This window comes from Citrobacter telavivensis, from assembly GCF_041807075.1.
In the GTDB taxonomy this organism is placed as follows: Bacteria; Pseudomonadota; Gammaproteobacteria; order Enterobacterales; family Enterobacteriaceae; genus Citrobacter_A; species Citrobacter_A telavivensis.
Map to the genome: position 1 here is coordinate 1 of NZ_JBGUBF010000010.1, position 57,671 is coordinate 57,671.

Genomic DNA, 57,671 nt, shown 5'->3' on the forward strand with positions numbered 1-57,671 from the left:
ATTACGTGTTCACTCTTTGAGACTTGGTATTCATTTATTGTCCGAAGACATTAAGAATCCATGTCACTTTGAGTGCCCACACAGATTGTCTGATAAATTGTTAAAGAGCAGTGCCGCTTCGCTTTTTTCTCAGCGGCGCGGGGTGTGCATAATACGCTTTCCCGCTTCAGAGTCAAGCATTTATTTCGCTTTTCTCTGTGGGTATTCATCTCTGAACCCCGCTGACCCGGCGGCTTGCGTGCCGTTGTTCCGTGTCAGTGGAGGCGCATTATAGGGAGTTATTTCGGGCTGACAAGGGGAAATTTAAAATAATTTTCCGAGTGCGCATTTTTTATTCTTTACGTTTATTTAACCAACGAATCGGGGGTTAACTGAGCGATTTCTCGGGCAAAACTCGCGACTTGTTCCCAGTCGGTATAAATAACTTCTTTACGCGTATCCGTTTCGCCGCCCGACATTTTCATAATGAGTTTAATCATCATTCGGTCATACCAGCGATAGCGCGGATAAAGTAGCGCCCCGGCGATAACCGCAGAACGGTCTGGCCGCCACTGCGAGTTCATTAAAAACTTGCGCGCGTAGCTGTTGGTTTGCGGCGTCCGCTTTTCCGGTTTCCGCGCCACCAGGTTGACGGAGTAAAACGCACTTGGCATGCGATTCAAGCGTGTTGCATGTTTCTTCACAAACGCGAGGAAGGCAGAATGATAGTGCCCATAACGAATCGATGCGCCAATGACTACCCGGTCATAGCGTTCCCAGTCAGGTTCATCGGTACGATGCAGATTGACCACATCCGTGCTGATGCCAAGTTCTTTGAGTTCTGACGCCAGATAAGCGGCGATTTCCTGGGTCTGCCCGTCACGGGATGAGAAAAGAATCAGTGTTTTCACGTGTTACTCCATTATTCACGCCAGAAAGTCGGGGTAAAAAGTACCAGCAGAGTGAAGACTTCCAGACGACCGAACAGCATGTTGGCAATCAGGATCCATTTCGCCACCGGATTCATACTGGCAAAGTTGTCCGCCACGACGCCCAGCCCAGGCCCAAGGTTGTTCAGCGTCGCCACCACGGAAGCGAAAGCGGAGAAATCGTCCACTCCGGTCGCGATAATCGCCAACATACTGATAATGAAGACCAGCGCATACGCCGAGAAAAATCCCCAGACGGCTTCAAGAATACGTTCCGGCAGCGCGCGGTTCCCCAGCTTGATGCTATAGACCGCATTGGGATGCACCAGACGCTTCAGTTCGCGGTTCCCCTGTTTGAACAGCAAGAGGATACGGATAACCTTCAATCCCCCGCCCGTTGAGCCCGCACAGCCACCTATAAACGCGGAACATAGCAGCAGTACCGGTAGGAAAAGCGGCCAGCGCGCAATACTGTCGGTCGTAAATCCGGCCGTGGTGGCCATCGACACTACCTGGAAAAAGGCCTGGTTGAGCGTCGTCAGCGCGGAGCTATAGATGTTATGGAACCAGAGCACTAATGTGCAGATGACCACCAGCGTCAGTTGGACACCAATGAACATACGAAATTCGGGGTCACGCCAGTAAACCTTCAGGCTGCGGCCACTCAGTAACGAGAAGTGCAGACCGTAGTTACAGCCGGAGATTAATAAGAAGATAGCAATAATGGTGTTAATCGTTGGGCTGTCAAAGTAGCCCACGCTGGCATCATGGGTGGAAAACCCGCCGATCGCGATAGTGGCAAAACTGTGTCCGATGGCATCAAACGCCGGCATGCCGGCAAACCATAGCGCCAGTGCGCAGGCCACCGTCAGCAGGACGTAGATCAGCCACAGCGTTTTTGCCGTCTCGGCAATACGCGGGCGCATCTTGTTATCTTTCAGCGGTCCGGGCATTTCCGCACGATAGAGCTGCATCCCACCGACACCGAGTATTGGCAGAATCGCGACGGCCAGCACAATGATCCCCATCCCGCCAAACCATTGCAGCATCTGGCGATAAAAGAGGATCGCATGTGGTAGCGAATCCAGCCCCACCAGCGTAGTAGCACCGGTCGTGGTCAGTCCGGAGAATGATTCGAAGAACGCATCGGTAATCGTGAGGTTCGGGCTTTCAGAAAAGATGAAGGGCAACGCACCCACGCTGCCCAGCACAGTCCAGAACAGCACGACGATCAAAAACCCTTCGCGGGATTTCAGTTCGCCTTTCTCACGACGGTTCGGCCACCACAACATGGAGCCAATCACCAGCGCGACAAAAAAGGTTTGCGTAAATGCGCGTCCCGCCCCATCACGATAGATAAGCGCTACCAGCCCCGGGAGGATCATCGTGCCCGAAAATAAGATGACCAGTAGTCCTACGATTCGGGTAATGGCGCGAAAATGCATCTCTGCCGCTTCCTTAGTTCTTCAAAATGAGGTGGGGATTATTCTTCAATCGCTAACAATTGCAATGAACCACGACTAAAATCCGCCAGCTTTGCTGAAAATTCATCCACTTTCGCATAAGGAAGCGCTACCCGTAACCGAATGAATGCCTGGTAATCACTGGTGACGATTTTGCCGTCATGTTGACCCAGAAGTGCTTCAACGCCAGCCAACTGCGCGTACTCACACTGCAAAGTATATTCGGTTAATGGCGTCTTGCGCTGCGTCGTTAACTGACGCAATGCCTGGTTTACGCCACCGCCGTAGGCTTTAACCAGTCCGCCGGTGCCGAGCAAGACTCCGCCGTAGTAGCGCACCACAACGGCGGTGATTTCCCCAACGCCGCTGCCCATCAACTGCGCGAGCATCGGCTTACCTGCCGTTCCCGCCGGTTCACCGTCATCAGAAAAGCCCAGTTGCTGTGAATCATCCGGCGCGCCCGCCACCCACGCCACGCAATGGTGGCGGGCGCTCGGGTGCTCCGCTTTCACTGACTCCACAAACGCTTTTGCCGCCTCTACGCCCTCGGTATGCGACAGCAGCGTAATGAAGCGGCTTTTTTTGATCTCTTCAACAACGGTGACCGGCGCCGCAGGGATTAACCAACTGTCCATTACGCCAGTTTCAGATCCCGCGTCATGTTCTCAACGTTGTTTTCGTGGATCACCACGTTGTCTTCAATACGAATACCGCCAAACGGTTTCAGTGCTTCAATTTTTTGCCAGTTGAAGTGTTTGCTGAACGGCCCTTCACGCCACGGCGCGAGCAGCGATTCGATGAAGTAAAAGCCTGGTTCAATGGTCAGCACCATACCCGGCTGGAGCACACGGGTGCAGCGCAGATACGGATATTTAGACGGCGCGGCAAGATGCGTACCGGAGTCATCCTGCATAAAGCCAGCAACATCATGAACCTGCAAACCCAGAGGATGGCCGATACCGTGCGGCATAAACGGTCCGGTGAGATCGTTTTCGACCATAGCTTCTTCGCTCAGATCGGTGACGATCTGGTGCTTACGCAGCAGTTTCGCAATACGCTGATGGAACTGAACGTGATAGTCCACATAGCTGACGCCCGCTTTCATAGTGGCGATCAGCGCCAGCTGTTCGTCATTCACATCTTTCACTAACTGCGCATACTCATTGTCGCTTTTCGCCGACCAGGTACGGGTCAGGTCTGCGGCATAGCCGTTATATTCCGCACCGGCATCCAGCAGGAAGCTGCGGATTTCAGACGGTGCCTGATGATCCAGTTTCGTGTAATGCAGAACCGACGCATGCTCGTTCAGCGCCACGATATTGCTGTACGGCACATCGGTGTCGCGATGACCGGTTGCGGTCAGATAAGCCAGGTTGATGTCGAACTCACTCATCCCTGAACGGAAGGCTTCTTCCGCCGCACGGTGCCCATTCACCGCCATTTTCTGCGCTTCACGCATGCAGGCCAGTTCGTAATCCGTTTTGTAGGCACGGTAATAATGCAGATAGTCGATCACCCCTTTCGGGTTGATGTTGTTGGCCGCAATCTCCAGTTGCAGTGCACGCTCCGGAACCGGGCCAATATAGCCAATATTGCCACGAGCGGCTGGCAGTTGACTGCCAATACCATCCGCTTTCGGCAGGGCAATCACCTCAACTTCTTCAGTCCAGAAGGAGGTCGGCAGCGGCTCAACGTTGTGCCAGTAGTCGACCGGCAAGTAGAACCACAGTTTGGGTTTGTTCACCCCATCAACCAGCAGCCAGCAATTTGGCACCTGAGTCACCGGTACCCAGGCTTTAAACTGCGGATTGACCTTAAACGGGTAAGGATGATCGTCGAGGAAAACATTAAACAGCTCGCCGGAGTGAATAAGTAGCGCATCAAGCTTAAAGCGTTCCAGCGCATCACGCGTCCGTTCTTGTAGGGTAACGATATGATTTTTATAGAGTGCGGCCAGTGATTCCATTTTCTATCCTTCTGTTTTTCGACCTCAAGTCTCCGCATCTTAGCACATCGATTCGAGAGAGCGTGATTTCTGCCAGGTGTGATCGGATCGGCATTTCTTTAATCAGTCATTTGCATTTTATTAACATAAAATACACACTTCGCTTCATCTGGTATGACCAGATCACCTTGCGGATTCAGGAGACTGACATGCTTTACAAAGGCGACAACCTGTACCTCGACTGGCTGGAAGATGGCATCGCCGAACTGGTGTTCGATGCCCCAGGCTCAGTGAACAAACTCGACACGGCAACCGTCGCCAGCCTCGGCCAGGCGCTGGACGTACTGGAAAAACAAACAGATTTAAAAGGGCTGCTGCTGCGTTCGAACAAAGCGGCCTTTATCGTCGGTGCGGATATCACCGAATTCCTGTCGCTGTTTCTCGTTCCCGAAGAACAGCTCAGCCAGTGGCTGCATTTTGCCAACAGCGTCTTTAACCGTCTGGAAGATCTGCCGGTCCCGACCCTTTCTGCCGTTAACGGCTATGCGCTGGGCGGCGGCTGCGAATGCGTGCTGGCGACTGATTACCGTCTGGCGACACCGGATCTGCGTATCGGTCTGCCAGAAACAAAGCTGGGTATCATGCCAGGCTTTGGCGGCTCCGTACGTATGCCGCGCATGTTAGGCGCGGACAGCGCGCTGGAGATCATTGCAGCCGGTAAAGACGTTGGGGCCGAGCAGGCGCTGAAAATCGGCCTGGTCGATGGCGTTGTGAAAGCAGAAAAGCTGATTGAGGGCGCAAAAGCGGTATTACGTCAGGCCATCAACGGCGATCTGGACTGGAAAGCGAAGCGCCAGCCGAAGCTGGAACCGCTGAAGCTCAGCAAAATTGAAGCCACCATGAGCTTCACCATTGCTAAAGGCATGGTCGCGCAAACGGCAGGTAAACACTACCCGGCACCGATGACAGCGGTGAAAACCATTGAAGCCGCCGCGCGCTTTGGTCGTGAAGAAGCACTGAATCTGGAAAACAAAAGTTTTGTCCCGCTGGCGCACACCAATGAAGCCCGCGCGCTGGTCGGTATTTTCCTAAACGATCAGTATGTGAAAGGCAAAGCGAAGACGCTGACCAAAAACGTTGAGACGCCGAAGCAGGCTGCAGTGCTGGGCGCGGGCATTATGGGCGGCGGCATCGCGTATCAGTCGGCATGGAAAGGCGTGCCGGTTATCATGAAAGATATCAACGACAAATCCCTGACCCTCGGGATGACCGAAGCCGCGAAACTGCTGAACAAACAGCTTGAGCGCAACAAAATTGACGGTCTGAAGATGGCTGGCGTGATTTCGACCATTCATCCTACGCTGGACTACGCCGGTTTTGAGCGCGTAGACGTCGTCGTCGAAGCCGTCGTTGAAAATCCAAAAGTGAAAAAAGCGGTACTGGCGGAGACGGAAGATAAAGTTCGCCCGGACACCGTGCTGGCATCGAACACCTCCACTATTCCCATCAGCGAGCTGGCAAGCGTGCTGAAGCGCCCGGAAAACTTCTGCGGGATGCACTTCTTTAACCCGGTTCACCGGATGCCGCTGGTTGAGATCATTCGTGGCGAAAAAAGCGCCGATGAAACCATCGCGAAAGTGGTCGCCTGGGCCAGCAAAATGGGCAAAACGCCGATCGTGGTCAACGACTGCCCTGGCTTCTTTGTTAACCGCGTGCTGTTCCCTTACTTCGCCGGATTCAGTCAGTTACTGCGCGACGGTGCGGACTTCCGCAAAGTCGACAAAGTGATGGAAAAACAGTTCGGTTGGCCGATGGGCCCGGCGTACCTGCTTGACGTCGTGGGCATTGATACCGCGCATCACGCACAGGCCGTGATGTCCGCAGGTTTCCCGCAGCGAATGCAAAAAGATTATCGCGACGCGATTGATGCGCTGTTTGACGCCAGTCGTTTTGGTCAGAAGAACGGTCTGGGCTTCTGGCGCTATAAAGAAGACAACAAAGGTAAGCCGAAGAAAGAAGAGGATGCCACCGTTGACGGCCTGTTGGCTGACGTCAGTAAAGCGAAGCGGGATTTCAGCGACGAAGAGATTATCGCCCGCATGATGATCCCGATGGTCAACGAAGTGGTGCGCTGTCTCGAAGAAGGCATTATCGCCAGTCCGGCAGAGGCCGACATGGCGCTGGTTTACGGTCTGGGCTTCCCTCCGTTCCACGGCGGGGCGTTCCGCTGGCTGGATACGATCGGCAGCGCGAAATATCTCGATATGGCACAACAGTATCAGCACCTCGGTCCGTTATACGACGTTCCGGAAGGTCTGCGTAATAAAGCGCGTCATAATGAACCGTATTATCCCCCGGTTGAGCCTGCCCGTCCGGTTGGCGACCTGAAAACGGCTTAAGGAGTCACAATGGAACAGGTTGTAATTGTTGATGCGATCCGTACCCCGATGGGCCGTTCGAAAGGGGGCGCATTTCGCCACGTGCGCGCGGAAGATCTCTCCGCGCATTTGATGCGTAGCCTGCTGGCGCGAAATCCGGCGCTGGAAGCGGCAGCACTTGACGATATCTACTGGGGCTGCGTGCAGCAGACGCTGGAGCAGGGCTTTAACATCGCCCGTAACGCGGCGCTGCTGGCGGAAGTCCCGCATTCCGTTCCGGCGGTGACCGTCAACCGGCTGTGCGGTTCCTCCATGCAGGCATTGCATGACGCGGCGCGGATGATCATGACCGGTGATGCGCAGGCCTGTCTGGTGGGCGGTGTGGAGCATATGGGCCATGTGCCGATGAGCCACGGTGTTGATTTCCACCCGGGCCTGAGCCGCAATGTCGCCAAAGCGGCGGGCATGATGGGACTGACAGCAGAGATGCTCTCCCGCATGCACGGTATCAGTCGAGAAATGCAGGATGTCTTTGCCGCACGTTCACACGCCCGTGCCTGGGCTGCAACGCAGTCTGGCGCGTTTAAGAATGAAATTATCCCAACCGGCGGGCATGACGCCGATGGCGTGCTGAAGCAGTTTACCTATGACGAAGTGATTCGTCCGGAAACCACGATTGAAACGCTGTCCACCTTGCGTCCGGCGTTTGATCCGGTCAGCGGTACGGTTACGGCAGGTACTTCTTCCGCACTCTCCGATGGCGCGGCCGCCATGCTGGTGATGAGCGAAAGTCGTGCACGTGAGCTGGGTCTGAAACCGCGCGCCCGCGTGCGCTCAATGGCGGTGGTGGGCTGCGATCCTTCCATCATGGGATACGGTCCGGTTCCGGCATCAAAACTGGCGCTGAAAAAAGCGGGACTGTCCGCCAGCGATATCGGTTTGTTTGAGATGAACGAAGCGTTTGCCGCGCAGATCCTGCCGTGCATTAAAGATCTGGGCTTGATGGAGCAGATCGACGAGAAGATCAACCTTAACGGCGGTGCGATCGCGCTCGGTCACCCGCTGGGCTGCTCCGGTGCGCGTATCAGCACCACGCTGCTGAATCTGATGGAACGCAAAGATGTCCAGTTCGGTCTGGCGACGATGTGTATCGGATTGGGTCAGGGTATCGCGACGGTGTTTGAGCGGGTTTAAGTTCATGTAGGCCGGATAAGACGCGCCAGCGTCGTCATCCGGCATGTTTGCCGGGGGCGCTTCGCTTGCCCGGCCTACAACAGTGTTATCTCAAAGCCATTGGTGCCAGAACAAGGCGGCAAGCGAACGAATCCCGATGAGCTTACATAAGTAAGTGATTCGGGTGAGTGAGCGTAGCCAACGCAGTTATGGTGACAATGGCGAAGAGAGAGTTTAGTTGCCGTTCTTCCCGCCTGTCAGGGGCGGGTTTTTTCTGCTTCATTTTTCTTCTTAGATAAATGCAAACGCATCGCCAAACAGGCGATCTTCCCGCGCACTGCGCTCATTACAGAACAGGTCACGCGCGATTTTCGCCATCTCAAAGCGGCCCGCAATGTAGATGTCATGCTCAGCCAGCGTTCCGTGATCCTGCATCACCGCCGTTAAGACCGTTCCCGTACGCCCACGCCAGCCGGTTTCAGGCTGTTCCACCACCGCTTCAACGCGCAGGTTAGGATGGTTGACAGAGAGCGCTTCAAGTTCAGAGAGATCGTAGAGGTGCTTCTCTTCACGGCCGCCCCAGTAAATCGTGACCTGACGATTGGGATTACGCGCCAGCGCCGTCAGCAGAATGGAACGGGCGTAGGAAAAGCCTGTGCCCCCGGCGATCAGGATCAGCGGACGCTCTTCATCATCACGCAGCCACGCGTCGCCGTGTGGAATATCCACCGTAATTTCATGGTCCTTCAGGATGCGATCCATCACCGCTTTGGCATAGAGGTTAATTTCTGATGCGCCAATGTGGAGCTCAATAAAACCCTGATCATTCGGCGTAGAGGCCATCGAGAACGGACGTTTATCCCGCTCATCCATCACGACCATCAAATATTGACCGGCGCGAAAGGAAAATGCCGCATCGGGTACTAAACGAACACGGTATACGGTATCAGTGATAGCTTCTACCGAGGTCACTTTACAGCTTAAGGTTGTCATGCGCTCCCTCTATGGGTCTGTAGGGCAAAACGAGCGCCTCAGGCGCCTTTACCGTCATTAAAGATGGCCAGTTCATCCCAAATCGCATCGATACGGGCGGTAACGTCAGGATCTTTTTTAATTGGACGTCCCCACTCGCGTTGGGTTTCACCTGGCCATTTGTTCGTGGCATCCAGCCCCATTTTTGAACCCAGGCCGGAAACCGGCGAGGCAAAATCCAGATAATCAATTGGCGTGTTTTCTACCAGCACCGTGTCCCTGGCCGGATCCATTCGGGTGGTAATCGCCCAAATCACATCATTCCAGTCGCGTGCATTGACGTCATCATCACAAACGATAACAAATTTGGTGTACATAAACTGGCGTAAAAATGACCAGACACCCATCATGACGCGTTTCGCATGACCGGCGTACTGTTTTTTGATCGTGACGACGGCCAGACGATAAGAGCATCCTTCCGGCGGCAGATAAAAATCGACGATTTCCGGGAACTGTTTTTGCAGAATCGGCACAAACACTTCGTTTAGCGCGACGCCGAGCACGGCGGGTTCGTCCGGTGGACGACCGGTGTAGGTCGAATGGTAAATCGCGTCCTCACGCTGGGTAATATGCGTGACGGTAAAAACCGGGAAGCTATCCACTTCATTGTAATACCCCGTATGGTCGCCATACGGGCCTTCCGGCGCCATTTCACCCGGGTCGATATACCCTTCCAGCACAATCTCCGCACTGGCGGGCACTTCAAGATCGTTAGACAGGCATTTGACCACTTCGGTTTTTGTGCCACGCAGCAGACCGGCAAACGCGTACTCTGAGAGCGTATCCGGTACCGGCGTCACCGCGCCAAGAATGGTGGCAGGGTCGGCACCCAGCGCAACGGAGACCGGGAAACGTTCACCCGGATGCGCCGCACACCACTCCTGATAATCAAGCGCGCCGCCACGATGGGACAGCCAGCGCATGATCAGTTTATTTTTGCCAATCAACTGCTGGCGATAAATGCCCAGATTCTGCCGCTCTTTATGCGGGCCACGCGTCACGGTCAGCCCCCAGGTGATGAGCGGTGCGGCGTCTTCAGGCCAGCAGGTCATGATTGGAATACGGTTTAAGTCGACGTCATCGCCAGAGATGATTTTTTGCTGACAAGGCGCACCACGCAGTCGCTTCGTCGGCATATTCAGCACCTGCTTGAACTGCGGCAGCTTATCAAACAGATCGCGAAAGCCTTTCGGCGGCTCCGGCTCTTTCAAAAATGCTAGTAATTTACCCACTTCCCGCAGCGCGGAGACATCATCCTGCCCCATGCCCATCGCGACACGTTTTGGCGTACCAAACAGGTTGCACAACACCGGCATCGAATAGCCTTTGGGGTTTTCAAACAGCAGTGCAGGGCCACCAGCACGTAGCGTGCGGTCGGCAATCTCGGTGATTTCCAGGTGCGGATCCACTTCAAGCGTGATGCGTTTGAGTTCACCCTGTTGTTCAAGCAGCGTCAGGAAGTCGCGTAAATCGTGATATTTCATGGCGTCCATTATGGCCTCTTCGTAAGCGCCTCATTATACGGCGTTCACCATCGTGATGCTGTATTTTTGTTAAATTAGCGTGAACTCTGGCAGCCCACCGGCTCCCCCGGGATTATAATTAACTTCACGCTTTGCTTTTGCTATGCTTGCGCCCCGGACAAGCGGATAAGAGTTATTATGCAATCCTGGTATTTACTGTACTGCAAGCGCGGGCAACTTCAGCGTGCCCAGGAACACCTCGAAAGACAGGCAGTGAGCTGCCTGACGCCGATGATCACCCTGGAAAAAATGGTGCGAGGAAAACGTACTGCAGTCAGCGAACCGCTGTTCCCAAACTATCTGTTCGTGGAATTTGATCCGGAAGTGATTCATACCACGACGATCAATGCCACGCGCGGCGTCAGCCATTTTGTCCGCTTTGGCGCATCACCCGCGATAGTCCCTTCCACGGTGATTCACCAGCTCTCCGTTTATAAACCGGAAGGCATTGTCGATCCCGAAACGCCTTACCCCGGCGACCGCGTGGTCATCACGGAAGGGGCTTTTGAAGGCCTGCAGGCGATTTTCACTGAACCGGACGGCGAGGCGCGCTCCATGCTACTGCTCAACCTGCTAAATAAAGAGGTGAAGCAGAGCGTGATAAATACCGGTTTCCGTAAGCTTTAACGGCGACTCAGAACGAAATTCCAAACAGCTTCCTGACATTCGCATCCGTTGTGGCGGAAAGCCATTGCGGATCGTCTCCACGCCAGTGAGCAATACGCTCAAGAATATGTGGCAAATGCGCCGGTTCGTTACGCCGCGACGCGGGCTTCGGCGAAAGATCGCGCGGCAACAGATACGGCGCGTCGGTTTCAATCAGCAGTTGTTCGGCTGGAATAAACGGTAGCAATTCGCGCAGCTCAAGCCCACGACGTTCATCACATACCCAGCCCGTAATACCGATGTACATGCCCCTGTCGACACACTCCTGCATCTCCTCGCGCGTACCGGTAAAGCAGTGCAGCACCGCGCCCGGGAGTTTGTCCAGCCACGGTTCCAGCAGCGTCATGAATCGCACGTGCGCATCACGACAATGCATAAAGACCGGCATTTGTAACTCAGCGGCAATACGCAACTGCGCGTCAAACGCCCGCTCTTGTTCCTGCGGAGTGGAAAAATTGCGATTGAAATCGAGGCCACATTCGCCAATCGCCACGACCTCCGGCTGGTTCGCCAGTGCCACAATCGCATCCTTTGTTTCAGGTTGCCACTGGCTGCTGTCATGCGGGTGAACACCGGCCGTCGACCAACAGTGAGGATAAGTCTGCGCCAGCCGTTGCGCCTGCTGGCTTTCATGTAGATTGGTTCCGGTAAGAAGCAGCCCCTTCACGCCAGCAGCAGTCGCGCGTGCGACGACCTCATCACGGTCTTTCAAAAACTGCGAACTGGTTAAATTAACGCCGATATCAAACATGCTTTGCTCCATATAACAACCGCCCTGACGGGCGGTTGAATTTACTCTTCTGTCTTCTCGGCTTTCTCAGCTTCGGCTTCTGATTCCGCCTCGTTATCTTCATCCCGCGTCTGTCGCTTGCCGACGTAGAAACGTGAGAAGAAAACGCCGACCTCAAACAGGCAGTACATCGGAATCGCCAGTAACGTCTGCGAAAAAACATCCGGCGGCGTCAGCAGCATCCCTACCACAAACGCACCAACCAGCACGTAAGGCCGTTTTTTACGCAAGTCATCCGGTGTCGTCACACCCATCCAGCAAAGCAGCACGATGGCAACAGGCACCTCAAACGAGACGCCGAACGCCATAAACAGTGCCATAACAAAGCTCAGATAGCTGGCAATATCCGTCGAGACCTGCACACCTTCCGGCGCAGTATTGGCAAGGAAGCCAAACGCCAGCGGGAACACGACAAAGTAGGCAAACGCCATACCGATATAGAACAGTAAAGAACTGGAGACCAGCAGCGGTACCACCATGCGCCGTTCATGCTTGTACAGCGCTGGCGCGATAAACGCCCAGACCTGATAAAGGATCACCGGCGCTGACAGGATCAGCGACACCATGAAGGTCAATTTGATCGGGGTGAAGAACGGTGATGCGACATCCGTCGCGATCATGGTCGCACCCTGCGGCAACTGTTTGATGAGCGGCGAGGAGACCAGGTGATAGATGTCATTGGCAAAATAGACCAATGCCAGAAAGATCACGATAACCGCAATAATGCAGTTAAGCAGACGTTTACGCAGCTCAATCAGGTGCGTGATAAGCGGTTGAGTATCTTCTACAGCCATGTTTACGGTTTATCACTCGACGTAGGGGAGGAGCCAGCAACAGGAGCAGCGGTTTTCGGTTCAGCGTCCTTCACGTTGACGGCAGGGGGAGTTTCCCCGGCAATCTCTGGAGCCTGTTCCGGTGCGCTGGCCTGGACTTCAGCAGTGGCGGGCGTGACCCCTTCATGCTGTTCTTCATTCCCTTTCACCACCGGGTTATGGATGGTATGCGCTTCGTCGCTCGCTTTTTCGGGCTCGTTCACGCTATAGGAACGTTTCATTGACTCCGCCGCCTGACGCAGTTCATCCATCGAGGCTTTTAGCTCGGGAGTCAGATTTTCCAGGCTCGCTTTCTCAACCTTTTTCAGGCTGTCCTGAAACTCCTGGAGCTTAAGCTCCTGGGTCAGTTCATTCTGAACGGTTGTCGCAAGGGATCGCAGTGCGCGTACCCAGCCAGCTATCGTTTTGACGGCTACCGGCAATCGCTGCGGCCCCAGAACAACGAGGCCGATAATAAACACCAGTAACAGTTCGCTAAAACCGATATCAAACACGAATTACACCTGCTCTTTATCGTGGCTTTTCGCGTCTTCTTTTTTCGCAGTTTCTTTATCAGCGTCTGCCGGTTTGTCAGTAATAGATTTCGCGGTAAAGTCAGCGTCCTGACTGGCTTTATCCTGTTTAGCATCATCATCACTCATGGCTTTTTTGAAGCCTTTGATGGATGCGCCAAGATCGGAACCGATGGAGCCGAGCTTCTTGGTGCCAAACAACAGTACAACGATGACGGCAATGATCACCAACTGCCAAATACTGATACCACCCATACATGTTCCTCTGTGATAGATGATGAATTAATAAGGCCGTAGTATACGTTACCCGGCCTGCCTTGAGCGATGAAAAAATCAGCGAGTTTTGCGCCAGCCGACAATCCAGGCAACCAGGCCGCCCGCCATTAACCAACCGGGCATATAGCCCCATTCAGGGCGATTAATCAGCAAGAACGTCCCACTTAACAGCAACGTTGCGCCAATTCCCAATAAGTAACGGGATTGCCCCTGACGGACATGATTCTCCTGAAGCTCGCGCGCAATCTTATCAACACTGTGCTGTAAATATTTGCCCTGGCGCAAACTGTCGTACACCAGTTCAGGGAGTTCTGGCATTTTTTCGACCCAGAACGGCGCTTTTTCCTTAAATGCTCTGATCAGCGCTGGAATACCGACCTGATCTTTGATCCATGACTCCAGAAAAGGCTTCGCCGTTTTCCAGAGATCCAACTGCGGATAGAGTTGGCGGCCTACGCCCTCAACATACAATAATGTCTTCTGCAACAATACCAGCTGCGGCTGCACTTCCATGTTAAACCGACGCGCCGTATTGAAAAGGTTTAACAAAACGTGGCCAAACGAGATTTCCGCCAGCGGCTTCTCGAATATCGGCTCGCACACCGTACGAATCGCAAATTCAAACTCTTCAACGTTGGTATCCGGTGGTACCCAGCCAGAATCGACGTGCAGTTCCGCAACTTTGCGGTAATCACGATTAAAAAACGCGATGAAGTTCTCCGCAAGGTAACGCTTATCTTCCTTATTTAAGGAGCCGACAATGCCGCAATCAATGCCAATATATTTCGGGTTTTCCGGGTGTTCATAGCTGACAAAGATGTTACCGGGGTGCATATCCGCGTGGAAGAAGCTGTCACGAAAGACCTGAGTGAAGAATACCTGTACGCCGCGCTCCGCCAGCAACTTCATGTTGGTGCCGTTTTTCTCCAGCGTCACCACATCGGAAACCGGGATACCGTAAATGCGTTCCATCACCATCATATTCTCACTACAGTAGTCAGAATACACTTCCGGGATGTAGAGCATTGGGCTGTCTTCAAAGTTTCGCCGCAGTTGGATAGCGTTGGCGGATTCACGCAGCAGATTCAGCTCATCAATCAATGTCTTTTCATATTCCCGCACGACTTCCGTCGGACGCAGGCGGCGGCCATCTGGCAGCAAGCGTGGCACCCAGCGAGCAAGACGATAGATCAGTCTCAGATCCGCTTTGATAACCGGCAGAATGTCCGGGCGGATGACTTTGATGACAACCTCTTTGCCGTTCGATTTCAGTCTCGCCGTATGCACCTGGGCAACCGACGCCGACGCCAGCGGTTGAATATCAAATTCATCAAACCAGGCTTCAACAGGCAGTCCGCCCATGGCTTCTTCGATTTGCGCTTTCGCAAGTTTTCCATCGAAGGGAGCGACTTTGTCCTGTAACAACGCCAGCTGATCGGCAATATGCGGGGGAAAGAGATCGCGTCGGGTCGAGAGCATTTGACCAAACTTGATCCACACCGGCCCTAACTCCTGCAGAGCCAGTCTCAGTCTCTCTCCCAGTAGTTTTTCTTTATGTCGGTTTGGCATCCAGAACAGGCAATAACGCCATAACCGCAGCGGCAGCGTGATCCGCATTTTTGGGATGAGCTCATCAAGTCCGTAACTTAAGAAAGTGCGAATGATGAAATATAGGCGCCGTACTTCACCTGGCGTCATTTAGCCTCCAGTTTTTCCAGCCGCCGGGTCAGCGCATCGACAGCACGCTCCACGGCTGCCGTTTCTTCCGCAAACCAGGCAACCTCAAGCGGTCCGGGTGCCATTCGCCACTCTTCCGTAATGGCTTCGGCAACATAGCGTTGCTGACGTTGGATCCCGTGTCGGAGAAATTTGACCCCGCCGCGTAGCGCTTTGCTGATCCCTTCTGCTGCGATGTCGCCGGTATAAGGTGCCAGCAGTTCAGCAGGATCGAATTCCGCCAGATCGGCAAGGGCAACGAAATTCTGTACAACCTGAATATCACCCTGCACTTCCAGTTCGCCACTGCGGATCAGTGCGGTCAGTTGCTGGCGGTCGCGTAATTTTGGCAACACGCTGGCATGGGTGATTACCGTGCAGTCGGCCTCGCCAGCCCACTCGCCCAGCACGTCAACCTGACGCTCGCTGAACAGCAGAATTAATGATGTCGAAAAGCCTTTTAGCTCCACACGCAGCACTTTTCCCAGCAGACGCGCTCGCGCCGTTTTCAACGCCGGCGAACGATACAGGAATGAATTAAGCAGACTTTCCATTCCTGCAGTCACTAAGGGTTTAAAAGGCATCCCCGTTCTCCTGTCAGAACTTATAGCCACGATGCAGCGCAACCACACCCGCTGTCAGGTTGTAATAGTCGACGCTTTCGAACCCGGCGTCCTGCATCATCGCTTTCAATGTGTCCTGATCGGGATGCATACGGATGGATTCCGCCAGATAGCGATAGCTGTCGGCATCATTGGCGACCATAGAACCAATACGCGGCAAGATATGGAAAGAGTAGGCATCGTACGCTTTGCTCAGCGGTTCGATAATCGGTTTAGAAAATTCCAGCACCAGCAGACGGCCGCCCGGTTTCAGGACTCGGTACATGGAGCGCAAGGCTTTGTCTTTGTCCGTGACGTTACGCAAACCGAAGGAAATGGTAATGCAGTCAAAGGTATTGTCCGGGAACGGCAGCGCTTCCGCATTGGCCTGAACGTATTCCACGTTGCCAATCACGCCGATATTGCGCAGCTTCTCGCGACCCATTTTGAGCATTGAGTCATTGATGTCCGCCAGAATAACCTTGCCGGTCTCACCGACCAGGCGAGAGAATTTGGCCGTGAGATCGCCGGTCCCCCCGGCTAAATCCAGCACTGTCTGACCACGGCGAACGCCGCTACAGTCGATGGTGAAGCGTTTCCACAAACGATGAATGCCAAAAGACATCAAATCATTCATGACATCATATTTTGATGCCACAGAATGAAAAACGTGGGCCACCATGTCCGCTTTATGCTCTTTAGCGACAGTCTGAAAACCAAAGTGCGTCGTTTCTTGTGAATTATCCACCATCTCAGTGCCTGCTCATCTAAAAATTGTTCGAGAAGTGTAACAGATTGGGGCGCATTGCCCTACCCTTCTGCCCGTCCCGGCTGCCCCGAACGGACTAATTCGATTGCTGCTTTATCCCGTCATCGTCGGAATAAGACGTGTTTTCCTGCTCTTCGGGTACCGATCGCAACCGATACTCTTCATCCTGCGTCGTGGCCTGTTCCGCCAGTTCAGGATTAATCTCGCGCTTAATTTCGACTCCTAAGCCGCGAAACGCTTCGGCCTGCGCCAGCACGTTACCACGTCCCGACGAGAGTTTTTTCATCGCCTGACGATAGTTATCTTGCGCTTTATCCAGGCTCTGCCCGATGGCGGACATATCATCGACAAAGAGGCGCATTTTGTCATAGAGCTTGCTCGCACGGTCTGCAATCTGTTGCGCATTACGACTTTGATGTTCGTAGCGCCACAGATTCGCAATGGTCCGCAACGCCACCAGTAATGTCGTTGGGCTGACCAGCATAATATTATTTTTAAGCGCCTCGGTAATCAGTTCAGGCTGTCGGTCAAGCGCCAACAGAAAAGCAGGCTCCACAGGGATAAACATCAGCACGTAATCCAGGGTGCGCAGCCCCGGAAGTTGCTGGTAATCCTTACGTCCCAGCAGACGAATATGGTTACGCACCGAGGCAATGTGCTCCTGGAGCGCGTTTTCGCGGGTGTCGTCATCTTGCGCGTTAAAATAGCGCTCATAGGCCACCAGCGTCATTTTGGCGTCGATCACCACATCTTTGCCCTGCGGCAAACGCACGATCACGTCAGGCTGCATACGGGAACGGACGTCATTTTCGATGCTGACCTGCGTTTCGTACTCGTACCCTTCGCGCAGTCCGGACGCCTCCAGCACACGGGTGAGCACCACCTCGCCCCAGTTCCCCTGCGTTTTGTTGTCGCCTTTTAGCGCACGCGTCAGGTTGACCGCTTCCTGGGTCATTTGCGCATTAAGCTGTTGGAGATTACGGATTTCATGCGCCAGGGTGTGACGCTCGCGCGCTTCCTGACCAAAGCTCTCCTGGACCTGGCGACGGAAACCGTCCAGTTGTTCTCGCAGCGGCGTCAGCAGACCGTTCAGGCTCTGTCGGTTTTGCTCATCAACCCGGCGATTGCTCTGTTCAAAGATTCGGTTCGCCAGGTTTTCAAACTGTTCGCTCAGACGCTGCTCGCTGTTGATCATCTGGCGGATTTTATCTTCCGCATGCTGCTGCGTCGCTTCCATCCGCGTAGTCACTTCACGCAGATCCGCTTCCAGCGAGGTGTTAATACTGCGCAGGCTACGTAATTCGTTATTGAGCAACTCGCACTCATCGCGCCAGTGTTCGCTTTGGGCTATTTGTTGTTTTGCTGCGCTTAATGCCGCAACCATCTCTTCACGTTCAGCGAATTGCTCGGCTTTCTGTTGGGCATGCTGATAGCTGGCCAGCAGCCAGCCAAGCGCAATACCCACCAGCGCAATAACCGCATAAATGATGATTGAGATATCCAAAATGCCTCCTGACGCCATACATCACCCGCACAAAATAGAATTGTGCTGTATAAACGTCCAGTTTTAAAGAACTTTCCTGCGAGGCGCTACGCAAATAATCGCGTAAAAGCAAAAGGCCGAACGCGTCGGCCTTTTATGGAAGGGAAGAGGATTAGATCAGACGACGCGCCGCTTCCACCACGATTTTCACCGCATGGCTTTCGGTCTGTTTCATCGTCTCAGCATTCGGGATCTCCTGCTGAGTACGGTTAACGATCACGCCCGCAACCATCCCGGCGCGCAGGCCCTGGCTTGCGCACATGGTCAGCAGCGTGGCGGACTCCATTTCGTAGTTCATTACGCCCATTGACTGCCACTCTTCCATAGAACCTTTGAAACGACGCACCACACGACCGGAGAAGGTGTCGTAGCGTTCCTGGCCTGGGTAGAAGGTGTCTGAAGAAGCGGTCACGCCCACATGAGTGGTGGCACCGATGGATTTTGCCGCTTCAACCAGCGCGGTGGTGCATTCAAAGTCAGCGACTGCCGGGTACTCCATCGGCGCAAAATGCAGGCTCGCGCCATCCAGACGAACGGACGCCGTGGTGACCAGCACATCGCCGACATTAATATGCGGCTGAATGGCGCCGGTGGTGCCAATTCGCAGGAAGGTACGAATGCCCAACTGAGCCAGTTCTTCCACCGCAATAGAGGTAGACGGGCCGCCGATACCGGTCGAGCAGACAATGACGGCTTTACCGTCCAGTTCTGCACGCCAGGTGGTGAATTCACGGTGAGATGCCAGCTTAACCGGCTTCTCCATCAGCGCGGCGATCTTTTCCACACGTTCCGGATCGCCAGGGACGATAGCCAGCGTAGCCCCTTGTAAATCGTTCTTGGTGAGGCCGAGATGAAAAACGTCAGACCTGGACATATAAAACTCCTCTGTGATTCGGTTTTTGTCAGAAGAAGCAAAAAGACACTTTACCGAAGGACTTAAGATATTTTCGTGACCCTCATCACCATGAAACAAATCAGTTGCATAAACTTACCGATAAATAGTGATTCAAATCACATTAACGGCCCGATTTTTTCTTTCTCCGCACAAAAAGCGAGCCGTTTGAGGCAGTGTGAATGGTTAAAGGCTGTCTATAGTTAATAGTGCGCTATTTTTCTAAGGGTACGGAGAATACCATGACATCAACACAACAAACCGGTTTTGCACCTGCAGCATCCCCGATTGCCTCTACCTCAGTTCATACCCCGGACGACACTATTGTCGCGGGCATTACGTCGATCCCTTCCCAGGGTGACGACATGCCGGCGTATCACGCGCGCCCGAAAAAGAGCGATGGCCCTCTGCCTGTGGTCATTGTAGTGCAGGAAATCTTTGGCGTGCATGAACATATCCGCGACGTCTGCCGTCGCCTGGCGCTGGACGGGTATCTGGCTATCGCGCCAGAACTCTATTTCCGCGAGGGCGATCCGAATGATTTCGCCGATATTCCCACCCTGCTCAGCGGTCTGGTGGCGAAAGTGCCGGATTCTCAGGTACTGGCCGATCTGGATCACGTTGCCAGTTGGGCGTCCCGTAACGGTGGGGATGTTCATCGCCTGATGATCACCGGCTTTTGTTGGGGCGGACGTATTGCCTGGCTGTACGCGGCGCATAACCCGCAGTTGAAAGCCGCAGTGGCCTGGTATGGAAAGCTGGTGGGTGATAAGTCGTTGAATTCGCCGAAGCATCCTGTCGATGTGGCGACCGATCTGAACGCCCCGGTGCTGGGTCTGTACGGCGGTCAGGATAACAGTATTTCGCAGGAAAGCGTGGAGACCATGCGCCAGGCGCTACGCGCCGCTAACGCCAACACGGAGATTATCGTCTATCCCGATGCCGGTCATGCCTTCAATGCCGACTATCGCTCGAGCTATCACGAAGAATCCGCCAAAGACGGCTGGCAAAGAATGCTGGCATGGTTTGCGCAGTACGGAAGTAAGAAATAAGTTCTGGCCCGGAAACAACCGGGCCAGATTTTTCAGGATCACGCCTGACGCAGATTCTGTGCTGCCTGGACCATGTTTGCCAGCGCGGCGCGGGTTTCTGCCCAACCGCGGGTTTTCAGGCCGCAGTCCGGGTTCACCCACAGGCGTTCAGCCGGGATACGCTGCGCCGCTTTTTGCAACAGCGCCTCAATCCACTCTACGCTCGGGACGTTCGGTGAGTGAATGTCATACACGCCCGGTCCAATTTCGTTTGGATAGTCGAACTCTTCAAATGACTCCAGCAACTCCATGTCGGAACGTGAGGTCTCAATGGTTATCACGTCGGCATCCAGCGCGGCGATAGAATCCATGATGTCGTTAAACTCGCAGTAACACATGTGGGTGTGGATCTGGGTATCATCCTTCGCCACCGCTGCATTGATACGAAATGCCTCCACGCCCCACGCCAGATAGGCGGCCCAGTCGCTACGGCGCAGCGGAAGCCCTTCACGTAGTGCGGGTTCATCAATCTGGATGATGCCAATGCCTGCCGCTTCAAGATCTGCCACCTCGTCACGTAGCGCCAGCGCGATCTGTTTGGCAATCGTTTCACGGCTGACATCTTCACGCGGGAACGACCAGCAAAGAATCGTCACCGGGCCGGTCAGCATCCCTTTCACCGGTTTGTCGGTCAGAGACTGGGCGTATTTCGCCCACTCGACGGTAATCGCTTCCGGACGACTAACGTCACCGATCACCACCGGCGGTTTAACACAGCGGGAACCGTAGCTCTGCACCCAACCGTTCTGGGTGAAGACGAAACCGTCCAGATGTTCACCAAAATATTCGACCATGTCATTACGCTCGGCTTCACCGTGAACCAGCACGTCCAGCCCCAGTCGCTCCTGCTCAACAATCGCCTGCTTGATATGCTCCGCGATGCCGGTGCGGTAGTGGTTGGCATCGAGATTGCCCTTTTTGAAGTCCAGACGCAGGCCGCGGATTTCAGTGGTCTGCGGGAAAGAACCGATAGTGGTCGTTGGCCAGGCCGGCAGGTTGAAGCGCGCACGCTGGGCTTCAGCACGCACCTCGTACGGGTTCGCACGCTGGCTGTCCTGTGCGGTGATGGCCGCCAGACGTTTTTCCACTGCCGCATTGTGTACACGGGTTGAGTGGCGACGCGCCTGAATCGGTGCGCTCCATTCGGCGATGGCGGCGGTATCGCCGCTGTTCAGCGCATCGCGCAGCAGCGTCAGTTCGCCACATTTTTGCAGAGCAAAGGCAAACCAGCTCTTCACTTCCTCATCCAGACGCGTTTCGACGCTCAGGTCGATCGGGCTATGCAGCAGCGAGCAGGAAGAAGCCACCCACAGCGCACGAAGGCCTACGATATCGTTAATCTGGGCATATTTTTCTGTCAGATCGGCACGCCAGACGTTACGTCCATTGACCAGACCAGCAGACAGCAGCCAGTCAGACGGCAGGCGTTTGTGCAGCGCCGCCACGTCATCTTTACCGTGGACCAGGTCAACGTGCAGCCCCTGTACCGGCAGCGCGGTAATGGTATCAAGGTTCGGCGTCACGCCTTCAAAGTAAGTGGTCAACAGCAGTTTCACCTGCCCGGAAAGTGCATCGTAGGCCGGTTTGAAGGCGTTCAGCCACGCCTGCGGCAGCTCCAGCACTAACGCCGGTTCGTCAATCTGCACCCACTCGATACCGCGTTTTGCCAGCTCAGCCAGCACCTGTTTGTACACCGGCAGAATGTCATTCAACAGGCTCAGGCGGTCGAACGATTCGCCTTTCACTTTCCCCAGCCACAGGTACGTCACCGGCCCCAGCAGCACGGGTTTCACCTTGTGACCCAGCGCCAGCGCCTCGTCCACTTCATCCAGCAGCTGTGTCCAGGTCAGTTTGAACTGCTGACCTTTAACGAACTCCGGCACCATGTAGTGATAGTTGGTGTTAAACCACTTGGTCATTTCCGCCGCTGCCGCAGGTTCACCGGTCGGCGCACGACCACGACCAATGCGGAACAGCGTGTCGATATCGACACAACCGTCTTTGCTCTGATGACGAGCCGGCACATTGCCGAGCAGCAGGCTGGTGGTCAGAACATGGTCATACCAGGCGAAGTCACCCACCGGCAGAAGATCGATACCCGCTTGCTTTTGTTGATCCCAGTGGCGCGCTCGCAGCTCGCGGCCCACCGCCAGTAGCTCTTCACGGGTCGCATTACCCGCCCAGTAGCTTTCTTGCGCTTTTTTCAGCTCGCGACGCAGGCCAACGCGAGGGAAACCGAGGGTGTGATTCAATATTGTCATTTTACTGCCTCTAATTATATGTAAATCCTATGGATTTTGAATTTAGGGAAGGCGGCAAGTTTGCTCATCCCCGGGAGCTTACTGAAGTAAGTGACCGGGGTGAGTAAACGCAGCCAACGCACCATAAATTTAAAAGACGAAGGATTTTGGACGTCCAGATGTTTACACATCCATATTTGACAGTTACTGTATATTCCTCAAGCGCAATTTGTTCATGCCGAAGTGAAGGACTTTCATGATCGAGATTAAACACCTGAAAACGCTCCAGGCGTTGCGGAATACCGGGTCGCTGGCAGCCGCCGCGGCGACGCTGCATCAAACCCAATCCGCCTTGTCTCACCAGTTCAGCGATCTGGAGCAGCGCCTTGGCTTTCGGCTATTTATTCGTAAAAGCCAGCCGCTACGTTTCACCCCTCAGGGTGAGATCCTGCTACAGCTGGCCGGTCAGGTCCTGCCGCAAATTAACCGCGCGTTGCAGGCCTGCAACGAACCGCAGCAGACTCGTCTGCGCATCGCTATTGAGTGTCATAGCTGTATTCAGTGGCTGACCCCGGCGCTGGAAAACTTCCGCGCTAAATGGCCGCAGGTGGAGATGGATTTTAAATCCGGCGTGACGTTTGACCCCCAGCCCGCGCTCCAGCAGGACGAACTGGATCTGGTAATGACCTCTGACATTCTGCCGCGCAGCGGGCTGCACTATTCGCCAATGTTCGATTTTGAAGTTCGCCTGGTGCTGGCCCCCGATCATCCGCTGACCAGCAAGACACAGGTAACGCCGGAAGATTTAGCCAGCGAAACGCTGCTGATCTATCCGGTACAGCGCAGTCGACTGGACGTCTGGCGCCATTTTCTTCAGCCCGCAGGGGTCAGCCCGTCACTGAAAAGTGTGGATAACACCCTGCTGTTGATTCAGATGGTGGCAGCAAACATGGGCATTGCCGCCCTGCCGCACTGGGTCGTGGAAAGTTTTGAACGCCAGGGTCTGGTGGTGACCAGAACCCTGGGGGATGGCTTGTGGAGCCGTCTGTACGCCGCCGTGCGTGACGGAGAGCAGCGTCAGCCGGTGACTGAGGCGTTTATTCGATCGGCGCGCAATCACGCCTGCGATCATCTGCCATTTGTACGGAGCGCGGAGCGACCCATTTTCGATGCACCCACAGTGACGCCAGTATCACAGCCGCACCCGTAATAAAGCTCGGCCAGTGAGGCTGTTGGTGCCAAATCGCCAGATTGACCAGCAGTCCTGCGGGCACATGCATGTTGTTCATAATACCCAGCGTGCCCGCATCGACCTGTGTGGCACCGTAGTTCCACATAAAGTAGCCGATCCCTGAAGCCGCCACGCCGAGGAACACCAGAATGCCCCACTGGAGTGTCGTCTCCGGCATTTTCTGCGCATTGCCCAGCATGAACCAGGCGACCACGGCCACCAGAAACGCGCCGAGGTAAAACCACGCAAATGCATTATGCTGCGGCATCGGGCGCGTCTCCATCAGGCGCTTATAGCCCACCATCCCGATGGCAAAGCTAATGTTGGAAAGTTGGACCAGCAGCAGGCCCGTCCAGAAGTGATCGGTCACCTGGTCATAGCGAATAATCCCTGCGCCAATCACCGCCAGCAGCGCGCTGAAAGCATAGCCCCAGCGCAGGCGACGCTTGCTCATTAGATCGTAAATCAGCGTGATATAGAGCGGCGTCAACACGGTAAACAGCAGTAGCTCAGAAACGGTCAGGTAGAGATAGGCGTGGAAACTCAGCATATACATGATGCCAAGCTGCATGGCGCCCACCAGCATATACAGGCCGATAGTTTTCAGGCTGTGCCCGCGGGTACGCAGGAAAGGCAGGAATACCAGCGCTGCCAGACCGACCCGAACCAGCACCGCAAAGTAGCTATCGACGTGTCCGGCAAGGTACTCCCCAAACAAACTGAAGGAGAACGCCCACAGGATCGTAGTAATGATCAGTAACGCCACAATGGATATCTCTGAGAATAAGGAGTATCCATTGTAGCGGAGAGTTAAGTTGACGACTGGTTAATTAATAAGCATTCATTTTAGCGCAAGAAAAGATCGCGCAGGTAGTGCGGTACCGCGTCATCGACGTTGATGCCAATCACTTCCAGTTCCGGATGCAAATCCTTCAGACGCTGGTGCGCATTGCCCATAATGCAGCCTTTACCCGCCATCGACAGCATTTCAGCGTCGTTCATGCCGTCGCCAAAGGCGATGCAGTCTTTAAGGCTGTAACCCATCGCTTTGGCAACCGCTTCCAGCGCATGACCTTTCGACACGCCGCCCGCCATCACTTCCAGGCAGGTGAGCGTGGAGAAACTCACGTTGACGCGATCGCCCCAGCGCGCATTAATAGCCTGTTCCAGCGGCAACAGAACGTCATGAGAATGGCTGGTAAAGAACACTTTGCTGACGCCTTCCGGCTCCAGTAAACCGGGTTCAAACAGCGTGTAATGGAACACCGCCTCTTTGAAAAAGCGCATCTCATCCGGACGATGGCGGTTCATAAACCATTCGTCATCACGATAGACGTTGGTAATGATATCCGGGTTAGTGTTCACCACCCCAAACAGATCGCTGGCAATATCGCGATCCAGGTTATGGGTAAACACCAGATTTCCGTCCATGTCATGTACACGCGCACCGTTGGAGGTGATCATCCAGGACTTAATCCCCAGGTTATCGCGGATCTGTCCCACGTCGACATGGTGACGACCCGTCGCAAAGACAAAATTAACGCCGCGCGCGGTCAATAGCTTCAGCGTTTCTTTCGCGTAGGGAGATAGGGTATGGTCGGGAGAAAGCAGTGTGCCATCTAAATCAGACGCAACAACCTGATACATATAAAAATTCAACCTCTGAGCAAAGCGGTTTCCGCTGATGAGTTATGCTTGTTGAAAAAACCAACAATAGCCTGAAGCGCAACTGAGCGCATAGCGTCCTTTTCAAAAAGGATCTCATGGTAAGCGCCTTTAATGACCAGCGGATGACCCCCTTCGACAGGATGGCCCGCTGCGGCGCGGCGTTCACAAAAACGTTCGTGCATGCGGTTATCCACCACACGCTCTTCTTCGGCCTGAATCAGCAGAGTTGGCGTGGCGTCATCGCCCGCACCTGCCAGCGCTTGTTCAGCAGCCAGGATGCCTTCCCGTACCCAGTGATAGGTCGGACCGCCGACACGCAGCTGCGGCTCATCCGCATAAAAACGTAAATTACGCCGATAGCGCTGTCGACTGTGGGTTAATACATTCATGCTAAAAGGCAATGCCCGCCAGCGTCCGGTGCCTATCGCATACCCTTCCCGGATACGCTGATGCCCTTCAGCCCAGTCCAGAATATGGCGGACCATCCAGTCCGGCAGCCGCATTACAATACCAAACATCGGCGCACAGAGCGCGATAGCATCGCACTGATGCGGATGACGCTGCAAAAACAGCGTCGCAATCGCCCCGCCCATCGAATGCGCCAGAATATAACGTTTACGCCACGGCCCCGGCTGAACTTCTTGTTCCCAGAACGCCGATAAATCATCAACATAGTCGTTGAAATTGTCGACATGACCGCGATTGGGATCCGATAGCATACGCCCTGAACGTCCCTGGCCGCGATGGTCAATAATGAGGATATCAAAGCCCAGATGAAACAGGTCATACGCCAGTTCGGCGTACTTCACATAGCTTTCTATTCGCCCCGGGCAGATGACGATGACACGATCGTTATGCTCAGCGCGAAACCGGACAAAGCGCACCGGCACCCGGCCCACACCGGTCAATTCCGCTTCCTCGCGCTGACGCCAGAAGTCTGTTAACGGCCCCATGGAAAAAGCCGCAAACGCGTTTTCTCTCGTTTCCCAGTCTTTTTGCTGCTGAAACATCGGGTATCCAGCCTCGTTTACCAGGTAAAAATCGTTTTTTCAGTAGCGCGTAACACTTTACTGTGACAGTAGCGTATTGTGGCATAAAAACCGACAATCAGGGAGTTTCTCATGACCTTCGAATGGTGGTTCGCCTACCTGCTGACATCCATAATTTTGAGCCTTTCACCCGGTTCCGGCGCCATCAACACCATGACGACTTCCATTAATCACGGCTATCGCGGCGCAGCGGCGTCGATTGCCGGGTTACAGGCCGGGCTGGGCATTCATATCGTGCTGGTCGGCGTGGGTCTGGGTACCCTGTTTTCGCGCTCCGTCATCGCCTTTGAGGTGTTGAAATGGGCGGGCGCCGCCTATCTGATTTGGTTAGGTATTCAGCAATGGCGCGCCGCCGGGGCCATTGACCTGAATACAATGGCCCAGACCCAGTCACGCGGTCGCCTGTTCAAACGCGCGGTATTCGTGAATCTGACGAACCCCAAAAGCATCGTCTTTCTGGCAGCCCTTTTCCCGCAGTTCGTGATGCCAAAAGAACCGCAGCTGATGCAGTACATCGTGCTTGGCGTGACCACCATTGTGGTCGATATCGTGGTGATGATCGGTTACGCCACGCTGGCGCAGCGTATCGCCTTGTGGATCAAAGGGCCGAAGCAGATGAAAGCGTTAAACAAAGTGTTCGGTTCGCTGTTTATGCTGGTGGGTGCACTACTGGCGTCGGCTCGCCATGCCTGACAGGTTGCCGGATAGCGGCTGGCGCGTATCCGGCACGAAGCCTTATCGCGAAATGATCAGGTGGATACCAAATCCAGCGAACAACGCCCCGGCAAAACCGTCGATCCATTTCGCCATGCGCTGATAGCCGCGGCGCATTTTCGGTAGCGCAAACAGGCTGGCGACCACGGTAAACCACGCGAAGGTCTCAACGATAATCAGCACGAAAATCCCCCAGCGCGCGGCGGTACCGACGCTGTCGCCGACGAACAGAGAAAAGACCGAACCGAAGTAGATGATGGCTTTCGGGTTAGCCAGATTCGTCAGTAACCCCTTCAGGAAACTGCGGCCGCTTTGCGCCAGCTCAACCTGCGGCGTGGGGGCGGCAACATCCTGCTTTTTCAACGCCCCTCGCAGCATCTGGTAACCCATCCAGCACAGATACAGGCCGCCGCCCACCATGATAATAGTGTGTAGCCAGGCCATTTTTTCGATGATCAGATGCAGACCGAGCAGCGCGATGCCCGCCCAGACCATGACGCCACAGGTAATGCCCAGCACGCCCATCATCGCTTCTTTGCGCGAGCGGCTGACCGCCGTCTGCGAGACAAAAAAGAAATCCGGCCCTGGGCTCATCAGTGCCACAATGTGCACCATCGCCACGGTGAGAAATAACATTAGCATGATCGAAAATACTCGCGGGGGAAACAGTTCAGTGAGTCACCATCCTGGCACTTTTTTGCCCGGCTGACTACTCTTCGTCATCACCATCGACGTGGGCGCGGATCAGCGCCATAAACTCTTTACCGAAGCGCTCCAGTTTACGCATTCCCACCCCGTTGACGCTGAGCATTTCGCTCGCGGAAACCGGCATCTGTTCCGCCATCTCAATCAGCGTGGCATCGTTAAAGACGACGTATGGCGGGATGTTCTCTTCATCGGCAATGGCTTTACGCAGCTTGCGCAGTTTGGCGAACAGTTTGCGATCGTAATTGCCGCCAAAGGATTTCTGCATCACGCGTGGTTTCAGGGCGACAATACGCGGCACCGCGAGTTGCAGCACGACCTCGCCGCGCAGCACTGGACGCGCGGCTTCGGTGAGCTGGAGCGCCGAATGGTGAGCAATGTTCTGCGTCACCAGCCCCAGATGAATCAACTGGCGGATCACGCTCACCCAGTGTTCGTGGCTCTGCTCACGACCAATGCCATACACCGGCAGTTTATCGTGTGCCAGTTCGCGGATACGCTGACTATTCGCGCCGCGCAGCACCTCCACGACGTAGCCCATCCCGAAGCGCTGGTTAACGCGATAAATCGTCGACAGCGCTTTGCGCGCATCCATCAGACCGTCGTACTGTTTTGGCGGATCGAGACAGATATCGCAGTTGCCGCACGGCTCCTGACGCCCTTCGCCGAAGTAGTTAAGCAGCACCAGACGACGGCAGGTTTGCGCCTCGGCAAACGCGCCCATCGCGTTTAGCTTATGCCGTTCAATATCCTGTAGCTGCCCCTGCGGTTTTTCTTCCAGGCAACGGCGCAGCCACGCCATATCCGCCGGATCGTAAAACAGCATTGCCTCCGCAGGCAGGCCGTCACGCCCGGCGCGACCGGTTTCCTGGTAGTAAGATTCAATGTTGCGGGGAATATCGAAATGCACCACAAAACGCACGTTGGGTTTGTTGATGCCCATGCCAAAGGCGACGGTCGCCACCACGATTTGCAGATCGTCGCGCTGGAATTTCTCCTGCACGTCGGCACGGATGTGATTTTCCAGCCCCGCATGGTACGCGGCGGCGCTAATACCCCGGCTTTGTAGACGCGCGGCGGTGTCTTCCACCTTCGCACGGCTGTTGCAGTAAATAATCCCGGATTTACCGCGCTGTTCCTGCACATAGCGCATCAACTGATCGAGCGGTTTAAACTTCTCCATCAGCATGTAGCGAATGTTTGGCCGGTCAAAACTGCTGATCTGAATTAAGGGATCGTTCAGCCCCAGCAGGCGAACAATGTCCAGCCGCGTGGTTTCATCAGCTGTCGCGGTCAGCGCGACGAACGGCAGTGCAGGAAAACGCTGTCTGAGCTGCCCGAGTGCGGCATATTCCGGGCGGAAGTCATGCCCCCACTGCGAGATGCAGTGCGCTTCGTCCACGGCCAGTAACACCGGATTCCAGTGCGCCAGATGCTCAAGGAAGTTATCCAGCATCAGGCGTTCAGGGGCGATATAGAGCAGACGGATTTGCCCGGTGCGACACCCCGTCATCACCTCAAGCTGCTGCTCGCGGGTTTGCGTCGAGTTCAGACAGGCGGCCGCCACGCCGTTCGCCAACAGTTGGTCGACCTGATCTTTCATCAGGGAGATCAGCGGCGAAACGACTACGGTCAGACCGTTGAGCAATAAGGCAGGGATTTGATAGCAGAGGGATTTTCCGCCCCCGGTCGGCATCACGACCAGGCAGTCGCGCCCCGAAACGACGGTGTCGATGATCGCTTCCTGACCCGGGCGAAACTGTTGGTAGCCAAAGGTTTCTTGCAAAACCTGTTTAGCACCTGATTCCAGATTCAACACTTCCGCCTGCGCCACATTAACCCCGTTCGCTTAAATCAAAACAGGCGCTATTTTCAGCGCCTGAGGGAGAAACTGCAATGTTTAAAACACAATCATCGATCAGAAGATATCGTTGAGCATCACGCCCACACCGACACGCGTCTGATTAAAGTTATAGTCGATCAGCGATTCGCCGTACCCGCTATACACCTGGGTATAGAGACGAATATGCTTCGTCATCGGATAACTCAGCCCCAGCTCCGCACCGCCATAACCGGTATTCCAGTTGTACTGGCCCTTCGCGCTCAGCACCGCCTCACCCAGATGATAGCCGACCTTAAGCTGATAATAGCCCATGTATTTGGTGATATCCGGGTTATCGTCGGTACTGCCGATGACGTACCACGGTTTGACCTCCACCAGCCAGTTGCCGTTTTCCGCCATCAGGCGCGTGTAAAGTCGGTTCCAGCTACGTGATGTCGGATCGGAACGCCCGTTCGAATCATGGTTGTAACCCATTTCCACGTCGCGCAGCGTCCATCCGGCAACGCGATAATCCGTCGCAAAGCCCAGGAACAGCTGCGGTTCGTAGTTGGTTTCACGAAAGGGCGACGACTCTTCTGTGTTGGATAGCTGCCACCAGGACTTCTGCGTATACGAGGCGCCCAGAACCGAGTTTGGCCCCGCAATCCCACGCCAGATCGGAAACGCCAGACTCAGTTGGAACTTCACTTCATCTTTGCGGGCGTTTTCGGACCAGTTGTAGGAACTAATCGCTTCTTTGTTCATGTCGCTGGTATTGGTGTAGATCAGGTAGTTCGTATCGTAGGGGTAAAGCGTAAAAGGATTATCATGCTCCTGCAGCATATTGGCGATAATACTGCCTCGCACCGCCGGTGCATCATGAACCTCTTTCACCGTCGCCTCTTGCGCATACGCCGTCAGCGGCAGCATTGCTGCTGGTAGCAACCAAGCCAGAATCGCCCGCATTCTTGTTGTTCTCCTGAACGAAAGATTTTTGATTTGTTTATTATTCTGCCAACCATTTTACATATTTACACACCACCTCGTTAGTTATCCCGTCTTAAAGTGGAAAACAACATTTAAGAAGCATAACATCAACATTTCATTAACTATCGGAGTGTCGAAATCGTATGTCTGCCGTACTGACTGCTGAGCAAGCCCTGAAGCTCGTGGGCGAAATGTTTGTCTATCACATGCCGTTTAACCGGGCGCTGGGACTGGAACTGGAGCGCTACGAAAAAGAATTTGCCCAACTGGCCTTTAATAATCAGCCAATGATGGTCGGGAACTGGGCGCAGAGCATCCTGCATGGCGGAGTGATCGCCTCTGCTCTGGACGTGGCAGCCGGACTGGTGTGTGTCGGCAGTACCCTGACGCGCCATGAAACCATCAGTGAAGACGAACTGCGTCAGCGTCTGTCCCGCATGGGGACCATCGATCTGCGCGTGGACTACCTGCGTCCGGGTCGGGGCAATCGCTTTACCGCCACCAGCAGTCTGCTGCGCGCGGGGAACAAAGTCGCCGTGGCACGTGTGGAACTGCATAACGAAGACCGGCTTTATATTGCCAGCGCTACCGCCACTTATATGGTGGGGTAAAAACAGGTAAACTGCTGTTACATTTCAGACATGAGTTTTCCCGATGGATGCAAAACAAACGCGGCTGGGCGTGTTACTCGCTCTTGCCGCCTATTTTATTTGGGGGATCGCTCCGGCGTACTTCAAGCTAATTTATTACGTCCCCGCAGATGAAATCCTGACCCATCGCGTGATCTGGTCGTTTTTCTTTATGGTGGCGCTGATCAGCATCAGCCGTCAGTGGTCAAGCGTGAAGGCGCTGCTGCAAACGCCGAAAAAGATCGTCCTGCTGGCGCTCTCTGCGGTACTCGTGGGGGGTAACTGGCTGCTGTTTATCTGGGCGGTAAACAACCACCATATGCTGGAAGCCAGCCTGGGTTACTTTATCAACCCGCTGGTGAATATTGTGTTGGGGATGCTTTTTCTCGGCGAACGCTTTCGCCGGATGCAGTGGCTGGCGGTGATTCTGGCGACCTGTGGCGTTCTGGTGCAGCTCTGGACCTTCGGCTCATTGCCCATTATCGCGCTGGGACTGGCGTTCAGTTTTGCTTTTTACGGTCTGGTGCGCAAGAAAATCGCCGTTGAAGCGCAAACCGGGATGCTGGTGGAAACCCTGTGGCTGCTGCCCATTGCCGCAATCTACCTGTTCGGCATTGCCGACAGCTCAACCAGCCATATGGGACAGAACCCGATGTCGCTCAACCTGCTGCTGATTGCCGCCGGGGTGGTGACCACAGTACCGCTGCTGTGCTTCACCGGTGCGGCGACGCGTCTGCGGCTTTCTACGCTGGGCTTTTTCCAGTACATCGGCCCGACGCTAATGTTCCTGCTGGCCGTGACGTTCTACGGGGAGGTTCCAGGATCGGATAAAATGGTGACGTTCGCCTTTATCTGGGTCGCACTGGCGATCTTCGTGACGGATGCGATTTATACCCAGCGCAGAACGCGCAAGGGAATGTAGTCGTGATATGCCTGATGGCGCTTCGCTTATCAGGCCTACGCTACCTGTAGGCCTGATAAGGCGTAGCCGCCATCCGGCAGCGTTCTTCTGTCGGAAGAATCTTTATAAATTCTGAAATAACGCCACTTCCCTATAATCTTGTTTCGTTCTTTTTTTCACTGACAGATGCTTAGCATGTTTATTATGTCGCGAAGAAGGGAATGTTATGGAAAAGAACGAGGATACGATCGGAGAACTTAGCGAAAAGTGGCGGGCCAGATTTGCATTCTATGACCAGTACGGTCTTCCTGGTTTCTGGAAGACACCTCCGCTTTACGCTTCAGGCTACAAAACCCTCTCTTTCAGCCAGAAAATGAGTATGGGGTTAAATATTTGGGCGTTAGTGTTTTCTTTCATTTACCTTTTTTATTTAGGCCTGTGGAAGAAAGGCATTACCGTATTACTCCTCTTTCTGGCGGTAGGTGCTATCTCCATGGCCTATGACATAAGTATCATCGGATACGCAATTTCCGCATTAGTCGGTTTCAAAGCGAATATCTGGTTCTATCTGCTGAAGGTTAAGAATGAGCAAACCTGGGGTTTGTAAGCCCGGTAAGCGTAGCGCCACCGGGCGTGATACTACAGCCAGTTCTTGCGCTTAAAGTACAGATACGGCGCCAGACCTGCGAGCAGCATGAAGATAATCGCGCCCGGATAACCAAAGCTCCAGCGCAGCTCAGGCATAAACTCGAAGTTCATCCCATAGCTGGATGCCACCAGCGTCGGCGGCAGGAAAACCACGGAAACCACCGAGAAGATCTTGATGATCCGGTTCTGCTCGATGTTGATAAAGCCCATCGCCGCCTGCATCAGGAAGTTCACTTTCTGGAACAGGGATTCGTTGTGCGGCAGCAGGGATTCGATATCTCGCAGGATCTCGCGCGCCTGTTCCAGTTGTCCGCCCGGCAAACGCGCTTTGCGAACCAGGAAGTTCAGTGCGCGCTGGGTATCCATCAGACACAGGCGAACTTTCCAGCCGATATCTTCCAGTTCCGCCAGCGTCGAGAGCGCCTCATCGTACTCATCACCCTGATGACCTTCCATAATCACCCGACTCAGCTCTTCCAGATCGCTGTAGATATTTTCAATTTCATCCGCCAATTGCTCAATTTTGGTTTCGAACAGATCCAGCAGCAGTTCATAGGCGTTACCGTCAACCATGGCCTGGCTACGAGCACGCATACGATACAGACGAAACGCGGGCAGCTCACGTTCACGCAGAGTAAACAGGCGGCCATCGCGAATGGTGAATGCCACGGTGGAGTTACCCGCGTGGTCTTCCGCATCTTCGAAGAAGAAAAAGGAGTGGATGTGCAGACCGTCTTCGTCTTCGAAGAAACGGGCGGATGCTTCGATGTCTTCCAGTTCAGGACGTGTCGCCAGGCTTTGGCCCAGCTCAGATTGTACGCGCAGTCGCTCGTCGTCGTCCGGCTCGACCAGGTCGACCCATACGGCATCAATCAGGGTTTGTGACTCTTCGACTTCCAGCCGGATGAGTCGGTTATTTTCCAGTTGAAATGCGCTCAACATGACCGGGACTCCCAATGCTTAAAAATATCGGACAGTTCGGTGGGCACACAGAAACAATTGGGTTTCAGACCATTAAACAGCCTGACTCAGCGCGACGGGAAAAGAGAGAAGGTCGCTGACAACCGCTAAGGCTATCAGCAAAAAGGGATAGCCTTAGGAGTTGATCCTGGATGACAGGATAATGAGCCAGTATCTACTGGGTGTGTCCAAGGCGAATGTCCTCTTAGCGTAATCGTGCGCGCATGTTACGCCAGCAAAAATTTGCCGTCAACACGCAACGAAACGCGAAAAAGTAATAATTTCCCCTTATGCAGAAAGGTTAGCAGAGAGGGAAATTTAAGTGATATTTATCTATAAGTTAGACCGTTTCCAGCTTCGCATACGCGGCGACGAGCCATTTGATTCCCTGTCCCTGGAAAGCCACCTGCAACCGGCTGTGTTCGCCGCTGCCTTCCAGATTCACAATGGTGCCCTCGCCGAACTTAGCATGACGCACACGCTGGCCCAGCTTGTAGCCGGTGTCGTTCTCCGCCATCGGCGTCCCCATCCGTTGATGGCTCACCGGACGGCTGATCGTTGCACGCAGGCGCACCTCTTCAACGCACTCTTCCGGCAACTCGCCGATGAAGCGTGATGGACGGTGATACACCTCTTTGCCATACAGCCGGCGCGTTTCGGCATAGGTTAACGTCAGTTTTTGCATCGCACGGGTCACGCCGACGTAGGCCAGACGACGCTCTTCTTCAAGTCGTCCGCCCTCATCCAGCGACATCTGGCTGGGGAACATCCCCTCTTCCATCCCGACGATAAACACCTGCGGGAACTCCAGCCCCTTCGCCGAGTGCAGCGTCATGAGCTGTACCGCGTCCTGCCAGGTATCCGCCTGCCCTTCGCCCGCTTCCAGCGCCGCATGGGAGAGAAATGCCTGCAACGGCATCAGGTCTTCGTCTTCTTCGTTGTAGCTGAACTGACGCGTCGCCGTCACCAGTTCCTCTAAGTTCTCGATGCGCGTCTGGCCTTTCTCGCCTTTCTCCTGCTCATACATCATGCGCAGGCCTGAGTCTTTAATCACCCGGTCGGTCTGCACATGCAGCGGCATGTCGGCGGTTTCCTGCGCCAGCGCGTCGATCAGTTCCATAAAACGTTGCAGCGCACTGGCGGCACGACCGGCCAGCGCTTTTTCCTGCAACAGTTCACGACACGCCTGCCACAGCGTGAGCTGGCGATCGCGCGAAGCCTGGCGCACCACGTCCAGCGTCCGATCGCCAATCCCGCGCGTTGGGGTATTCACCACGCGTTCAAAGGCAGCGTCATCATTGCGGTTTGCAATCAAACGCAGATAAGAGAGGGCGTCTTTGATTTCCTGACGTTCGAAGAAGCGCATGCCACCGTAGATACGGTACGGCATGCTGGCCTGTAACAATGCCTCTTCCAGCACACGCGACTGGGCGTTACTGCGATAGAGAATGGCGCACTGCTCAAGCGCACCGCCGTTGTCCTGCCAGGTTTTGATCCGGTTGACGACAAAACGCGCTTCATCCAGTTCGTTAAACGCGCAGTAGAGCGAAATCGGCTCGCCTTCGACGCCATCAGTCCACAGTTTTTTACCCAGACGCCCGTTGTTGTTCTCGATCAGGGCGTTAGCCGCGCTGAGGATATTGCTGGTTGAGCGGTAGTTCTGCTCAAGGCGGATCGTTTGTGCGCCGGGGAAGTCGTTCAGGAAGCGCTGGATGTTCTCTACCTGCGCGCCGCGCCAGCCATAGATAGACTGGTCGTCATCGCCGACAATCATCACTTTGCCGGTATCGCCAGCCAGCAGACGAATCCAGGCATACTGAATGTTGTTGGTATCCTGGAATTCATCCACCAGGATATTGGTGAAACGCTCGCGGTAGTGCTGAAGAATATGCGGCTTATTGAGCCACAACTCATGCGCGCGCAGCAGCAGTTCGGCGAAATCCACCAGTCCCGCACGATCGCACGCTTCCTGATAGGCCTGATAAACCTTTTGCCAGGTTTGCTCAATCGGGTTACCAAAGCTCTGAATATGATGCGGGCGCAGACCTTCGTCTTTCTGCCCGTTGATGTACCACATCGCCTGACGCGCCGGCCACTGCTTCTCGTCGAGGTTCATCGCCTTGATCAGACGCTTAAGCAGGCGCAGCTGGTCTTCACTGTCGAGGATTTGGAAGTCCTGCGGCAAATTCGCATCCATGTGATGCGCGCGCAGCAGTCGGTGCGCCAGACCGTGGAAGGTGCCCACCCACATGCCGCCCTGGCTGGTGCCCATAATCTGGCCGATGCGGTGACGCATCTCCGCCGCCGCTTTGTTGGTAAAGGTGACCGCCATAATCGAGTACGGCGAGTTATTTTCTACCGTCAACAGCCAGGCGATACGGTGTACCAGCACGCGTGTTTTACCACTCCCCGCCCCCGCGAGAACCAGCATGTTGCTACGTGGCGCGGCCACCGCTTCGCGCTGTTTATCATTGAGGCTGTCGAGCAGGTAAGAAACGTCCATTGGCACCGCCGCGTTAGGAATAGATAAACTGCGAAATGCCCGATGGCGCTTCGCTTATCGGGCCTACGTGATCGCAGTCAGCGTAGGGCGGATAAGCGTAGCGCCATCGGGCCTACATGATCGCAGTCAACGTAGGGCGGATAAGCGTAGCGCCATCCGCCAAAACCCTGGAATTTTATACAGAACTGCGGGTGATTATATCAGCGAGGTCAGAGATGCCAACTGTGAAATTTCGATATGCGGCAGTAAACGGCTGTCAACGGTGTGCATCAGGTCAGCATTTTCTGGCTTGATCCAGCAGGCCTGCAATCCGCTGCGGATCGCCCCGGCAACGTCGGTCGTCAGATCGTCGCCCACGTGCAGGATCTCGCCGATCGGTACATTCAGCTTTTCCGCCGCCAGGAAGTACATATCACTGAACGGTTTTGAGCGTCCGTCCGGACCGGCACGCAGTACAAATTCGAAGTAATCGCCGAGGCCAAACAGTTCCGGCTGCGCGTTACCGTTGGTGATCGCCACCAGCGGCCACTTTTTCGCTAAGGCTTTCAGCGTATCGTGTGTGTCTTGCGGGACATCGACCCGACTGCGCCACTTCGCAAAGTTCATCATCGCGGCGTTCGCGCCAGCCACCGCCTCTTCCGCGGAAAGCCCGGCGTTCAGCATCGCCCGCTCAACAGCGCGATGCCGCCAGCGGGTCACGTCGTGATAAATTTCCGGCTCGGCTTCACGCACCGCCTGACGCAAACGTTGCAGGTCGGCATTTTGTAGCGTACGGAGTGCCGGATGGTAGCTTTGCACAAAGGCGAGCGCTTCCTGCTCGGTGCGCTGGATAACCGGACGGTTATCGTAAAGGGTGTCATCGAGATCGAAAGTGATCGCTGAGATGGGTCCTGGAGACCGGTAAAAACGCATTATTTCCCCCGTTTGGCGCGTGGATGCGCCGCATCGTACACCGAGGCCAGGTGTTGAAAATCAAGATGAGTATAGATTTGCGTGGTCGAGAGGTTGGCGTGCCCCAACAGTTCCTGTACGCCTCGCAGGTCGCCGCTCGACTCCAGCATATGCGTGGCAAAGGAGTGACGCAGCTTATGTGGATGCACGTGGCTGTTTAACCCCTGCTTAATGCCCCATTCGGCAAAACGCTTTTGCACGTTGCGCGCGGATATACGGTTGCCCAGCTTTGACAAAAACAGCGCGTCTTCATCACTGCCAAACAGCCCGCGCAGATCCAGCCAGTGCTCAATCCACGCGACCGCATTGCGACCAATAGGCAGGCGACGCTCTTTGCTGCCTTTCCCCATCACCCACACTTCGCCGGTGTCGAGATCCAGATGTTTGATATCCAGTCCCACCAGTTCCGACAAACGCAGACCCGCGCCGTACATCACCTCGAGCATCGCGCGGTCGCGCACGGCGAGCGGATCGTTAAGATCGATATCCAGCAGACGGTTAACGTCATCAACGTCGATATTTTTCGGCAAATGGCGCGGTGCTTTGGGTGCCTGTACCCCTTTCGCCGGATTGGCTTTCAGCTTACCTTCGCTGACCATCCAGTCGAAGAAACTGCGCAGAGCAGAAAGACGTAGCGCGAGGCTCGCGGGCCCAAGGCCTTTGCGGCGACTGCGCACCGCAAAACTGCGCACCATTGCAGCGTCACATTGTTGCCAACTTTGCAGCCCGGCTTCTCCGGCTAAGGCGATGATGGCATCAAGCTGACGCTGATAGTTCTTCAGCGTGATGGGGCTAAGCTGGCGTTCTACGCCCAGATAGCGCAGAAAGCGGGTAACATCGGTGGTGAAGTCCGTCATACACGTTCAATCCAGCGCTCCAGCAGATCCGGCATCATCAGCGCAATTTCATGCAAGAGTTGCGTTCCCTGGCCCGCCTGATAGTGATGCATATCGCGACTGCTGAACAGAATGACGCCCAGATCGCCGTCACGTCCCAGCATCGACATCGCCACCGAACCAATCGCCTTCGCCTCGGGAAGCACCACCAGCAGTTCCGGACCATTCAGGGTGCCCAGATAGTGCTGTTCCTGCCCCAGCCGCTGTATCCGCAGCGGTTCGAAGGCCTGACGGCTTAACGCCAGATGGGTATAGCTCGACGGCGCGCCGAGACGCCAGCGATCGGGAAACAGACGCACCGTCGCACCGGCAAGGCCCAGTTCACGCGCCCAGCGATGAAAGCGCATCAGCATATCATCAAGGCTGGTGGCTGCGACCAGACGTCCCTGCAAATGCAGCAGGCGATAAAACAGGCTTTCGTTCGCATTCGCCTGCGCCATCAACAACGACATGTTTTCTTCAAGGACGTTGATGTGGTTGCGCGCGCGGGCCATATGCCACTCGACGAGCGAGACGGTGCCCCGCACCGGGTGCGGCACCCGCATGGCTTCCACAGCATGCGCGTTGCGGATAAAAAACTCAGGGTTTTTCTGCAGATAGTCGACGACCGCCCGGTCATCGAGTTCCGTAAGCGTTTCCTGTAGTTCTTCCCCTGGTTGCTTCATAGATGGATAAACCCGTCATAGACATGTGCCGCCGGGCCAGTCATGTATAACGGATGACCCGGGCCTTTCCAGGCGATATCAAGGCGACCGCCAGGTAATTCCACGCGGACTTCTTCCGCCAGCAAACCTTGTTGGATGCCGACGGCGACGGCCGCGCATGCGCCGCTCCCACAAGCCTGCGTCTCTCCCGCACCGCGCTCATAAACGCGTAAACGAATATGCTCGCGCTTCACGACCTGCATAAAACCAATATTTGCCCGTTCAGGAAAACGTTCGTGGCTTTCCAGAACCGGTCCCAGCGTTTCCACGGTCGCCGTGTCGACATCATCGACCTGAATCACGCAGTGCGGGTTGCCCATTGAAACCACACCGCACAATATTGTTTGTTCCGCTGCTCGCATAATATAGGTCTTTTCCGCTTTGTTAGCGCGAAAAGGCACCTGCGACGGTTCAAAGTTGGGTTCGCCCATGTTGACACGCACCAGTTCATCGTCCGTCACGCTCAGCACCATCCGCCCATTCGCCGTGCTGACGCGAATGTCACGTTTGTTGGTTAACCCTTTGAGGCGCACAAAACGGGCAAAGCAGCGCGCGCCATTCCCGCATTGCGACACTTCGCTGCCGTCGGCATTAAAAATGCGGTAATGAAAATCCAGCTCAGGATCGTACGGAGGTTCAACCACCAGCAGTTGATCAAATCCCACCCCCAGATGTCTGTCTGATAAGCGACGGATCAATTCTGGCGAAAAAAAGACATTCTGCGTTACCGCGTCGACGACCATAAAATCGTTGCCAAGGCCATGCATTTTAGAGAATTGCATTGTTCACTCCGTTCACGCGGGTACAGAAACACACCGTCAGTAGTTCACCTGGGAAGGCCCATCTCCCGTAGCACGATCGTTTTGATCGGGCTGAGTTGATTGCGTTTGTGTATCAACCGGTTTAGTCGGTGGCGGTGCGGTTTTATCAGCCGGTGGGAAGTAGAGTGGCCCTTTGAGGCCACAGCCCGTCAGGCTGAACAGAGTGAGAAGAACAGCGAGTGCCTGAAACACGTTTTTCATTATGGATTGCCTGTAAGTTCATACTTTCTGTTTTCTATCATCGCAGGAGAAGGCGTAAAAGCAAGAGTTTGCCTGTAATCTGCAACGCGATTTGTTTCAGGTTATACTGCCGCCATCACGAAAAAACGGGAAACGACAATGAACGACAGTGAATTTCATCGCCTGGCCGATACCCTGTGGATGACCATCGAAGAGCGTCTTGACGACTGGGATGGCGACAGCGATATCGACTGTGAAATCAACGGCGGCGTGCTGACCATTAGCTTTGAAAACGGCAGCAAAATCATTATCAACCGTCAGGAGCCGCTGCACCAGGTGTGGCTGGCGACCAAACAGGGCGGCTACCATTTCGACCTGAAAGGCGACGAATGGGTTTGTGACCGAAGCGGGGAAACCTTCTGGGATCTGCTGGAACAGGCGGCTACGTACCAGGCGGGCGAAGACGTCAGCTTTCGTTAAGTCTTATTTGCCGGATGGCATCCGGCAAAACCATTACGAGAAATACTGCTGCAACTGCGGCGTGTCGTTATCCTGATTGGCTGGCGGAACGTTGCCAAGCGACTGCGCGCGGAACGGGATCACCTGTGCGCGCCCTTCCGTGTTCACAATCTGATAGAACTGCGGCAGGTTGAAGTTGATGAAGCTGGAGCCATAGGTAAAGCGGTCATGCGATGAGGAGTAGAAACGGCTGACATCACGCACCAGCTCCTCTTTGCTGCCTTCGCAGTGGTGATACACTTCCGCACGATTACTCTCGTCCAGAATGTAGATGTTAAAGCCCTTCTCATCGCCAGTCTCTTCAAAGAAGAACTGAATGATTCCCTCGCTGGCGAAACCATCCACGACCGACGGCAGTTTCACCTGATTGGTCTCCACCTGAACGGACAGACCATGCAGTTTGTTATGCGATATCGCGCCGTAGAATTCGATGGCGTTTTCCAGCTTCTGTACCGACACGTTCAGGCGTTCAAAGAACAGACCCCAGGTTTGACCGGAAACGCGCAGCGCCTTAAAGCGTCCTGTCTCCTGACGGGTACTGGAGAGACGCAGCTCAATGCACTCTGAAACCAACTGCTGCACGCGGGTACGAATCAAACCGCGCAGATGCTGGCTGTAGCAAAACACTTCTACGCTATCGGGTGGCGCGGCGTCCTGGTGCATTTTGCCCAGAATCGTTTTCAGCGCTTCTATCATCGCCTGTTCGCCGTTGAAATGCAGCGTTCGCACTTCGTTCCACGAGTTGCGATACAGCAGATCTACGCTGCCCACCAGGCAATTCTGCTCTTCGCCAAAACTGAAGACATCCAGCTTACGGAAGTCAAAATGGACCACCTGATTGCGGAACGCCGCCGTCGGGTCATATTCGAGATTGACGATAATCGCCAGATGGCGAATTTCACACGGGCTGTAGAGCGCTTTCGGCGTCGGCGCAGGCAGGCGCAGCGGGAAGTGGTGCGACACATCGGCCACCATCTCCTGCAACTTCGGCAGATCGACAATGCCATTGCCCTTAATAAACAGATGCGTACGCGACGTCAGCAGACCGTTAAACCACGCCCAGGCCACCAGCTTATTCAGATAGCGGTTATATTCCAGCGGCTGATGGCTGATGATGGAATCCATGTTTGGCGCACGGTTGTAGAGATACCAACCTGAACGGTTGGCACGACCCGGCGGAACGTGGATAAACGTTAAATTCGGTTCGGAGAGGTCCGGTGAAATCTGCGGGTTTACCAGCGTGACTTTACCCGGCAACGCTTCAAACGCGGCATACAGCTTACGGGTCAGAACGCCAATATCCTGCGGGCTGGCGCTGACGCTGAGATTATTACGACGCGCAAAGCGGATCAGATTACGGTAGCTCTGCATCATCGCATCGAGCAGTTCGTTGTGCGCTTCACGCACCTGATCGATCTTCCAGTTCGCCCGGTTGTCGAGCATAGACAGACGGGCGTCGTCCCATCCCCACTCGCTCACTAACTGACTGAGCACTTCACGACGCCAGCCCACGCAGGCGCGTTCGCGGCTCAGTTTCTCACACACTTTTAAATAGAAACATCGGCGCACCAAATCCAGGCGCGTCGGGTCTTCAATCGCCGTGAGGTATTCGGTCACGCGTTCCAGCATCATGCAATATGGGTCAAGACCAAACGAGACGATCTCACCATCATGCAGGCGCTGTTTAATGTCTTTCGCCAACAGGCGTGGATTGGGATATTCCCAGGAGTAGGCTTCCAGCAGCAGCGTTTTCAGCACCGCTTTGTACGGTGAATCGATACTTTTATACAGCTGCCAGAGGCTTGCGCCAAAGTACTCTTCAGCGGAGAGCGAGCTTAAGCCGCCCAGATCCAACCATTCGTTCGGCGTGAGCACGCCCTGGGCGTAGAGCGTCATGACGTAGTCGTCGTAATGCTCTTCTTCATCACCCGGCACCATATTCCACAGAATACGCTTACCGGCAAGACGCACCGCGGTACGATAGAATTCATCCAGCAGCAGAATGTGCTGCGTCGAGCCACAGTCTTCACCCCCCAGACTGCCGCTTTCATTATGGCGGAAACGGTTTTCATCAATCAGGAAGAAGCTGACTTCCACTCCCAGCGAGGCAGCCCAGCTTTCCAGCAGGCTGCATTTACGCTGCAGCAGTTGCCGTTCGTCGCTGTCGAGCCAGGACTGGTGGCACACCCAGATATCGAGATCCGACGAACAGCTTTGTCCCACAGAGGAGGTGCTGCCCATAGAGTAAACGCCGGTGATCGGCAGTTCACCTTTTGGCGGATCCTGCGGTGCCAGACCGCGATACAGTTCCAGTTCGTTCAGATAGTGGCGTTGGGTTTCATCAGGCGTGTAGAAGCAAATGCCTCTGGGAACGTTACCATCAAGGTACCCTGGCATCAGCGGATGGTGATAGTGCAATAATGTCGGCAGAAGACTGTATACCTGCTGGAAAGCAGGGCCCATGGCAGCAAGCGCGCGATCTACACGCAGTTGATTAATGGCATCCAGCCTCTGTTTCAGAGTCTCAATATAGAGGTACAAGACGTATCGCCTGATGTTGCTACCCGTCATGCTGTCGATTGCCGCAGCGCGATCCGCTTACCAACAACCTCCACCATTCGGGATAAACCAAATGACAAAAATAACCGTTACCTTTTACGACCTTTTTTTTGTGCGTTCAGTCGAAAAAATGGTCTAAAACGTGATCAATTTAACACCTTGCTCATTGACCGTAAAGAAAGATGCGCTACATACAAGTGTAGCACTAATCGCTTCGCGTAAATTCTGAGGTACGATCGGACGGTTCCTCGTCATTAAATAGTGCCAGCCGCAACGCAGCGCCTTATCCTTGACTTACCTTTGACCGTAACACTGACATCCCACTTGTAAGGATGTTAGGATGAACCACGGACGATAATGACGGTAACAAGCATGTTAGACAATGTTTTAAGAATTGCCACACGCCAAAGCCCCCTTGCGCTCTGGCAGGCACATTATGTCAAAGACGCCCTGATGGCGAACCACCCCGGCCTGGTCGTGGAACTGGTGCCTATGGTGACGCGTGGCGACGTAATTCTTGATACCCCACTGGCGAAAGTAGGCGGTAAAGGCTTGTTCGTAAAAGAGCTGGAAGTTGCGCTGCTCGAAAAACGTGCCGACATCGCGGTGCACTCGATGAAAGATGTTCCGGTCGAATTCCCGGAAGGTCTGGGACTGGTCACCATCTGCGAACGCGAAGATCCGCGCGACGCCTTTGTCTCGAACACTTACAACACCCTTGATGAACTGCCTGCTGGCAGCATCGTGGGAACCTCCAGTTTACGCCGTCAGTGTCAACTGGCTGAACGCCGTCCGGATCTCGTCATCCGTTCTCTGCGCGGCAACGTTGGAACCCGCCTGAGCAAGCTGGATAACGGCGACTACGATGCCATTATCCTGGCCGTTGCCGGTTTAAAACGCTTAGGGCTGGAATCCCGTATTCGCACTGCGCTACCGCCAGAAGTGTCGTTGCCAGCCGTGGGACAAGGCGCGGTGGGTATCGAATGCCGCCTCGACGACAGCCGGACTCAGGCGTTGCTGGCGCCGCTGAATGATGAAATCACTGCACTGCGCGTCAAAGCCGAGCGCGCGATGAATACCCGCCTGGAAGGAGGCTGTCAGGTGCCAATTGGCAGCTATGCTGAATTCAATAACGGTGAGATTTGGCTACGTGCGCTGGTCGGTTCGCCAGACGGTTCGCAAATGGTACGCGGAGAGCGCCGTGGCTCGCCCGAACAGGCGGAACAGATGGGCATTTCACTGGCCGAAGAGCTGCTGGATAACGGTGCCCGCGCCATTCTGACCGAGGTCTATAACGGAGAATCCCCCGCATGAGTATCCTGGTCACCCGCCCGTCTCCCGCAGGGGAAGCGTTAGTGAGCCGTCTGCGCACACTGGGGCAGGAGGCCTGGAGTTTTCCGCTCATCGAATTTACCCCGGGTCGGGATTTATCGCGGCTGGCCGGGGCGTTTTCGGCGATCACCGATAACGATCTGCTCTTTGTGTTATCACAGCACGCGGTCTCTTTTGCCCATGCGCAACTGGAACGTGAAGGGCTGAAGTGGCCCGCCGCCGCGCGCTATTTTGCCATTGGTCGCACGACCGCTCTGGCACTGCATACCGTCAGCGGATACGACATTCGCTATCCGCTGGATCGGGAAATCAGCGAAGTCTTGCTACAATTACCTGAATTACAAAATATTGCGGGCAAACGTGCGCTGATTTTACGCGGCAACGGCGGTCGCGAGCTGTTAGGTGAAACCCTAACGGCACGCGGCGCTGATGTCACGTTTTATGAATGTTATCAACGTAGTGCTAAACATTACGATGGAGCACAAGAAGCGATGCGCTGGCAGTCGCGCGGCGTGACAACGGTAGTGGTCACCAGCGGGGAAATGCTGCAACAGCTCAACGCGCTGATCCCGCAGTGGTATCGTGAAAACTGGTTACTACGCTGTCGGCTTATCGTCGTCAGCGAGCGTCTGGCGCACCTCGCCCGGGAACTGGGCTGGCAAGATATTAAGGTCGCTGATAACGCCGACAACGATGCGCTACTGCGCGCATTACAATAACTCTCATAATGGGAAGCCATAATGACGGAACAAGAAAAATCCTCCGCCGTGGTTGAAGAGACCAGGGAGGCCGTGGAGACTCAGCCACAGCCAGCTACTGCTGAAAAAAAGAGTAAAAACGGCACTGCGCTGATACTGAGTGCGGTGGCGATTGCCATTGCGCTGGCCGCAGGTGTTGGGCTCTATGGCTGGGGAAAACAACAGGCGACCACGCAGACCGCAACCAGCGATGCGCTGGCTAATCAACTGACCGCGCTGCAAAAAGCGCAGGAAAGCCAAAAAGCGGAACTGGAAGGCGTCATTAAACAGCAGGCAGCACAACTGGAGCAGGCTAACCGTCAGCAAACTGAGCTGGCGAAACAGTTGGATGAAGTCCAACAGAAAGTCGCCACCATCTCCGGCAGCGATGCCAAAACCTGGCTGCTCGCGCAGGCCGATTTCCTGGTCAAACTGGCCGGGCGTAAGCTGTGGAGCGATCAGGATGTCACGACGGCGGCCGCGCTGCTCAAGAGTGCTGATGCGAGCCTCGCGGACATGAACGATCCCAGCCTGATTACCGCGCGCCGGGCAATCACCGATGATATCGCCAGCCTTTCCTCTGTGGCTCAGGTCGATTACGACGGCATCATCCTGAAAATTAACCAGCTCTCTAACCAGATAGATAACCTGCGTCTGGCAGACAACGACAGCGACGGTTCGCCGATGGACTCCGACAGCCCTGAGCTTTCCAGTTCGATCAGCGAGTGGCGCGTCAATCTGCAAAAAAGCTGGCAGAACTTTATGGACAGCTTTATCACCATCCGCCGTCGCGATGATACCGCCGTCCCGCTGTTAGCGCCGAATCAGGATGTTTATCTGCGGGAAAATATCCGCTCTCGTCTGCTGGTTGCCGCACAGGCAGTGCCGCGCCATCAGGAAGAGACCTACCGTCAGGCGCTGGATAACGTCTCCACCTGGGTACGTGCTTACTACGATACCGACGACGCCACGACGAAAGCGTTCCTTGAGGAAGTGGACAAGCTAAGCCAGCAGAGCATCACGATGAACGTACCGGAAACGCTGCAAAGCCAGGCGATCCTCGAAAAACTGATGCAAACCCGCGTACGCAACCTGCTGGCACAACCGGCTGCCGCACCGTCTGAAGTGGCTCCCGTCCCTGCGCCTGAAGCACCGCAGGCAGAAGCCCCGGCAGCCGCGCCGCAAGGAGAATAATGATGCTAAAAGTATTATTGCTCTTTGTGCTGCTGATCGCGGGTATCGTGATCGGCCCGATGATTGCCGGTCATCAGGGTTACGTCCTGATCCAGACCGACACGTACAACATTGAAACCAGCGTAACAGGACTGGTCATCATCCTGATCCTGGCGATGGTCGTCCTGTTTGCCATTGAGTGGTTGTTACGCCGCATCTTCCGTACCGGCGCACATACGCGCGGTTGGTTTGTTGGCCGTAAACGTCGTCGCGCCCGCAAACAGACCGAACAGGCGCTGTTGAAACTGGCGGAAGGTGACTATCAGCAGGTTGAGAAGCTGATGGCGAAAAATGCCGATCATGCTGAGCAGCCGGTGGTGAACTACCTGCTCGCCGCAGAAGCGGCGCAACAGCGCGGCGATGAAGCCCGTGCGAACCAGCATCTGGAACGCGCGGCAGAACTCGCCGGTAACGACACGATCCCGGTTGAGATTTCACGTGTCCGCCTGCAACTGGCGCGCAACGAGAATCATGCCGCGCGCCACGGCGTGGACAAACTGCTGGAGGTGACTCCGCGTCATCCGGAAGTATTACGTCTGGCGGAACAGGCCTACATCCGTACCGGTGCCTGGAGTTCTCTGCTCGATATCATCCCGTCGATGGCAAAAGCTAACGTCGGTGATGAAGAACATCGTGCGATGCTGGAACAGCAGGCGTGGATTGGTTTGATGGATCAGGCGCGTGCCGATCAGGGCAGCGATGGTCTACGCGAATGGTGGAAAAACCAGAGCCGTAAAACCCGCCATCAGGTCGCCCTGCAGGTGGCAATGGCTGAGCATCTGATTGAATGCGACGATCACGATATGGCGCAGCAGATTATTATCGACGGTCTGAAGCGTCAATATGACGATCGCCTGGTGCTGCCAATTCCGCGTCTGAAAACCAATAACCCGGAACTGCTGGAAAAAGTGCTGCGTCAGCAGATCAAGACCGTCGGCGATCGTCCGCTGCTATGGAGCACGCTGGGCCAGTCGCTGATGAAGCATGGCGAATGGCAGGAAGCGACCGTTGCCTTCCGCGCGGCGCTCAAGCAACGCCCGGATGCGTACGATTACGCCTGGCTTGCTGACGCGCTCGACCGCCTGCATCAACCGGAAGAAGCGGCCACCATGCGCCGTGACGGCCTGATGCTGACGTTACAAAACACGCCCCCGCAGTAACGCCCTAACGCCCGGTAGCGCTTCGCTTACCGGGCCTACAAATTTCCCCACCGCAGAAATAAAAAAACGCCTGCTCTTTTGGAGCAGGCGTTAAACAGGTCTGTATGACAACATAAATGGGTGCTTCACTCAACGTTATGTCCATGGTGTTTGATGAGGCCGAAGCGACATCTGTCTGTGGACGATAAGCACCGTAAACGGCTCTGCATCATTCCTGAGTTTATGAGGCACTATGGCGAGCATAAGAGATGGAATGAGCATCTACCCGTATATTATTGCACATAGCATGCCAGGATTGCACCGCTAAAAATAAGGATTAAGACAATTCACGATCCCTGTGCTGGCGCGGGTTGTCGGCAGCTTTCCCTATTTCTGCCTGCCGGACACGCGATGAATTGTCGCTCAGCAGAGACAGATCTCACCCGATACACGAAAGCGCTGAAATATCAGAAAGTTAATCGTCACCAAATGGCGACAATGGCAAACAGGGTTGTCTCTGAGAAGCAACAGCAGAAAAGAAGGAGAAATTAAGTGGTGCAGAAAAAGAAAAACCCCGCCGAAGCGGGGTTCAAAATTGGTCGGCGAGAGAGGATTCGAACCTCCGACCCACTGGTCCCAAACCAGTTGCGCTACCAAGCTGCGCTACTCGCCGATGTACTGCTTTTTTGAATTTTTAGTTCAATTCATTAAGTCGTGGTGCGAGGGGGGGGACTTGAACCCCCACGTCCGTAAGGACACTAACACCTGAAGCTAGCGCGTCTACCAATTCCGCCACCTTCGCATTTCACAACTTTTAATAATGGGGTGGCTAATGGGATTCGAACCCACGACAACTGGAATCACAATCCAGGGCTCTACCAACTGAGCTATAGCCACCACTACAAATCTTTTTACGCGGTATCGAAACCACCGCAGCTCCAGCACCGGGTGAATGGTGCGCCCGACAGGATTCGAACCTGAGACCTCTGCCTCCGGAGGGCAGCGCTCTATCCAGCTGAGCTACGGGCGCTTAGCGCCGTTGCGGGGGTGGATAATACGGACTTCACACCCCGCTGTCTAGTGCCTTTTTAAATAAAATGCGCGTTTGGTTACGCTTTGCGCGTTTTGCCGCTTATTCCCCCGTTTTCTGGGCGATACCCTGACGGTTGAGGCCAAAAACCTTGTAAACAAGCGTCACGGCGCACAGGAAGATGATACCGACAAACAGCGACATACGGGTATCTTCATTAAAGTACATACCGATCAGAACGCAAACCAGGAACGCCATCGTCAAATAGTTTGCCCACGGGAACAAAATCGAACGGAACGGATGGCTGGCCATCGCCGCTTTATGCGCCCGGCGAAAACGCAGTTGGCTAATCAGAATCACAAACCACGGCACCATCCCCGGCAGCACGCTTGCACTATAAACATAGACGAAGACGCGCTGCGGATTAGGAATGATGTAGTTCAGGCACGAACCGACCAGCAGAATCAGAATCGATAGCGCCACGCCCGCCACCGGAACGCCATGACGAGAGACTTTCGCCATCGCCGCCGGCAGTTGACGGTTCTTCGCCAGCGCGTAGAGCATACGCCCACAGCTGTACATTCCGCTGTTACAGCCAGACAGCGCAGCGGTCAGCACGACAAAATTGATAATCGCCGCGGCGGTGGTGATACCAATTTTGGCAAAGGTCAGGACGAACGGACTGCCGTTGCTGCCAATTTCGTTCCACGGGAAGATGGTGACGATCACGAATATCGCGCCCACGTAGAAGATCAGAATGCGCCATAACACCTTGCCAACCGCGCTACGCAACGTAACCTGCGGGTTCTTGGCTTCACCCGCCGTAATCCCGATCAGCTCCACCCCCTGATAAGAGGCGACCACAATACACAGCGCGGTGAGGAAGCCTTTCCAGCCGCCAGCAAAGAAGCCGCCGTGCTCAGTCAGGTTGCCAAAGCCAATCGGCTGACCGCCGTTGCCCAGGCCGAAGAAAATCACGCCCAACCCCACCACAATCATCACGATGATGGTGGTGACTTTAATCATCGCAAACCAGAACTCAATTTCGCCATACAGACGAACGGCCGCCAGGTTTGCCAGTGCCACCAGTCCGACGGCTATCAGCGCCGGTATCCATTGCGCCATCTCCGGGAACCAGAACTGGACATAAACGCCGATCGCGGTGATTTCCGAGATACCGACCGCCATCCACATAAACCAGTATGACCACGCGGTGAGATAACCGAAGAATGGGCTCATGTAGCGGTGAGCATAAACGGCGAAAGAACCGGCAACCGGCTCCAGGAACAGCATCTCGCCCATTGAGCGCATAATGAAAAAGACGAACAGGCCAGCGACGATATACGCCAGCAACACCGATGGTCCTGCCCATTTCAGGGTGCTTGCCGCCCCCATAAACAGACCGACGCCAATGGTGCCCCCCAGGGCAATCAATTCGATATGACGAGCCTCCAGCCCACGCTGTAGCTCAGGTTTTTTCTCTGCCATAAATCCTCTTGTCGTGTTTGCTTGCTTCCCGGCATTGCCGGTTATTGTTATGGGTACATCGCTGGGGGCGCATGTTTTCGCAAATTTGGCAAAATGGCAAACGAAGCATTAAAAAAATGCATATTTTGTGTAATAACGGAGCAAAAATGCGGCAGTGAGGTAACGCATGTAGCAGAATACGCTACCCGCACGAGGAAGGGGTTTCAGATATTTCCGCTGTAGTGCCAGCGCAGGTAACGCAGTAAACGGAGTTGACGAGTAATGCGGCTTGGCTGCGACAGCAGGCGATACAGCCACTCCAGCCCCAGGTTCTGCCACACTTTCGGCGCGCGTTTTACGTGACCGGTGAAGACGTCATAGGTGCCGCCGACGCCCATATAGAGCGCATGCGGATGCACCTGTCGACAATCGCGCATAAAGATTTCCTGTTTTGGCGATCCCATCGCCACGGTAACGATCTTCGCCCCGCTGGCATGGATCTGCTCAAACAGCGCAGGACGCTGCTCTGACGTAAAATAGCCGTCCTGGCTACCCACAATGTTCACATTCCACTGGGCGCGCAGTTTCGCTTGCGTTTGCGCCAGCACGTCTGGTTTGCCGCCCACCAGGAATACCGGCGTGCCTTCCTCGCCCGCGCGGGCCATCAACGCTTCCCAGAGATCGGCACCCGCCACGCGAGAAACCTGGGCATCCGGAAATTTTTTGCGTACCGAGCGCACGACGCTAATCCCGTCGGCATATTTATACTCTGCCGCCTCAATCAGGGCGCGGACTTCCGGGTTATCTTCCGCCGTCAGAACCTTTTCTGCGTTGATCGCCACCAGCGTACCTTGCTTAAGCTGGCCGCCAGCGTAGAGATAATCCAGCGCATGGTGCATATCTCGCCAGCCAATCAGCTGGAGCCCGCGCAGATCGTAAATCGGTGCCGTTGTATTATCAGTCATTACTATCCTTCAACCTGTTTGTCTGGCAGGGCTCGCAAACGTTTATGGATCAGTCCGGCCTGGTCAAACAGCCAGAACAGAAGTTTTGCCACCAGCAAACAGGCACCAAAAACCACCAGGAAAAAAACAACACGCGAGACAAACGAGTCCAGCCCCTCTCGCGCCAGCACGATCATATTAAAAATCGCGCCAAAGCAGAAACTATGCAAAATCGCGGCCTTGTAGCGGTTTGTCTCACGATTACCCAGCGCATACAGCCAGTCGAACCATTTGATGATCAATCCCACCACAATCGCTCCCAGCGGGATAAACAACGCACCGCCCATCACCACCAGCGAACCAATCAGCGTCGGCGAGATCGCCAGACCGGAATGGTTGTTCAGCACTTCCCACGTAAAATAGTTCGCGGTATTCAGCACCACGCTCGGTCGCCCCGGCCACAGCCAGGAGGGAATAAAGACGTAGAAATCGCGGACAATCGGCGCCAGCCCCTGGAACTCAATCTTGTCGTAGTTTTGCAGCAGCAGCGCCAGGTTCTCCCACGGAGAAAACGTGTCGCGGGTGAGATAGAGAAACGTGTAGAACGCTTCGTCACCGCTGACGTTCAGTCCGTAGCGCTTCAGCGCCAGCCAGAACATGCCGACAATCCCCAGCACACCCGCCGCCACCAGCATCCACAACGAGATCCAGCCGCGAATAATGCCGATGAACAGGAAAATGGCGAAGGCGATGATGATATTGGCGCGGGTACCGCCGACGATCATATACGTCAGTAAGCCAAATGCGACCGTGCTGACCAGGAAGAACAGCCACGCTTTGCTGTCCTGACGCAGGAAATAGACCACCAGCATCGCCGGGATAAAAAAGTAAAAGAAGCGCTTTAGCGCCACTCCGGAGACTTCACTGGAGAAAATCTGGCTGTACGACTGTAGACGGAACAGCAAAAATCCATTGTGCATGAAGAAGATGCCCACGCTGATGAGCGCAATCCCCATCAGAATCACCCAGGTAAGATGGGTTTCTACCCGGTTCATAGTGAACAGCGGTTTGCGCGGCACATCTGCCACCCGTTTGCGTAAGCGGGTCTTGTAGGTCACATAGTAGATCGCGTAGAAACAGGCGGCGGAAAGCAGCGCCTGTAGCAGGATTTCCGGCGGCGCGACGGCGACGTCAAAGCGGAACGCCAGCACGCTGGTCAGCGGAAAGCCAAAAAAGAAGGTCAGTAAAAACAGCAGCGAGAAAAACACGTTGAAGTTGAAGCGCACGCGGCGGAATTCAAACCAGGTCAGCGTAGCGATAAACAACGTGGAGAGGAGCCAGACGACAAACAGGCCGCTGAACTGCATCAGGCTCATAGTGCCTCCCCTGCGGCGACCTGCAATGCGTGATGCCAGGGCTGCAAATAGTTCGGGCTAAAGAAGGTAATGGCGTTTTTATCCACGGATGCCAGTTGGCGCTGCGCCTCGCGCACCACCTGTTCGTTCAGCTCGTCGCTCGTGAAAAGCACCGGAAGATGCTGTTCCACCATATCCTGCCAGAACGGATTCTCGCGGTTCAGCACGCACGGTACACCCGCCTGAATTAGCAAGCATAAGGTGCCAATTCCCTGCTGACGGGCAAAAATAAAGTACCCGAGATCGCACTGCCGAAGCAGCGCCAGATAGTCCTCAAACGCCAGCTTGTCGCTGAGGATCTGCAGGTTATCTGCGCTGAACAAGCTCAGTCCCGCCTGGCGGACTTGCGCAATATACGCGTCGTTGTTCGGCGGATAGCCCATCGGGACCACCACGTTTACCGTGTCGCCAAACTGCTGATGCACCGCCCGCAGCGCAGCAATATGTTCGTTACTGCGATCGCCAGAGTTACCCACCAGAATGGTCATTTTTCCGCTGCGTTGGCGAAAGTTCACCATATTGTTGAGCGAGGGATCCATTCGCGTCGGGAAATAGAGCAGCTCACCCGGCACGCGCGGGTGCTGTTGAGCGAAATAGTTCAGATCGCCACGGGTGGCAAAAATGCCCCCGACACGGCTTTGCGCCAGGCGGCGAATCGGGTAAAACAGTTTGAATTTCAGTCCGCTGGAGACTTCATACAGATCTGCGCCCCAGATATGCCAGTAAAACTGGCTGGGCTTGATTCCCCCGCTCAGTAATGCCAGCCACAGCGTCGTATTAAACTGACCGTGGAAGAAGAAGCGCTGTTGTCTGTTCGCTTTGGCTTGCGCAATCACCGCCTCCGCCAGCGATTTTTTACCGCTGAAGAAACGAATGGACAGCGCCGGGCAGCTTTCCGTCAGCCCGGCATCCTGACCCGCAACCATGAAGACACGGGCATGCTCGCTGGTCGATGCCAGCGTATCGTTGAAAAACCGCAGCACGGTTTGATTATGGTGAGGGATATCCGATCCCAGTACGTGAATCAATACTGTCATGCCCGCCTACGCCAGAGTAAAAATACGCAACAACACAGAGAGAAATAGACGACGTACGTGGCCATGTAGGCCTGTGCCGCACCCAGCGCGCCGTGTGCCGGGATCAGCCAGTGCGCAAATGCCGTCAGTAAAATGAACTGGCTGATTTCAGCCAAAATATAAAATCGCAGTGATGCTTTGGCGATCACCAGATAACCGAAGACATACGCCCCGACCTTCAACACATCTCCGATTAACTGCCAGGCAAACAGATCGCGCATGGCGGTGAATTTCTCAGAGAACAGCAGCCAGATAGCAAAATCACGCAGCAGCCAGACGGTGAAACTCGCGGCGGCCACCGCAGGCAGAACAAACTTCAGCGACTTCACCACTTCTCGCGTGATATCCCGTTTTTCGGTGAGGCGCGACAGCGTCGGCAACAGGTAGACGCTGAACGAAGCGGTAATAAATTGTAGGTAAGCATCCGAAATACTGCTCACCCCTTGCCAGATCCCGACGTCGTCCCAGCTGTAGTGCGCAGCCAGCAGGTTTCGCATCATCACATAGGCCACGGGCAGCGTGACGGAGGTGATCAGCGCCATCAGGGTAAACTTGCTGAGTTGCCCCGCCAGCCCCTTGTCCCAGGACGGCCGCAGATAGCGCAGCGGGATCGTCCCGCGTTTCATCAGCATGGCAGCCGCAGGGATCACCACCAGCGCGGGCACCAGCGCCAGACCGAGGAGCGCGCCTTCATAGCCGCCCAACCGGTAACAGCCATAGTAGGCAACGACGCCCACCAGGCTGCCGACCATCAGTGACAGCGCATTTCCGGCCGCATCACGAAATCCTTTCATCAACGCCAGCAGCAGGTTGGCCCAGGCAATCCCCATCTGCACCAGCGCCACTAAGCGCACCAGCCCCTGATACTGAGTATGGCCGAATAGCGCCTGGCTAATCGGTGCCGCCGCGAGCAGAAACACCAGCGCCAGCAGCGTCGAAAAACCCAGCACCATGGCCGAGGACGTACCGACAACCCGCCGCAGTTGTTCCGGATTATCATGGGACTGCGCGACGTATTTGGTGACGCCATTGAAAATCCCGGCCCCCGCCAGGACACCGAGGACGGTGACCATCTGACGGAAGTTTCCTGCCTGGCCGACGCCAGCCGGACCGAAAGACACCGCCAGCAACTTAACGACCAGTAACCCCGCGCCAATTTTGACCAGCGTGCTGGCCGCCGTCCACAAGGACGCTTTCGCAAGCGACATATCAGGCGAAATAGTTAAGCAATGTCGTCATCACCGTACGCTGATTCACTGCCGACAGGTTATAAAACAGCGGCAGGCGCAGCAGGCGCTCACTCTCTTTGGTGGTGTAGCGATCCTCGCCGGAAAATTCACCAAACTTGTCGCCCGCCGGGCTGTCATGCAGCGGAATGTAATGGAACACCGCCATAATTTCAGCTTCTTTCAGGAAGTTAATCAGCGCATTACGATCGTCAATGTCGCGCAGCTTGATATAAAACATATGGGCGTTCTGTTTACAGTCATCCGGAATGGACGGCAGTTCAATTCTGCCGGCACGCGCCAGCGGTGCGAGGGCATCGTAGTAGGTCTGCCACAGCGCCAGACGCTGCTGATTAATACGGTCCGCCGCTTCCAGTTGTGCCCAGAGATAGGCGGCCTGTAGATCGGACATCAAATAGCTGGAACCAATATCGCGCCAGGTATATTTGTCGACCTGACCGCGGAAGAACTGGCTGCGGTTAGTGCCTTTTTCGCGAATGATTTCCGCACGCTCGATAAGGCTGCGATCGTTAATCAGCGTTGCGCCGCCTTCGCCACCCGCCGTGTAGTTTTTCGTTTCGTGGAAGCTGAAGCAGCCGATGTGGCCTATCGTTCCCAGCGCACGGCCTTTGTAAGTCGACATGACGCCCTGCGCGGCATCTTCCACGACAAACAGGTTGTACTTATCCGCCAACGCCATGATGGTGTCCATCTCACAGGCCACGCCCGCGTAATGAACAGGCACAATCGCCCGCGTTTTTTCGCCGATCGCGGCTTCAATACGTGTTTCGTCGATGTTCATGGTATCCGGACGGATATCCACAAAGATGATTTTGGCACCGCGCAGCACAAACGCATTCGCGGTCGACACGAAGGTGTAACTCGGCATGATCACTTCATCACCCGGCTGAATATCCAGCAGCAGTGCCGCCATCTCCAGGGAGGCGGTACAGGAAGGCGTCAGCAACACCTTCGCACTGCCAAAACGCTGCTCCAGCCACTGCTGACAACGACGAGTAAAGCCGCCATCGCCGCACAGTTTGCCGCTGCCCATCGCAGACTGCATATAGTCGAGTTCGGTTCCCACCACCGGCGGTGCGTTAAACGGAATCATGTTGTCACCTGTATAACCAGTACGCGGTGCTTTCTACATTCGCACCGCTTTGTATATAACGTTTAAGCGCGGCGGTGTTGCCCATCTGGGTCGCCACCCGCAATGTTGTTTTGCCGCGCGCCTGCGCCCAGCCCAGCGCCGCCTGCATCAGCTCGGCTCCTGCGCCATGCCCGGCGAGTAAGCCGATGCGCGCCTCACGGTCATCAAGTTCGCGCAGTGAAACATAGCCGCGAATATCGCCGTTTAAGGTACGAAGCACCAGACACTGATGATCAAACGTGCCGTGTACCGCGTTTTCAATCCACTGCGCATAAAAGCGGGCGCTGGCGTCAGGCGCGTACCACGGCGCACGAAAGCGACTTTGCGCAAAGGCCGCCGCAGCGAGTTGACGCAATGCCGGAATGTCCGTCAGTTGTGCAATTTCTGCGCCAGTTTGCCCGCAGGTTTTCCCGACGCTGACGGCAAGATCCACTTCCCCTTCCACCAGCGCAAAGCCAAGCTGTTGTAAGGCATCCAGCGCGGCGGTATTGGCCGCCGGAATTTTAGCCTGCACCCGTGACCAGGGCTGTAAGACTTCAGCGGTTAAAAACGGCGCCACGGGATCCAGCCGGACAATCGCACTGTTCACGCCAAAGAAGCGGTTTTCCCAACCCAGCGGTTCAATACTGGCGCGGACGTGCACGAAGCAGCTCCAGCAAATATTGGCCGTAGCCCGTTTTCGCTAAGGCGCTGGCGGCACGTCTCACGCCGTCATCATCCAGCCAGCCATTGCGCCAGGCAATCTCTTCCAGACAGGCAATTTTGAATCCCTGACGCTTTTCAACCGTCTGCACAAAGGTACTCGCCTCAATCAGGCTGTCATGCGTCCCGGTATCGAGCCAGGCAAAACCGCGCCCCAGCAACTCAACTGTCAGATCGCCCGCTTCAAGGTACATCTGGTTGATAGAGGTGATCTCCAGTTCGCCGCGTTCAGACGGTTTCACGCGCTTTGCGTACTCCACCACGTTGCGGTCGTAGAAATAAAGTCCGGTCACCGCCCAGTTAGATTTAGGCTGTTTCGGTTTCTCTTCTAACGAGACGGCACGGAAATTGTCATCAAACTCCACCACGCCAAACCGTTCCGGATCCATCACCTGATAGCCAAACACGGTTGCCCCTTCGGTACGCGCAGCCACATGACGCAATTTGGGGCTAAACCCCTGACCGAAGAAGATATTATCGCCTAACACCAGGCAGGAAGGTTCACCGTTAAGGAACGTCTCACCGATGATAAACGCTTGCGCCAGACCATCCGGACTCGGTTGTTCGGCATACTGCAGATGAATGCCGAATTCAGAACCGTCACCCAACAGGCGCTGAAAATACCCTTTATCTTCCGGCGTGGTAATAATCAGGATCTCGCGAATGCCTGCCAGCATGAGCACCGATAACGGATAATAGATCATCGGTTTATCGTAAATGGGCAGCAGCTGTTTAGACACGCCGCGCGTGATAGGATGCAGACGGGTGCCGGACCCTCCCGCCAGAATGATACCTTTCATGCCTTCTTCCTCCGGGTAATCACCCCTTCAGACCCAAACGTTGGCCCTGATAGCTGCCATCCTGCACGGGCTTCCACCAGGCCTCATTCGCCAGATACCACTGCACGGTTTTACGCATACCGCTTTCAAAGGTTTCCTGCGGCGTCCAGCCAAGCTCACGGGCGATTTTCGACGCGTCAATGGCGTAACGTAAGTCGTGACCAGGACGATCGTCCACAAAGGTAATCAGGTCGCGGTAGTGCGCGATACCCTGCGGTTTGTTCGGTGCCAGTTCTTCCAGCAGGTCGCAAATCGTCTCAACCACGTCCAGATTCTTACGCTCGTTATGACCGCCGATGTTATACGTTTCACCGATTTCCCCGGTGGTCGCCACGCAGTACAGCGCTCTGGCGTGATCGTCCACATAGAGCCAGTCGCGGATCTGCTGTCCGTTGCCATACACGGGCAGCGGTTTACCTGCCAGCGCATTGAGCGTCATCAACGGGATCAGTTTTTCCGGGAAGTGGTATGGGCCATAGTTGTTAGAGCAGTTGGTGATAAGCGTCGGGAAGCCGTAGGTACGCAGCCAGGCGCGCACCAGGTGATCGCTACTGGCTTTTGACGCGGAATAGGGGCTGC

54 protein-coding genes and 4 tRNA genes (1 of these 58 running past the window's edge) are annotated in these 57,671 nt (G+C 55.0%); 14 read left to right on the top strand and 44 right to left on the bottom strand.

The window, feature by feature from the left end:
• Window positions 1-344 precede the first annotated feature (344 nt).
• The 4 genes from hemG to pepQ are packed head-to-tail and all read right to left on the bottom strand — an operon-like array spanning window position 345 to window position 4,337.
• Window positions 345-890 (bottom strand): menaquinone-dependent protoporphyrinogen IX dehydrogenase, encoded by a 546-nt coding sequence (gene hemG, locus ACERJC_RS23005; RefSeq protein WP_373672559.1) that lies wholly within the window; start codon window positions 888-890, stop codon window positions 345-347.
• Between the two features lie 11 nt (window positions 891-901).
• Complete coding sequence (gene trkH / locus ACERJC_RS23010) at window positions 902-2,353, bottom strand: Trk system potassium transporter TrkH (RefSeq protein ID WP_152401016.1); 1,452 nt, start codon at window positions 2,351-2,353, stop codon at window positions 902-904.
• Window positions 2,354-2,391: 38 nt separating this feature from the next.
• Window positions 2,392-3,006 carry an IMPACT family protein gene (locus tag ACERJC_RS23015; protein ID WP_286632329.1) on the bottom strand — a complete coding sequence of 205 codons (615 nt, stop codon included), beginning with the start codon at window positions 3,004-3,006 and terminating at the stop codon, window positions 2,392-2,394.
• Window positions 3,006-4,337: a Xaa-Pro dipeptidase gene (gene pepQ / locus ACERJC_RS23020; RefSeq protein WP_286632330.1), complete on the bottom strand. Its 1,332-nt coding sequence runs from the start codon at window positions 4,335-4,337 to the stop codon at window positions 3,006-3,008. Before pepQ ends, ACERJC_RS23015 begins: the two co-directional genes overlap by 1 nt.
• A gap of 188 nt (window positions 4,338-4,525) precedes the next feature.
• Between pepQ and fadB the strand changes: the two genes are divergently transcribed.
• Both fadB and fadA read left to right on the top strand, forming a co-directional pair.
• Complete coding sequence (gene fadB / locus ACERJC_RS23025; RefSeq protein ID WP_373672561.1) at window positions 4,526-6,715, top strand: fatty acid oxidation complex subunit alpha FadB; 2,190 nt, start codon at window positions 4,526-4,528, stop codon at window positions 6,713-6,715.
• Window positions 6,716-6,724: 9 nt separating this feature from the next.
• The gene (gene fadA, locus ACERJC_RS23030; RefSeq protein ID WP_178823346.1) at window positions 6,725-7,888 is read left to right on the top strand and encodes an acetyl-CoA C-acyltransferase FadA; all 1,164 of its coding nucleotides are present in this window, start codon (window positions 6,725-6,727) and stop codon (window positions 7,886-7,888) included.
• Window positions 7,889-8,158: 270 nt separating this feature from the next.
• On the opposite strand, the gene fre is transcribed toward fadA, so the two are convergent.
• Window positions 8,159-8,860, bottom strand: coding sequence for an NAD(P)H-flavin reductase (gene fre, locus ACERJC_RS23035; RefSeq protein WP_178826691.1), 702 nt, complete (start codon window positions 8,858-8,860; stop codon window positions 8,159-8,161).
• A 38-nt stretch (window positions 8,861-8,898) separates the two neighbouring features.
• Window positions 8,899-10,392, bottom strand: a complete 1,494-nt coding sequence (ubiD, locus tag ACERJC_RS23040; RefSeq protein WP_178826689.1) for a 4-hydroxy-3-polyprenylbenzoate decarboxylase — start codon at window positions 10,390-10,392, stop codon at window positions 8,899-8,901.
• 168 nt (window positions 10,393-10,560) lie between these two features.
• On the opposite strand from ubiD, the gene rfaH reads away from it, so the two are divergent.
• Window positions 10,561-11,049, top strand: a complete 489-nt coding sequence (gene rfaH, locus ACERJC_RS23045; protein WP_152400991.1) for a transcription/translation regulatory transformer protein RfaH — start codon at window positions 10,561-10,563, stop codon at window positions 11,047-11,049.
• Window positions 11,050-11,056: 7 nt separating this feature from the next.
• Here the strand turns inward: rfaH and tatD are convergent, their stop codons facing one another.
• The 9 genes from tatD to udp all read right to left on the bottom strand — a co-directional run bounded on the left by tatD (window position 11,057) and on the right by udp (window position 19,003).
• Window positions 11,057-11,839 (bottom strand): 3'-5' ssDNA/RNA exonuclease TatD, encoded by a 783-nt coding sequence (tatD, locus tag ACERJC_RS23050; RefSeq protein WP_373672562.1) that lies wholly within the window; start codon window positions 11,837-11,839, stop codon window positions 11,057-11,059.
• A gap of 41 nt (window positions 11,840-11,880) precedes the next feature.
• Window positions 11,881-12,672 carry a Sec-independent protein translocase subunit TatC gene (gene tatC / locus ACERJC_RS23055; RefSeq protein WP_152400987.1) on the bottom strand — a complete coding sequence of 264 codons (792 nt, stop codon included), beginning with the start codon at window positions 12,670-12,672 and terminating at the stop codon, window positions 11,881-11,883.
• Window positions 12,673-12,674: 2 nt separating this feature from the next.
• A complete protein-coding gene (gene tatB, locus ACERJC_RS23060) occupies window positions 12,675-13,205 on the bottom strand; it encodes a Sec-independent protein translocase protein TatB (protein WP_178826684.1) in 531 nt (176 codons plus the stop codon).
• Window positions 13,206-13,208: 3 nt separating this feature from the next.
• Window positions 13,209-13,478, bottom strand: coding sequence for a Sec-independent protein translocase subunit TatA (gene tatA, locus ACERJC_RS23065; protein ID WP_061075744.1), 270 nt, complete (start codon window positions 13,476-13,478; stop codon window positions 13,209-13,211).
• 78 nt (window positions 13,479-13,556) lie between these two features.
• Window positions 13,557-15,197 carry a ubiquinone biosynthesis regulatory protein kinase UbiB gene (ubiB, locus tag ACERJC_RS23070; RefSeq protein WP_286632332.1) on the bottom strand — a complete coding sequence of 547 codons (1,641 nt, stop codon included), beginning with the start codon at window positions 15,195-15,197 and terminating at the stop codon, window positions 13,557-13,559.
• Complete coding sequence (gene ubiJ, locus ACERJC_RS23075) at window positions 15,194-15,799, bottom strand: ubiquinone biosynthesis protein UbiJ (RefSeq protein WP_178826680.1); 606 nt, start codon at window positions 15,797-15,799, stop codon at window positions 15,194-15,196. Before ubiJ ends, ubiB begins: the two co-directional genes overlap by 4 nt.
• A gap of 13 nt (window positions 15,800-15,812) precedes the next feature.
• Window positions 15,813-16,568, bottom strand: a complete 756-nt coding sequence (gene ubiE, locus ACERJC_RS23080) for a bifunctional demethylmenaquinone methyltransferase/2-methoxy-6-polyprenyl-1,4-benzoquinol methylase UbiE (RefSeq protein WP_046493037.1) — start codon at window positions 16,566-16,568, stop codon at window positions 15,813-15,815.
• A gap of 94 nt (window positions 16,569-16,662) precedes the next feature.
• A complete protein-coding gene (gene rmuC, locus ACERJC_RS23085) occupies window positions 16,663-18,090 on the bottom strand; it encodes a DNA recombination protein RmuC (protein WP_152400979.1) in 1,428 nt (475 codons plus the stop codon).
• A gap of 151 nt (window positions 18,091-18,241) precedes the next feature.
• Entirely contained in the window at window positions 18,242-19,003 is a 762-nt protein-coding gene (udp, locus tag ACERJC_RS23090; RefSeq protein WP_042998824.1) for a uridine phosphorylase, read from the bottom strand.
• A 260-nt stretch (window positions 19,004-19,263) separates the two neighbouring features.
• Here udp and ACERJC_RS23095 point away from each other — a divergent pair, with 260 nt between their 5' ends.
• Entirely contained in the window at window positions 19,264-20,073 is an 810-nt protein-coding gene (locus ACERJC_RS23095; protein WP_152400977.1) for a dienelactone hydrolase family protein, read from the top strand.
• 38 nt (window positions 20,074-20,111) lie between these two features.
• Here ACERJC_RS23095 and metE read toward each other — a convergent pair whose 3' ends face one another.
• Window positions 20,112-22,373 carry a 5-methyltetrahydropteroyltriglutamate--homocysteine S-methyltransferase gene (gene metE, locus ACERJC_RS23100; RefSeq protein ID WP_373672564.1) on the bottom strand — a complete coding sequence of 754 codons (2,262 nt, stop codon included), beginning with the start codon at window positions 22,371-22,373 and terminating at the stop codon, window positions 20,112-20,114.
• Between the two features lie 235 nt (window positions 22,374-22,608).
• On the opposite strand from metE, the gene metR reads away from it, so the two are divergent.
• Window positions 22,609-23,562, top strand: coding sequence for an HTH-type transcriptional regulator MetR (metR, locus tag ACERJC_RS23105; RefSeq protein ID WP_286632337.1), 954 nt, complete (start codon window positions 22,609-22,611; stop codon window positions 23,560-23,562).
• Here metR and bioP read toward each other — a convergent pair.
• The 3 genes from bioP to pldB all read right to left on the bottom strand — a co-directional run bounded on the left by bioP (window position 23,450) and on the right by pldB (window position 26,261).
• Window positions 23,450-24,349 (bottom strand): biotin transporter, encoded by a 900-nt coding sequence (gene bioP, locus ACERJC_RS23110; protein ID WP_152400971.1) that lies wholly within the window; start codon window positions 24,347-24,349, stop codon window positions 23,450-23,452. The genes metR and bioP overlap by 113 nt on opposite strands.
• Before the next feature lie 80 nt (window positions 24,350-24,429).
• A complete protein-coding gene (yigL, locus tag ACERJC_RS23115) occupies window positions 24,430-25,230 on the bottom strand; it encodes a sugar/pyridoxal phosphate phosphatase YigL (protein ID WP_042326141.1) in 801 nt (266 codons plus the stop codon).
• An 8-nt stretch (window positions 25,231-25,238) separates the two neighbouring features.
• A complete protein-coding gene (gene pldB, locus ACERJC_RS23120; RefSeq protein ID WP_286632338.1) occupies window positions 25,239-26,261 on the bottom strand; it encodes a lysophospholipase L2 in 1,023 nt (340 codons plus the stop codon).
• A gap of 111 nt (window positions 26,262-26,372) precedes the next feature.
• Between pldB and rhtB the strand changes: the two genes are divergently transcribed.
• On the top strand, window positions 26,373-26,993 hold the full coding sequence (gene rhtB, locus ACERJC_RS23125; RefSeq protein ID WP_061075760.1) for a homoserine/homoserine lactone efflux protein: 621 nt from the start codon (window positions 26,373-26,375) through the stop codon (window positions 26,991-26,993).
• 42 nt (window positions 26,994-27,035) lie between these two features.
• Here rhtB and rhtC read toward each other — a convergent pair whose 3' ends face one another.
• From rhtC to pldA, 3 genes are all read right to left on the bottom strand, one after another.
• The gene (rhtC, locus tag ACERJC_RS23130) at window positions 27,036-27,656 is read right to left on the bottom strand and encodes a threonine export protein RhtC (RefSeq protein WP_042998816.1); all 621 of its coding nucleotides are present in this window, start codon (window positions 27,654-27,656) and stop codon (window positions 27,036-27,038) included.
• Between the two features lie 67 nt (window positions 27,657-27,723).
• On the bottom strand, window positions 27,724-29,553 hold the full coding sequence (gene recQ / locus ACERJC_RS23135) for an ATP-dependent DNA helicase RecQ (RefSeq protein WP_373672565.1): 1,830 nt from the start codon (window positions 29,551-29,553) through the stop codon (window positions 27,724-27,726).
• Between the two features lie 84 nt (window positions 29,554-29,637).
• Complete coding sequence (gene pldA, locus ACERJC_RS23140) at window positions 29,638-30,507, bottom strand: phospholipase A (protein WP_373672566.1); 870 nt, start codon at window positions 30,505-30,507, stop codon at window positions 29,638-29,640.
• Window positions 30,508-30,671: 164 nt separating this feature from the next.
• Here pldA and yigI point away from each other — a divergent pair, with 164 nt between their 5' ends.
• From yigI to ACERJC_RS23155, 3 genes are all read left to right on the top strand, one after another.
• Window positions 30,672-31,139, top strand: a complete 468-nt coding sequence (yigI, locus tag ACERJC_RS23145; RefSeq protein WP_152400963.1) for an acyl-CoA thioesterase YigI — start codon at window positions 30,672-30,674, stop codon at window positions 31,137-31,139.
• A 43-nt stretch (window positions 31,140-31,182) separates the two neighbouring features.
• On the top strand, window positions 31,183-32,079 hold the full coding sequence (rarD, locus tag ACERJC_RS23150; protein WP_373672567.1) for an EamA family transporter RarD: 897 nt from the start codon (window positions 31,183-31,185) through the stop codon (window positions 32,077-32,079).
• A gap of 205 nt (window positions 32,080-32,284) precedes the next feature.
• Window positions 32,285-32,665, top strand: a complete 381-nt coding sequence (locus ACERJC_RS23155) for a DUF2628 domain-containing protein (RefSeq protein ID WP_152400959.1) — start codon at window positions 32,285-32,287, stop codon at window positions 32,663-32,665.
• Between the two features lie 32 nt (window positions 32,666-32,697).
• On the opposite strand, the gene corA is transcribed toward ACERJC_RS23155, so the two are convergent.
• From corA to lptM, 8 genes are all read right to left on the bottom strand, one after another.
• Entirely contained in the window at window positions 32,698-33,648 is a 951-nt protein-coding gene (gene corA / locus ACERJC_RS23160) for a magnesium/cobalt transporter CorA (RefSeq protein WP_046492960.1), read from the bottom strand.
• 153 nt (window positions 33,649-33,801) lie between these two features.
• Window positions 33,802-33,858, bottom strand: coding sequence for a YsgD/CorL family protein (ysgD, locus tag ACERJC_RS23165; RefSeq protein WP_212723238.1), 57 nt, complete (start codon window positions 33,856-33,858; stop codon window positions 33,802-33,804).
• A 148-nt stretch (window positions 33,859-34,006) separates the two neighbouring features.
• Window positions 34,007-36,169: a DNA helicase II gene (gene uvrD, locus ACERJC_RS23170; protein ID WP_152400958.1), complete on the bottom strand. Its 2,163-nt coding sequence runs from the start codon at window positions 36,167-36,169 to the stop codon at window positions 34,007-34,009.
• A 195-nt stretch (window positions 36,170-36,364) separates the two neighbouring features.
• On the bottom strand, window positions 36,365-37,081 hold the full coding sequence (yigB, locus tag ACERJC_RS23175) for a 5-amino-6-(5-phospho-D-ribitylamino)uracil phosphatase YigB (RefSeq protein ID WP_373672568.1): 717 nt from the start codon (window positions 37,079-37,081) through the stop codon (window positions 36,365-36,367).
• On the bottom strand, window positions 37,081-37,977 hold the full coding sequence (gene xerC, locus ACERJC_RS23180) for a tyrosine recombinase XerC (protein ID WP_152400954.1): 897 nt from the start codon (window positions 37,975-37,977) through the stop codon (window positions 37,081-37,083). The genes yigB and xerC overlap by 1 nt, the downstream gene beginning before the upstream one ends.
• Window positions 37,974-38,681: a DUF484 domain-containing protein gene (locus ACERJC_RS23185; RefSeq protein ID WP_061075765.1), complete on the bottom strand. Its 708-nt coding sequence runs from the start codon at window positions 38,679-38,681 to the stop codon at window positions 37,974-37,976. The genes xerC and ACERJC_RS23185 overlap by 4 nt, the downstream gene beginning before the upstream one ends.
• The gene (gene dapF / locus ACERJC_RS23190; protein ID WP_042326115.1) at window positions 38,678-39,502 is read right to left on the bottom strand and encodes a diaminopimelate epimerase; all 825 of its coding nucleotides are present in this window, start codon (window positions 39,500-39,502) and stop codon (window positions 38,678-38,680) included. The genes ACERJC_RS23185 and dapF overlap by 4 nt, the downstream gene beginning before the upstream one ends.
• A 36-nt stretch (window positions 39,503-39,538) precedes the next feature.
• Window positions 39,539-39,742, bottom strand: a complete 204-nt coding sequence (gene lptM, locus ACERJC_RS23195; protein WP_371896432.1) for an LPS translocon maturation chaperone LptM — start codon at window positions 39,740-39,742, stop codon at window positions 39,539-39,541.
• 138 nt (window positions 39,743-39,880) lie between these two features.
• Here lptM and cyaY point away from each other — a divergent pair, with 138 nt between their 5' ends.
• Window positions 39,881-40,201, top strand: a complete 321-nt coding sequence (gene cyaY / locus ACERJC_RS23200) for an iron donor protein CyaY (RefSeq protein WP_373672569.1) — start codon at window positions 39,881-39,883, stop codon at window positions 40,199-40,201.
• 33 nt (window positions 40,202-40,234) lie between these two features.
• On the opposite strand, the gene cyaA is transcribed toward cyaY, so the two are convergent.
• Window positions 40,235-42,781: a class I adenylate cyclase gene (cyaA, locus tag ACERJC_RS23205; RefSeq protein WP_152400948.1), complete on the bottom strand. Its 2,547-nt coding sequence runs from the start codon at window positions 42,779-42,781 to the stop codon at window positions 40,235-40,237.
• Window positions 42,782-43,171: 390 nt separating this feature from the next.
• Between cyaA and hemC the strand changes: the two genes are divergently transcribed.
• From hemC to hemY, 4 genes are read left to right on the top strand one after another with little or no spacing between them, the layout of a single operon-like run.
• The gene (gene hemC, locus ACERJC_RS23210) at window positions 43,172-44,113 is read left to right on the top strand and encodes a hydroxymethylbilane synthase (RefSeq protein ID WP_152400946.1); all 942 of its coding nucleotides are present in this window, start codon (window positions 43,172-43,174) and stop codon (window positions 44,111-44,113) included.
• Complete coding sequence (hemD, locus tag ACERJC_RS23215; RefSeq protein ID WP_152400944.1) at window positions 44,110-44,850, top strand: uroporphyrinogen-III synthase; 741 nt, start codon at window positions 44,110-44,112, stop codon at window positions 44,848-44,850. Before hemC ends, hemD begins: the two co-directional genes overlap by 4 nt.
• Before the next feature lie 21 nt (window positions 44,851-44,871).
• Window positions 44,872-46,062 (top strand): uroporphyrinogen-III C-methyltransferase, encoded by a 1,191-nt coding sequence (gene hemX / locus ACERJC_RS23220; protein ID WP_373672570.1) that lies wholly within the window; start codon window positions 44,872-44,874, stop codon window positions 46,060-46,062.
• A 2-nt stretch (window positions 46,063-46,064) separates the two neighbouring features.
• Complete coding sequence (gene hemY, locus ACERJC_RS23225) at window positions 46,065-47,261, top strand: protoheme IX biogenesis protein HemY (RefSeq protein WP_373672586.1); 1,197 nt, start codon at window positions 46,065-46,067, stop codon at window positions 47,259-47,261.
• 575 nt (window positions 47,262-47,836) lie between these two features.
• Here hemY and ACERJC_RS23230 read toward each other — a convergent pair.
• The 13 genes from ACERJC_RS23230 to rffG all read right to left on the bottom strand — a co-directional run.
• Window positions 47,837-47,913, bottom strand: a tRNA-Pro gene (locus ACERJC_RS23230).
• 42 nt (window positions 47,914-47,955) lie between these two features.
• A tRNA-Leu gene (locus ACERJC_RS23235) sits at window positions 47,956-48,042 on the bottom strand.
• Window positions 48,043-48,061: 19 nt separating this feature from the next.
• A tRNA-His gene (locus ACERJC_RS23240) sits at window positions 48,062-48,137 on the bottom strand.
• Window positions 48,138-48,193: 56 nt separating this feature from the next.
• Window positions 48,194-48,270 (bottom strand) — tRNA-Arg (locus tag ACERJC_RS23245).
• Between the two features lie 102 nt (window positions 48,271-48,372).
• Entirely contained in the window at window positions 48,373-49,758 is a 1,386-nt protein-coding gene (thrP, locus tag ACERJC_RS23250) for a bifunctional threonine/serine APC transporter ThrP (protein ID WP_152400939.1), read from the bottom strand.
• Between the two features lie 203 nt (window positions 49,759-49,961).
• Entirely contained in the window at window positions 49,962-50,702 is a 741-nt protein-coding gene (gene wecG / locus ACERJC_RS23255) for a lipopolysaccharide N-acetylmannosaminouronosyltransferase (RefSeq protein ID WP_373672571.1), read from the bottom strand.
• A 2-nt stretch (window positions 50,703-50,704) separates the two neighbouring features.
• Window positions 50,705-52,057: an ECA oligosaccharide polymerase gene (gene wzyE / locus ACERJC_RS23260; RefSeq protein ID WP_373672572.1), complete on the bottom strand. Its 1,353-nt coding sequence runs from the start codon at window positions 52,055-52,057 to the stop codon at window positions 50,705-50,707.
• The gene (locus ACERJC_RS23265; protein ID WP_178825261.1) at window positions 52,054-53,133 is read right to left on the bottom strand and encodes a TDP-N-acetylfucosamine:lipid II N-acetylfucosaminyltransferase; all 1,080 of its coding nucleotides are present in this window, start codon (window positions 53,131-53,133) and stop codon (window positions 52,054-52,056) included. The genes wzyE and ACERJC_RS23265 overlap by 4 nt, the downstream gene beginning before the upstream one ends.
• On the bottom strand, window positions 53,130-54,380 hold the full coding sequence (gene wzxE / locus ACERJC_RS23270; protein ID WP_152400929.1) for a lipid III flippase WzxE: 1,251 nt from the start codon (window positions 54,378-54,380) through the stop codon (window positions 53,130-53,132). Before wzxE ends, ACERJC_RS23265 begins: the two co-directional genes overlap by 4 nt.
• Before the next feature lies 1 nt (window position 54,381).
• Window positions 54,382-55,512: a dTDP-4-amino-4,6-dideoxygalactose transaminase gene (gene rffA / locus ACERJC_RS23275; RefSeq protein WP_152400927.1), complete on the bottom strand. Its 1,131-nt coding sequence runs from the start codon at window positions 55,510-55,512 to the stop codon at window positions 54,382-54,384.
• A 4-nt stretch (window positions 55,513-55,516) separates the two neighbouring features.
• A complete protein-coding gene (gene rffC / locus ACERJC_RS23280; RefSeq protein ID WP_373672573.1) occupies window positions 55,517-56,194 on the bottom strand; it encodes a dTDP-4-amino-4,6-dideoxy-D-galactose acyltransferase in 678 nt (225 codons plus the stop codon).
• Entirely contained in the window at window positions 56,172-57,053 is an 882-nt protein-coding gene (rfbA, locus tag ACERJC_RS23285) for a glucose-1-phosphate thymidylyltransferase RfbA (RefSeq protein ID WP_152400923.1), read from the bottom strand. Before rfbA ends, rffC begins: the two co-directional genes overlap by 23 nt.
• A 19-nt stretch (window positions 57,054-57,072) precedes the next feature.
• Window positions 57,073-57,671, bottom strand: the 3' portion of a protein-coding gene (rffG, locus tag ACERJC_RS23290) for a dTDP-glucose 4,6-dehydratase (RefSeq protein WP_152400921.1). 469 nt of this gene lie beyond the right edge of the window; only the last 599 of its 1,068 coding nucleotides appear in the window; the start codon falls outside the window, past its right edge; it ends in the stop codon at window positions 57,073-57,075.

Coding starts and splice junctions, on each gene's coding strand:
- fadA (WP_178823346.1), top strand. CDS start 6,725: ATGGAACAGGTTGTAATTGTTGATGCGATCCGTACCCCGATGGGCCGT.
- dapF (WP_042326115.1), bottom strand. CDS start 39,502: ATGCAATTCTCTAAAATGCATGGCCTTGGCAACGATTTTATGGTCGTC.
- thrP (WP_152400939.1), bottom strand. CDS start 49,758: ATGGCAGAGAAAAAACCTGAGCTACAGCGTGGGCTGGAGGCTCGTCAT.
- xerC (WP_152400954.1), bottom strand. CDS start 37,977: ATGACGGACTTCACCACCGATGTTACCCGCTTTCTGCGCTATCTGGGC.
- wecG (WP_373672571.1), bottom strand. CDS start 50,702: ATGACTGATAATACAACGGCACCGATTTACGATCTGCGCGGGCTCCAG.
- ACERJC_RS23185 (WP_061075765.1), bottom strand. CDS start 38,681: ATGAAGCAACCAGGGGAAGAACTACAGGAAACGCTTACGGAACTCGAT.
- ACERJC_RS23265 (WP_178825261.1), bottom strand. CDS start 53,133: ATGACAGTATTGATTCACGTACTGGGATCGGATATCCCTCACCATAAT.
- pldB (WP_286632338.1), bottom strand. CDS start 26,261: ATGTTTCAGCAGCAAAAAGACTGGGAAACGAGAGAAAACGCGTTTGCG.
- fadB (WP_373672561.1), top strand. CDS start 4,526: ATGCTTTACAAAGGCGACAACCTGTACCTCGACTGGCTGGAAGATGGC.
- pldA (WP_373672566.1), bottom strand. CDS start 30,507: ATGCGGGCGATTCTGGCTTGGTTGCTACCAGCAGCAATGCTGCCGCTG.
- rfaH (WP_152400991.1), top strand. CDS start 10,561: ATGCAATCCTGGTATTTACTGTACTGCAAGCGCGGGCAACTTCAGCGT.
- yigL (WP_042326141.1), bottom strand. CDS start 25,230: ATGTATCAGGTTGTTGCGTCTGATTTAGATGGCACACTGCTTTCTCCC.
- tatC (WP_152400987.1), bottom strand. CDS start 12,672: ATGGCTGTAGAAGATACTCAACCGCTTATCACGCACCTGATTGAGCTG.
- lptM (WP_371896432.1), bottom strand. CDS start 39,742: ATGAAAAACGTGTTTCAGGCACTCGCTGTTCTTCTCACTCTGTTCAGC.
- hemY (WP_373672586.1), top strand. CDS start 46,065: ATGCTAAAAGTATTATTGCTCTTTGTGCTGCTGATCGCGGGTATCGTG.
- rhtB (WP_061075760.1), top strand. CDS start 26,373: ATGACCTTCGAATGGTGGTTCGCCTACCTGCTGACATCCATAATTTTG.
- trkH (WP_152401016.1), bottom strand. CDS start 2,353: ATGCATTTTCGCGCCATTACCCGAATCGTAGGACTACTGGTCATCTTA.
- ubiJ (WP_178826680.1), bottom strand. CDS start 15,799: ATGCCTTTTAAACCCTTAGTGACTGCAGGAATGGAAAGTCTGCTTAAT.
- ubiD (WP_178826689.1), bottom strand. CDS start 10,392: ATGGACGCCATGAAATATCACGATTTACGCGACTTCCTGACGCTGCTT.
- tatA (WP_061075744.1), bottom strand. CDS start 13,478: ATGGGTGGTATCAGTATTTGGCAGTTGGTGATCATTGCCGTCATCGTT.
- ACERJC_RS23095 (WP_152400977.1), top strand. CDS start 19,264: ATGACATCAACACAACAAACCGGTTTTGCACCTGCAGCATCCCCGATT.
- ubiE (WP_046493037.1), bottom strand. CDS start 16,568: ATGGTGGATAATTCACAAGAAACGACGCACTTTGGTTTTCAGACTGTC.
- yigI (WP_152400963.1), top strand. CDS start 30,672: ATGTCTGCCGTACTGACTGCTGAGCAAGCCCTGAAGCTCGTGGGCGAA.
- uvrD (WP_152400958.1), bottom strand. CDS start 36,169: ATGGACGTTTCTTACCTGCTCGACAGCCTCAATGATAAACAGCGCGAA.
- rhtC (WP_042998816.1), bottom strand. CDS start 27,656: ATGCTAATGTTATTTCTCACCGTGGCGATGGTGCACATTGTGGCACTG.
- hemD (WP_152400944.1), top strand. CDS start 44,110: ATGAGTATCCTGGTCACCCGCCCGTCTCCCGCAGGGGAAGCGTTAGTG.
- ACERJC_RS23155 (WP_152400959.1), top strand. CDS start 32,285: ATGGAAAAGAACGAGGATACGATCGGAGAACTTAGCGAAAAGTGGCGG.
- metE (WP_373672564.1), bottom strand. CDS start 22,373: ATGACAATATTGAATCACACCCTCGGTTTCCCTCGCGTTGGCCTGCGT.
- fre (WP_178826691.1), bottom strand. CDS start 8,860: ATGACAACCTTAAGCTGTAAAGTGACCTCGGTAGAAGCTATCACTGAT.
- pepQ (WP_286632330.1), bottom strand. CDS start 4,337: ATGGAATCACTGGCCGCACTCTATAAAAATCATATCGTTACCCTACAA.
- hemX (WP_373672570.1), top strand. CDS start 44,872: ATGACGGAACAAGAAAAATCCTCCGCCGTGGTTGAAGAGACCAGGGAG.
- yigB (WP_373672568.1), bottom strand. CDS start 37,081: ATGCGTTTTTACCGGTCTCCAGGACCCATCTCAGCGATCACTTTCGAT.
- rarD (WP_373672567.1), top strand. CDS start 31,183: ATGGATGCAAAACAAACGCGGCTGGGCGTGTTACTCGCTCTTGCCGCC.
- udp (WP_042998824.1), bottom strand. CDS start 19,003: ATGTCCAGGTCTGACGTTTTTCATCTCGGCCTCACCAAGAACGATTTA.
- ACERJC_RS23015 (WP_286632329.1), bottom strand. CDS start 3,006: ATGGACAGTTGGTTAATCCCTGCGGCGCCGGTCACCGTTGTTGAAGAG.
- metR (WP_286632337.1), top strand. CDS start 22,609: ATGATCGAGATTAAACACCTGAAAACGCTCCAGGCGTTGCGGAATACC.
- rfbA (WP_152400923.1), bottom strand. CDS start 57,053: ATGAAAGGTATCATTCTGGCGGGAGGGTCCGGCACCCGTCTGCATCCT.
- hemC (WP_152400946.1), top strand. CDS start 43,172: ATGTTAGACAATGTTTTAAGAATTGCCACACGCCAAAGCCCCCTTGCG.
- ubiB (WP_286632332.1), bottom strand. CDS start 15,197: ATGACGCCAGGTGAAGTACGGCGCCTATATTTCATCATTCGCACTTTC.
- wzyE (WP_373672572.1), bottom strand. CDS start 52,057: ATGAGCCTGATGCAGTTCAGCGGCCTGTTTGTCGTCTGGCTCCTCTCC.
- tatD (WP_373672562.1), bottom strand. CDS start 11,839: ATGTTTGATATCGGCGTTAATTTAACCAGTTCGCAGTTTTTGAAAGAC.
- cyaY (WP_373672569.1), top strand. CDS start 39,881: ATGAACGACAGTGAATTTCATCGCCTGGCCGATACCCTGTGGATGACC.
- wzxE (WP_152400929.1), bottom strand. CDS start 54,380: ATGTCGCTTGCGAAAGCGTCCTTGTGGACGGCGGCCAGCACGCTGGTC.
- corA (WP_046492960.1), bottom strand. CDS start 33,648: ATGTTGAGCGCATTTCAACTGGAAAATAACCGACTCATCCGGCTGGAA.
- rffA (WP_152400927.1), bottom strand. CDS start 55,512: ATGATTCCGTTTAACGCACCGCCGGTGGTGGGAACCGAACTCGACTAT.